The 56,830-nt window shown below is 62.9% G+C and carries 57 protein-coding genes (2 of these 57 cut by a window edge); 30 read left to right on the forward strand and 27 right to left on the reverse strand.

Annotated elements, in window-relative coordinates:
• On the forward strand, positions 1 to 178 hold the 3' portion of the coding sequence (locus tag FFI94_RS08310; RefSeq protein ID WP_138872548.1) for a hypothetical protein. 674 nt of this gene lie to the left of the window's left edge; the window shows 178 of its 852 coding nt (coding positions 675–852); its start codon lies beyond the left edge, outside the window; its stop codon occupies positions 176 to 178.
• Between the two features lie 93 nt (positions 179 to 271).
• Positions 272 to 664 (forward strand): protein-tyrosine phosphatase family protein, encoded by a 393-nt coding sequence (locus tag FFI94_RS08315; RefSeq protein ID WP_138873675.1) that lies wholly within the window; start codon positions 272 to 274, stop codon positions 662 to 664.
• A gap of 12 nt (positions 665 to 676) precedes the next feature.
• Here FFI94_RS08315 and FFI94_RS08320 read toward each other — a convergent pair whose 3' ends face one another.
• Positions 677 to 2,068, reverse strand: a complete 1,392-nt coding sequence (locus tag FFI94_RS08320) for an amino acid permease (RefSeq protein WP_138872549.1) — start codon at positions 2,066 to 2,068, stop codon at positions 677 to 679.
• Complete coding sequence (gene dapD / locus FFI94_RS08325; protein WP_033234446.1) at positions 2,068 to 3,021, reverse strand: 2,3,4,5-tetrahydropyridine-2,6-dicarboxylate N-succinyltransferase; 954 nt, start codon at positions 3,019 to 3,021, stop codon at positions 2,068 to 2,070. The genes FFI94_RS08320 and dapD overlap by 1 nt, the downstream gene beginning before the upstream one ends.
• A 49-nt stretch (positions 3,022 to 3,070) precedes the next feature.
• Between dapD and dapE the strand changes: the two genes are divergently transcribed.
• The 10 genes from dapE (at position 3,071) to FFI94_RS08375 (ending at position 11,483) form a co-directional block, all read left to right on the forward strand.
• Positions 3,071 to 4,141, forward strand: coding sequence for a succinyl-diaminopimelate desuccinylase (gene dapE, locus FFI94_RS08330; RefSeq protein WP_260683951.1), 1,071 nt, complete (start codon positions 3,071 to 3,073; stop codon positions 4,139 to 4,141).
• A gap of 17 nt (positions 4,142 to 4,158) precedes the next feature.
• The gene (locus FFI94_RS08335; protein WP_138872551.1) at positions 4,159 to 4,962 is read left to right on the forward strand and encodes a TIGR00730 family Rossman fold protein; all 804 of its coding nucleotides are present in this window, start codon (positions 4,159 to 4,161) and stop codon (positions 4,960 to 4,962) included.
• Complete coding sequence (locus tag FFI94_RS08340) at positions 4,956 to 5,513, forward strand: TIGR00730 family Rossman fold protein (RefSeq protein WP_138872552.1); 558 nt, start codon at positions 4,956 to 4,958, stop codon at positions 5,511 to 5,513. The genes FFI94_RS08335 and FFI94_RS08340 overlap by 7 nt, the downstream gene beginning before the upstream one ends.
• A gap of 84 nt (positions 5,514 to 5,597) precedes the next feature.
• Positions 5,598 to 7,370 (forward strand): long-chain-acyl-CoA synthetase, encoded by a 1,773-nt coding sequence (locus FFI94_RS08345; protein ID WP_138872553.1) that lies wholly within the window; start codon positions 5,598 to 5,600, stop codon positions 7,368 to 7,370.
• A 30-nt stretch (positions 7,371 to 7,400) separates the two neighbouring features.
• On the forward strand, positions 7,401 to 8,300 hold the full coding sequence (folP, locus tag FFI94_RS08350; protein ID WP_138872554.1) for a dihydropteroate synthase: 900 nt from the start codon (positions 7,401 to 7,403) through the stop codon (positions 8,298 to 8,300).
• Positions 8,297 to 9,238 carry a glucosyl-3-phosphoglycerate synthase gene (locus tag FFI94_RS08355; RefSeq protein WP_138872555.1) on the forward strand — a complete coding sequence of 314 codons (942 nt, stop codon included), beginning with the start codon at positions 8,297 to 8,299 and terminating at the stop codon, positions 9,236 to 9,238. The genes folP and FFI94_RS08355 overlap by 4 nt, the downstream gene beginning before the upstream one ends.
• 32 nt (positions 9,239 to 9,270) lie before the next feature.
• Entirely contained in the window at positions 9,271 to 9,639 is a 369-nt protein-coding gene (locus FFI94_RS08360; protein WP_138872556.1) for a DivIVA domain-containing protein, read from the forward strand.
• Complete coding sequence (locus tag FFI94_RS08365; protein ID WP_138872557.1) at positions 9,632 to 10,204, forward strand: DNA-3-methyladenine glycosylase I; 573 nt, start codon at positions 9,632 to 9,634, stop codon at positions 10,202 to 10,204. Before FFI94_RS08360 ends, FFI94_RS08365 begins: the two co-directional genes overlap by 8 nt.
• Before the next feature lie 148 nt (positions 10,205 to 10,352).
• On the forward strand, positions 10,353 to 10,520 hold the full coding sequence (locus FFI94_RS08370; protein ID WP_003945169.1) for a DUF3117 domain-containing protein: 168 nt from the start codon (positions 10,353 to 10,355) through the stop codon (positions 10,518 to 10,520).
• Between the two features lie 111 nt (positions 10,521 to 10,631).
• Complete coding sequence (locus tag FFI94_RS08375; RefSeq protein ID WP_138873676.1) at positions 10,632 to 11,483, forward strand: putative RNA methyltransferase; 852 nt, start codon at positions 10,632 to 10,634, stop codon at positions 11,481 to 11,483.
• Here FFI94_RS08375 and glgA read toward each other — a convergent pair.
• Positions 11,467 to 12,642, reverse strand: a complete 1,176-nt coding sequence (gene glgA, locus FFI94_RS08380) for a glycogen synthase (RefSeq protein WP_138872558.1) — start codon at positions 12,640 to 12,642, stop codon at positions 11,467 to 11,469. The genes FFI94_RS08375 and glgA overlap by 17 nt on opposite strands.
• A gap of 109 nt (positions 12,643 to 12,751) precedes the next feature.
• Between glgA and glgC the strand changes: the two genes are divergently transcribed.
• A complete protein-coding gene (glgC, locus tag FFI94_RS08385; protein ID WP_138872559.1) occupies positions 12,752 to 13,966 on the forward strand; it encodes a glucose-1-phosphate adenylyltransferase in 1,215 nt (404 codons plus the stop codon).
• Here the strand turns inward: glgC and FFI94_RS08390 are convergent, their stop codons facing one another.
• Complete coding sequence (locus tag FFI94_RS08390; protein WP_138872560.1) at positions 13,967 to 14,602, reverse strand: O-methyltransferase; 636 nt, start codon at positions 14,600 to 14,602, stop codon at positions 13,967 to 13,969.
• Between the two features lie 299 nt (positions 14,603 to 14,901).
• On the opposite strand from FFI94_RS08390, the gene sigE reads away from it, so the two are divergent.
• The 4 genes from sigE (at position 14,902) to tatB (ending at position 17,948) form a co-directional block, all read left to right on the forward strand.
• On the forward strand, positions 14,902 to 15,501 hold the full coding sequence (gene sigE, locus FFI94_RS08395) for an RNA polymerase sigma factor SigE (RefSeq protein ID WP_033234434.1): 600 nt from the start codon (positions 14,902 to 14,904) through the stop codon (positions 15,499 to 15,501).
• 34 nt (positions 15,502 to 15,535) lie between these two features.
• A complete protein-coding gene (locus FFI94_RS08400; protein ID WP_138872561.1) occupies positions 15,536 to 15,871 on the forward strand; it encodes an RNA polymerase subunit sigma-70 in 336 nt (111 codons plus the stop codon).
• Positions 15,872 to 15,961: 90 nt separating this feature from the next.
• A complete protein-coding gene (locus FFI94_RS08405; protein WP_138873677.1) occupies positions 15,962 to 17,440 on the forward strand; it encodes a S1C family serine protease in 1,479 nt (492 codons plus the stop codon).
• A gap of 73 nt (positions 17,441 to 17,513) precedes the next feature.
• Entirely contained in the window at positions 17,514 to 17,948 is a 435-nt protein-coding gene (gene tatB, locus FFI94_RS08410) for a Sec-independent protein translocase protein TatB (protein ID WP_138872562.1), read from the forward strand.
• Between the two features lie 10 nt (positions 17,949 to 17,958).
• On the opposite strand, the gene FFI94_RS08415 is transcribed toward tatB, so the two are convergent.
• The 5 genes from FFI94_RS08415 to FFI94_RS08435 all read right to left on the reverse strand — a co-directional run bounded on the left by FFI94_RS08415 (position 17,959) and on the right by FFI94_RS08435 (position 23,532).
• Complete coding sequence (locus FFI94_RS08415) at positions 17,959 to 19,095, reverse strand: Mrp/NBP35 family ATP-binding protein (protein WP_138872563.1); 1,137 nt, start codon at positions 19,093 to 19,095, stop codon at positions 17,959 to 17,961.
• A 24-nt stretch (positions 19,096 to 19,119) separates the two neighbouring features.
• Complete coding sequence (locus tag FFI94_RS08420) at positions 19,120 to 19,974, reverse strand: lytic transglycosylase domain-containing protein (protein ID WP_138872564.1); 855 nt, start codon at positions 19,972 to 19,974, stop codon at positions 19,120 to 19,122.
• A 172-nt stretch (positions 19,975 to 20,146) separates the two neighbouring features.
• Positions 20,147 to 21,625: a lytic transglycosylase domain-containing protein gene (locus FFI94_RS08425; protein WP_260683952.1), complete on the reverse strand. Its 1,479-nt coding sequence runs from the start codon at positions 21,623 to 21,625 to the stop codon at positions 20,147 to 20,149.
• A gap of 75 nt (positions 21,626 to 21,700) precedes the next feature.
• Positions 21,701 to 22,249 (reverse strand): DUF1003 domain-containing protein, encoded by a 549-nt coding sequence (locus FFI94_RS08430; protein WP_138872565.1) that lies wholly within the window; start codon positions 22,247 to 22,249, stop codon positions 21,701 to 21,703.
• Positions 22,246 to 23,532: a magnesium transporter MgtE N-terminal domain-containing protein gene (locus tag FFI94_RS08435; RefSeq protein WP_033234428.1), complete on the reverse strand. Its 1,287-nt coding sequence runs from the start codon at positions 23,530 to 23,532 to the stop codon at positions 22,246 to 22,248. The genes FFI94_RS08430 and FFI94_RS08435 overlap by 4 nt, the downstream gene beginning before the upstream one ends.
• Positions 23,533 to 23,622: 90 nt before the next feature.
• On the opposite strand from FFI94_RS08435, the gene FFI94_RS08440 reads away from it, so the two are divergent.
• Together FFI94_RS08440 and FFI94_RS08445 are read left to right on the forward strand one after the other, a co-directional pair.
• The gene (locus FFI94_RS08440; RefSeq protein WP_138872566.1) at positions 23,623 to 24,585 is read left to right on the forward strand and encodes a CoA ester lyase; all 963 of its coding nucleotides are present in this window, start codon (positions 23,623 to 23,625) and stop codon (positions 24,583 to 24,585) included.
• Between the two features lie 106 nt (positions 24,586 to 24,691).
• Positions 24,692 to 25,186 carry a general stress protein gene (locus tag FFI94_RS08445; protein WP_138872567.1) on the forward strand — a complete coding sequence of 165 codons (495 nt, stop codon included), beginning with the start codon at positions 24,692 to 24,694 and terminating at the stop codon, positions 25,184 to 25,186.
• Positions 25,187 to 25,191: 5 nt separating this feature from the next.
• Here FFI94_RS08445 and FFI94_RS08450 read toward each other — a convergent pair whose 3' ends face one another.
• Positions 25,192 to 25,437, reverse strand: a complete 246-nt coding sequence (locus tag FFI94_RS08450) for a hypothetical protein (protein ID WP_138872568.1) — start codon at positions 25,435 to 25,437, stop codon at positions 25,192 to 25,194.
• Between the two features lie 152 nt (positions 25,438 to 25,589).
• Here FFI94_RS08450 and FFI94_RS08455 point away from each other — a divergent pair, with 152 nt between their 5' ends.
• Positions 25,590 to 26,684, forward strand: a complete 1,095-nt coding sequence (locus FFI94_RS08455) for a winged helix DNA-binding domain-containing protein (protein WP_138872569.1) — start codon at positions 25,590 to 25,592, stop codon at positions 26,682 to 26,684.
• 72 nt (positions 26,685 to 26,756) lie between these two features.
• Entirely contained in the window at positions 26,757 to 27,341 is a 585-nt protein-coding gene (locus FFI94_RS08460; protein ID WP_138872570.1) for a suppressor of fused domain protein, read from the forward strand.
• A gap of 2 nt (positions 27,342 to 27,343) precedes the next feature.
• On the opposite strand, the gene FFI94_RS08465 is transcribed toward FFI94_RS08460, so the two are convergent.
• Both FFI94_RS08465 and FFI94_RS08470 read right to left on the reverse strand, forming a co-directional pair.
• The gene (locus FFI94_RS08465) at positions 27,344 to 27,796 is read right to left on the reverse strand and encodes an SRPBCC family protein (RefSeq protein ID WP_138872571.1); all 453 of its coding nucleotides are present in this window, start codon (positions 27,794 to 27,796) and stop codon (positions 27,344 to 27,346) included.
• 136 nt (positions 27,797 to 27,932) lie between these two features.
• Positions 27,933 to 29,009 carry a magnesium and cobalt transport protein CorA gene (locus FFI94_RS08470; protein ID WP_138872572.1) on the reverse strand — a complete coding sequence of 359 codons (1,077 nt, stop codon included), beginning with the start codon at positions 29,007 to 29,009 and terminating at the stop codon, positions 27,933 to 27,935.
• A gap of 119 nt (positions 29,010 to 29,128) precedes the next feature.
• Here FFI94_RS08470 and FFI94_RS08475 point away from each other — a divergent pair, with 119 nt between their 5' ends.
• The 4 genes from FFI94_RS08475 to FFI94_RS08490 all read left to right on the forward strand — a co-directional run bounded on the left by FFI94_RS08475 (position 29,129) and on the right by FFI94_RS08490 (position 32,556).
• Positions 29,129 to 29,983 (forward strand): PHP domain-containing protein, encoded by an 855-nt coding sequence (locus FFI94_RS08475; protein ID WP_138872573.1) that lies wholly within the window; start codon positions 29,129 to 29,131, stop codon positions 29,981 to 29,983.
• On the forward strand, positions 29,983 to 30,594 hold the full coding sequence (locus FFI94_RS08480; RefSeq protein ID WP_138872574.1) for a MarC family protein: 612 nt from the start codon (positions 29,983 to 29,985) through the stop codon (positions 30,592 to 30,594). Before FFI94_RS08475 ends, FFI94_RS08480 begins: the two co-directional genes overlap by 1 nt.
• A gap of 3 nt (positions 30,595 to 30,597) precedes the next feature.
• Positions 30,598 to 31,005, forward strand: coding sequence for a hypothetical protein (locus FFI94_RS08485; protein WP_138872575.1), 408 nt, complete (start codon positions 30,598 to 30,600; stop codon positions 31,003 to 31,005).
• 357 nt (positions 31,006 to 31,362) lie between these two features.
• Positions 31,363 to 32,556, forward strand: a complete 1,194-nt coding sequence (locus FFI94_RS08490; RefSeq protein ID WP_138872576.1) for an NADP-dependent malic enzyme — start codon at positions 31,363 to 31,365, stop codon at positions 32,554 to 32,556.
• A 69-nt stretch (positions 32,557 to 32,625) separates the two neighbouring features.
• Here the strand turns inward: FFI94_RS08490 and FFI94_RS08495 are convergent, their stop codons facing one another.
• The 4 genes from FFI94_RS08495 to FFI94_RS08510 are packed head-to-tail and all read right to left on the reverse strand — an operon-like array spanning position 32,626 to position 36,083.
• A complete protein-coding gene (locus FFI94_RS08495) occupies positions 32,626 to 33,315 on the reverse strand; it encodes an ABC transporter permease (RefSeq protein ID WP_138872577.1) in 690 nt (229 codons plus the stop codon).
• Positions 33,312 to 33,995, reverse strand: a complete 684-nt coding sequence (locus FFI94_RS08500) for an ABC transporter permease (protein WP_138873679.1) — start codon at positions 33,993 to 33,995, stop codon at positions 33,312 to 33,314. Before FFI94_RS08500 ends, FFI94_RS08495 begins: the two co-directional genes overlap by 4 nt.
• A gap of 4 nt (positions 33,996 to 33,999) precedes the next feature.
• Positions 34,000 to 35,145, reverse strand: a complete 1,146-nt coding sequence (locus FFI94_RS08505) for an ABC transporter ATP-binding protein (protein WP_138872578.1) — start codon at positions 35,143 to 35,145, stop codon at positions 34,000 to 34,002.
• Between the two features lie 5 nt (positions 35,146 to 35,150).
• On the reverse strand, positions 35,151 to 36,083 hold the full coding sequence (locus FFI94_RS08510; RefSeq protein WP_138872579.1) for an ABC transporter substrate-binding protein: 933 nt from the start codon (positions 36,081 to 36,083) through the stop codon (positions 35,151 to 35,153).
• Positions 36,084 to 36,236: 153 nt separating this feature from the next.
• Here FFI94_RS08510 and FFI94_RS08515 point away from each other — a divergent pair, with 153 nt between their 5' ends.
• On the forward strand, positions 36,237 to 37,142 hold the full coding sequence (locus FFI94_RS08515; protein WP_138872580.1) for a glycine betaine ABC transporter substrate-binding protein: 906 nt from the start codon (positions 36,237 to 36,239) through the stop codon (positions 37,140 to 37,142).
• Here the strand turns inward: FFI94_RS08515 and FFI94_RS08520 are convergent.
• The 3 genes from FFI94_RS08520 to FFI94_RS08530 are packed head-to-tail and all read right to left on the reverse strand — an operon-like array spanning position 37,136 to position 40,460.
• Positions 37,136 to 38,068 carry an alpha/beta hydrolase gene (locus FFI94_RS08520; protein WP_138872581.1) on the reverse strand — a complete coding sequence of 311 codons (933 nt, stop codon included), beginning with the start codon at positions 38,066 to 38,068 and terminating at the stop codon, positions 37,136 to 37,138. The two genes, FFI94_RS08515 and FFI94_RS08520, sit on opposite strands and share 7 nt — an antisense overlap.
• Positions 38,065 to 38,889, reverse strand: coding sequence for an SDR family oxidoreductase (locus FFI94_RS08525; protein ID WP_138872582.1), 825 nt, complete (start codon positions 38,887 to 38,889; stop codon positions 38,065 to 38,067). Before FFI94_RS08525 ends, FFI94_RS08520 begins: the two co-directional genes overlap by 4 nt.
• Positions 38,886 to 40,460 (reverse strand): NAD(P)/FAD-dependent oxidoreductase, encoded by a 1,575-nt coding sequence (locus FFI94_RS08530; protein WP_138872583.1) that lies wholly within the window; start codon positions 40,458 to 40,460, stop codon positions 38,886 to 38,888. The genes FFI94_RS08525 and FFI94_RS08530 overlap by 4 nt, the downstream gene beginning before the upstream one ends.
• A gap of 71 nt (positions 40,461 to 40,531) precedes the next feature.
• Between FFI94_RS08530 and FFI94_RS08535 the strand changes: the two genes are divergently transcribed.
• Positions 40,532 to 41,149 carry a TetR/AcrR family transcriptional regulator gene (locus FFI94_RS08535; protein WP_138872584.1) on the forward strand — a complete coding sequence of 206 codons (618 nt, stop codon included), beginning with the start codon at positions 40,532 to 40,534 and terminating at the stop codon, positions 41,147 to 41,149.
• A 73-nt stretch (positions 41,150 to 41,222) separates the two neighbouring features.
• Here FFI94_RS08535 and FFI94_RS08540 read toward each other — a convergent pair whose 3' ends face one another.
• From FFI94_RS08540 to FFI94_RS08560, 5 genes are all read right to left on the reverse strand, one after another.
• Positions 41,223 to 44,960 carry a multifunctional oxoglutarate decarboxylase/oxoglutarate dehydrogenase thiamine pyrophosphate-binding subunit/dihydrolipoyllysine-residue succinyltransferase subunit gene (locus FFI94_RS08540; RefSeq protein ID WP_138872585.1) on the reverse strand — a complete coding sequence of 1,246 codons (3,738 nt, stop codon included), beginning with the start codon at positions 44,958 to 44,960 and terminating at the stop codon, positions 41,223 to 41,225.
• A 166-nt stretch (positions 44,961 to 45,126) separates the two neighbouring features.
• The gene (locus FFI94_RS08545; protein WP_138872586.1) at positions 45,127 to 48,873 is read right to left on the reverse strand and encodes an ABC transporter ATP-binding protein; all 3,747 of its coding nucleotides are present in this window, start codon (positions 48,871 to 48,873) and stop codon (positions 45,127 to 45,129) included.
• A 41-nt stretch (positions 48,874 to 48,914) separates the two neighbouring features.
• Complete coding sequence (locus FFI94_RS08550; RefSeq protein ID WP_138872587.1) at positions 48,915 to 49,688, reverse strand: ABC transporter permease; 774 nt, start codon at positions 49,686 to 49,688, stop codon at positions 48,915 to 48,917.
• Positions 49,685 to 50,704, reverse strand: coding sequence for an ABC transporter ATP-binding protein (locus FFI94_RS08555; protein ID WP_138872588.1), 1,020 nt, complete (start codon positions 50,702 to 50,704; stop codon positions 49,685 to 49,687). Before FFI94_RS08555 ends, FFI94_RS08550 begins: the two co-directional genes overlap by 4 nt.
• A 54-nt stretch (positions 50,705 to 50,758) precedes the next feature.
• Positions 50,759 to 51,517, reverse strand: a complete 759-nt coding sequence (locus FFI94_RS08560; RefSeq protein ID WP_138872589.1) for a hypothetical protein — start codon at positions 51,515 to 51,517, stop codon at positions 50,759 to 50,761.
• Positions 51,518 to 51,663: 146 nt separating this feature from the next.
• On the opposite strand from FFI94_RS08560, the gene FFI94_RS08565 reads away from it, so the two are divergent.
• Positions 51,664 to 52,032, forward strand: a complete 369-nt coding sequence (locus FFI94_RS08565; protein WP_138873680.1) for a VOC family protein — start codon at positions 51,664 to 51,666, stop codon at positions 52,030 to 52,032.
• A gap of 29 nt (positions 52,033 to 52,061) precedes the next feature.
• Here FFI94_RS08565 and FFI94_RS08570 read toward each other — a convergent pair whose 3' ends face one another.
• Both FFI94_RS08570 and FFI94_RS08575 read right to left on the reverse strand, forming a co-directional pair.
• A complete protein-coding gene (locus tag FFI94_RS08570; RefSeq protein ID WP_138872590.1) occupies positions 52,062 to 53,087 on the reverse strand; it encodes a glutathione S-transferase family protein in 1,026 nt (341 codons plus the stop codon).
• A gap of 25 nt (positions 53,088 to 53,112) precedes the next feature.
• Positions 53,113 to 53,814, reverse strand: a complete 702-nt coding sequence (locus tag FFI94_RS08575) for a GNAT family N-acetyltransferase (protein WP_138872591.1) — start codon at positions 53,812 to 53,814, stop codon at positions 53,113 to 53,115.
• A 126-nt stretch (positions 53,815 to 53,940) separates the two neighbouring features.
• Between FFI94_RS08575 and FFI94_RS08580 the strand changes: the two genes are divergently transcribed.
• Positions 53,941 to 54,564 (forward strand): PadR family transcriptional regulator, encoded by a 624-nt coding sequence (locus FFI94_RS08580; RefSeq protein WP_138872592.1) that lies wholly within the window; start codon positions 53,941 to 53,943, stop codon positions 54,562 to 54,564.
• A gap of 2 nt (positions 54,565 to 54,566) precedes the next feature.
• Positions 54,567 to 56,051: a DHA2 family efflux MFS transporter permease subunit gene (locus FFI94_RS08585; protein WP_138872593.1), complete on the forward strand. Its 1,485-nt coding sequence runs from the start codon at positions 54,567 to 54,569 to the stop codon at positions 56,049 to 56,051.
• A 13-nt stretch (positions 56,052 to 56,064) separates the two neighbouring features.
• Here the strand turns inward: FFI94_RS08585 and FFI94_RS08590 are convergent, their stop codons facing one another.
• Positions 56,065 to 56,830, reverse strand: partial view of an MFS transporter gene (locus tag FFI94_RS08590; protein ID WP_221937742.1) — the 3' portion only. Its footprint extends 572 nt past the window's final position; 766 of the gene's 1,338 nt are visible here — the last part of the coding sequence; its start codon lies off the right edge, out of view; the stop codon is at positions 56,065 to 56,067.

Here is a 56,830-nt window from a genome sequence, read left to right on the forward strand (position 1 = left end):
CCCACCCGCACCCGACTGTGACGCAGTGGCCACCGAGGTGGCGTCGACGATCTACGTGGACAGTTTCACGAACCAGGAACAATTGCTCACCGTCGAGCTCGATGGCTGCCGCCGCGTCATCGCCGACGGGTATGCCCCACTGCAGGTGTCCGACGAGCTGTTGGAATCATTCCGGTAGGCCTGCGCGACCGCGAGTTTGCGGCTCCGTGTGTGGCGATCACTACAACAAGGAGCTCGAGTGAATTCGTGGGATGAGGCTGCCGATGGAGTGATGGCATTGCCGTCGGGACGGCTGGTTCGGGGGCGGGGATTGCGCAACCCGCTACCGGTCGGACCGCTGCCCGAATTCGGGTTGTATGCGCAAGCGCGTCAACCGCCTTCCTTTTTGTGGGAAAGCCGATGGATACGTTGGCACGACTTCTGGCTGCCACGTGACCGCTCCGAGTTTCGCAGTGCCTTGGAGGAACTCTTGCGGCGATCCGAAACGGAACTAGTGGAGATCGCGTGTGGGGGTGGATTCGGCCGTACCGGAACAGCGTTGGCTTGCCTGGCGGTGCTCGACGGCGTTGCCGCTGAGGGCGCGGTTGCCTATGTGCGCGAACACTATTCTCGGCGGGCGGTGGAAACTCCGTGGCAGCGGCGGTTCGTGACTAAATTCGCGTGACTGGGGGAGGAGCTAACTTTTCGCTGCGAGAGCCTGGCTCTTACGCCACCGCGAGTTTGCGTATCCGAGCGCGGCGATCACTGCAAAAAGGACCGCTGTCGAGATCAACTGATCCCGGGCGTCGTCGTCGAACAGCATGAGGACAACAAAGGCTCCGAGCATCGCGAGAGTGGCGTAACTCAGGTACGGGAAGAGCCACATGCGGATGGTCAGTTTGCCTTCGGCTTCGAGTTGCTTACGCAGGCGAAGGTGGGAGACGACGATGAAGATCCAGATGACGAGCAAGGCAGCGCCGACTGCATTGAGCAGGATGCCGAGTAGGTCGTCGGGCAGAAGCCAGTTGAGCATGACGGAAACGAAGCCGAAGAACACGGACAGCAGTACCGCGTTGGTCGGAACTCCCGTGCGCGAGAGTTTGGCCATGAATGCGGGGCCGTCACCGCGTCGTGACAGGGAGAAGGCCATGCGTGAGGTGCCGTAGATGTTGGCGTTGAAGGCCGACAGCAAGGCAACAACCACAACAAGTTCCATGAAGCCGGCAACACCGGGGATGTTGGCCAAGTTGAGGACGGAGACAAAGGGACTTGTCTCGAGATCGGGGTCGTTCCACGGCAGGACCAACACCATGATCGAGATGGCGCCGATGTAGAAGACGCTGATACGCCAGACCACGCTGCGGACAGCGAGGGCGATGGAACGTTCCGGGTTCTCGGATTCTGCCGCCGCGATGGTGACGATTTCGATACCGCCGAACGCGAAGGCAACAACAAGAAGGCCGGCAGCGACGCCGGAGAATCCGTTGGGCATGAACCCGCCCTGGCCGAACAGATTCGAGGTTCCCACCGGGTCCGTATCGGGAAGCAGGCCGAACACGAGCAGTACACCGATGATCAGGAAGCCGATAATGACGGTGACTTTGATTGCCGCGAACCAGAATTCGAACTCACCGAAGTTGCTGACCTTGGCCAGGTTCACGACAGCAAAGAACACCACGAAGACAAGCGCGATCATCCATTGCGGAATCGACGGCAGCCATTCGTTGACGATGGCCGACGCCCCGGTGATCTCGGCGCCCAGAACCATGATGAGCATGAACCAGTAGAGCCAGCCCATCACAAAACCGGCCCACTCGCCGATCCCCAGACGCGCGTAGTGCGAGAACGAACCGCTGGCGGGAATTGCGGCGCCCATTTCACCGAGCATCCGCATCACGAACACGACGACCGCGCCCGCGATGATGTAAGAGATCAGGACCGCGGGACCGGCCGTCGCGATACCGACGCCCGTTCCGAGGAACAAACCTGCTCCGATGGCCGACCCCAGGCCCATCATCGTCAGATGGCGGACCTTGAGGCCTTTGCCGAGAGCGGTGGTCGTTTCTTCGGGGGCGTCGGTGTTATTCATCAGTCGTTGGCGTGAAGTGCAGCATTCAGTTCGACGCCAGTGCCCTTCCACGGCACGACCTCGACGGCACCCGAAACCGAGTTGCGACGGAACAGCAGGTTGGACTTGCCGCTTAGTGCCAATGCCTTGACGACGGTTCCGTCCGGTCCGGTGACCTTGGTGCCGGCGGTGACGTACAGACCGGCTTCGAGGACGCAGTCGTCGCCGAGGGAGATACCGAGTCCGGCGTTGGCGCCGAGTAGGCAACGCTTGCCGACTGAGATCGTTTCCTTGCCGCCACCGGACAGCGTGCCCATGATGGACGCGCCGCCACCCACGTCGGAACCGTCGTCGACGACGACGCCGGCGGAGATACGGCCCTCGACCATGGAGTTACCGAGTGTGCCGGCGTTGAAGTTCACGAAGCCCTCGTGCATGACAGTGGTACCGGAGGCGAGGTGTGCGCCAAGGCGGACACGGTCGGCGTCGGCGATACGGACTCCAGAGGGGACGACGTAGTCGACCATGCGGGGGAACTTGTCGACGCTGAAGACGGTGACAACGCCGCGGATACGCAGACGTGAGCGGACCTGCTCGAAGCCTTCGACGGCACACGGGCCGAAGTTGGTCCAGACGACGTTGGCGAGGAGGCCGAACTGTCCGTCGAGGTTGACGCCGTGCGGTGCGACGAGGCGATGGGAAAGGAGGTGAAGGCGCAGGTAGACGTCGTAGGCGTCGACCGGGGCCTTGGAAAGGTCGGCGATGGTGGTGCGGACGATGACCTGCGAAACCTCGCGTGCCTCGTCGGTTCCGGCCAGCAGCGCGAGGTCGGAGGGAATGTCTGTTCCCTCGACGTTCTCGGTACCGGTCGTCTCGAATGTTCCCAGCTCGGGTGCGGGGAACCAGGTGTCGAGGACGGTGCCGTCCGCGGTCACGTTGGCGATACCTACTGCTGATGCTCCGTGTGCGCTCACAGGACTAGAGATTACTGGGTGCGCTGGCTGCGGGCTTAGGCTGGTGGCCGTGAGCATCCTCGATCTTGCCTCCGACCCCATCGATCTGACGGCCGCTCTGGTCGACATTCCCAGCGTCTCCCACGACGAATCCGCCATCGCGGACGCCGTCGAGGTGGCGTTGCGGGAGCAGACCAGCGGCTTCGAGATCATCCGCAACGGCAATGCGGTTCTGGCTCGGACATCGCGCGGATTTCCGAGCCGGGTGATGCTCGCCGGTCATCTCGACACAGTTCCGATTGCGGACAACGTTCCGTCTCGCCGTGAAGGTGACATCTTGCACGGGTGTGGCACGGTGGACATGAAATCCGGCGACGCGGTGTTCCTGCATCTTGCAGCGACCATCGAGAATTTGGCCCACGACCTGACGCTGGTGTTCTACGACTGCGAGGAAATCGCCGCCGCCTACAACGGGCTCGGCCGGATCGAACGCGAGATCCCTGAGTGGCTCGCCGCTGACGTCGCGATTCTGGGCGAGCCGACGGCCGGGTTCATCGAAGCCGGGTGCCAGGGAACGATGCGTGTGCGCTTGACCGCGTCGGGCACTCGGGCGCATTCAGCCCGGTCCTGGCTGGGGGACAACGCGATTCACAAGTTCGGCACCGCGTTGGAGCGGATGTCGGCCTATGCGCCGCGCTCGGTGGATATAGACGGTTGTGTCTACCGCGAGGGGCTTTCGGCGGTGCGGATCTCCGGCGGTGTCGCCGGGAACGTCGTGCCGGACGCCGCCGAGATGGACGTCAACTTTCGGTTCGCACCGGATCGCAGTGAGGCGCAGGCCGTGGCTCACGTCCGCGAAGTATTCGACGGTTTGAACCTCGGGTTCGAGGTCACCGACTCCTCGCCCGGCGCTCTGCCCGGCCTGGCGAACCCGTCGGCCGCCGCCTTGATCGAGGCTGCGGGTGGACAGTTCCGGGCCAAGTACGGTTGGACCGATGTGTCCAGATTCTCGGCTCTCGGTATTCCCGCGGTAAATTACGGCCCCGGCGATCCGAACCTTGCGCACAAGCGCGACGAGCACGTTCCCGTGCAGCAGATCACCGACGTCGCGGCCGTGCTGAGAAAGTATTTGTCGGCCTGACCGTTAGCCTTGCGTGCATGGCACCAGAGAAGAATTCGGCTTCCAAGAAGCAGAGCTCGTCGATCAAGCACCGCGGGCCCGTTCAGCTTCGACGCAAGCGCAAGGACGAGAAAACCACCACGGATCAGCGTCTGCTCGACAAGCGTGGCCCGACAGATTGGGTCCACACCGATCCGTGGCGTGTGCTGCGTATCCAGAGCGAATTCATCGAAGGTTTCGGCGCGCTCGCCGAGGTCCCCCGTGCGGTGACGGTGTTCGGTTCGGCCCGCACCGCGCTCGACCATCCCGAGTACCAGGCAGGCCGTGAGCTTGGCACGGCGCTGGCTGAAGCCGGGTATGCCGTCATCACCGGTGGCGGGCCGGGAGTCATGGAAGCTGCCAACCGCGGTTGCAGCGAGGCCGGCGGATACTCGATCGGACTCGGCATCGAGTTGCCGTTCGAGCAGGGGCTGAACGAGTGGGTCGACCTCGGTATCAACTTCCGCTACTTCTTTGCGCGCAAGACGATGTTCGTGAAGTACTCGCAGGCCTTCATCTGTCTGCCCGGCGGGTTCGGAACTCTGGACGAATTGTTCGAAGCTCTCACGTTGGTGCAGACCCACAAGGTGACGCGCTTCCCGATTGTCCTGTTCGGTACCGAGTACTGGTCCGGATTGGTCGACTGGATTCGCAATACCCTCGAGCGCGACGGAAAGATTTCCGCGGGCGATGTGAATCTGCTGCACGTCACGGACAGCGTGGAAGAAGCAGTCCGAATTGTCCTCGATGCCGACAAGGGCATCGACGAGGCTGCCGATCTGGGGAAAGAAGAAGAATGGTGACTGATTCCGACAAGAAGTATTCGATCTGCGTCTACTGTGCGTCGGGTCCGGTGGACGAGTCGTTCCTGGCCTTGGCTGCCGAGGTGGGCACCGCGATCGGTCGACGCGGGTGGCAGTTGGTATCGGGCGGCGGCAACGTCTCGATGATGGGTGCTGTCGCGGAATCGGCTCGGGCTGCCGGTGCGTGGACCGTGGGCGTCATTCCGAAGGCTTTGGTGCACAAGGAAGTTGCAGACGTCGACGCCGACGAGTTGATCGTCACCGACACGATGCGTCAGCGCAAGCAGTTGATGGAGGATCACGCGGACGCGTTCATCACCTTGCCCGGCGGTATCGGGACGTTGGAAGAGCTGTTCGAGACGTGGACCGCCGGCTACCTCGGGATGCACAGCAAGCCTGTGGTCCTGCTTGATCCGGTGGGGCATTACACCGGACTGCTCGAATGGTTGGACAAATTGGACGGCACGGGGTTTGTCGGCCGTAAAGCGCTGGACACGTTGCTGGTCAGGACTGACATCGAGGCTGCTCTCGACGCTTGTGTCGGGCCCTGAAGAAGTGCGTGACGGGCTACCTTACTGCGAGGTAAGGTAGCCCGGGGGTGGCCGTCGAGTCGCCGGATACGTGATTGGGGAGACATGAGTTCGGAAGCACGCGACAAGATTGGCCTGCTGGATCTCGCGGCAAAGTTGCCGTCGATGATCACCGAGGTACCGATCCTCCTCAAAGGCGCATCTGGCCTGCTGCGCAAGCCGTCGGCGGCGATGTCCATCGGCCTGATTCTCCAGCAGAACGCCGCAGCGCATCCGACGCGTCCGTTCATCCGGTTCGAGGGCCACGCAACGAGTTACGGTGACGCCAACGAGCAGGTCAACCGATATGCGGATGTGTTGCGCACGCGCGGGGCTCAACGCGGAGACGTCGTGGCGATCCTCGGCAAGAACACTCCGGAGTCGCTGCTCATTGCATTAGCCGCCGTCAAGCTCGGCGCGGCCGCGGGAATGCTGAACTACAACCAGCGTGATGATGTTCTCGCACACAGCCTTACACTTCTCGGCGCCCGGGTGCTTGTCGTGGCCGACGAGAGCGAAGAAGCGCTCGAATCATTGCCGGACGGTTTTGCCGGACCGCAACAACTTCTGGTCAGCGAACTCGACGAGCTGGCAAAAACAGCCGACGCCACAAATCCGGCAGTGACGGCCGAGATCCTTGCCAAGGAAAAAGCGTTCTACATTTTCACCTCGGGTACTACCGGAATGCCCAAGGCCAGCTTGATGACTCACTTCCGCTGGCTCAAGTCCATGTCCGGTCTCGGACTCATGGGCGTTCGTTTACGCCCGTCCGACACGCTGTACTGCTGCTTGCCGCTCTATCACAACAATGCTTTGACGGTGTCGCTGTCGTCGGTATTGGCTTCGGGTGCAACGCTTGCCATCGGCCGACAGTTCTCGGCATCGCGATTCTGGGACGATATCGCGCTCAACAAAGCGACGGCCTTCACCTACATCGGCGAATTGTGCCGGTACCTGCTCAATCAGCCCGAGAAGCCCACCGACCGTGACAATTCCGTTCAACTCATGGTCGGGAACGGGTTGCGGCCGGAAATCTGGAAGGAATTCACAGAGCGTTTCGGTATCGCGCGAGTCGCCGAGTTCTACGGCGCCAGCGAATGCAACATCGCCTTCGTCAACGCACTCAACGTTGATCGGACCGCCGGAATCTGCCCGTTGCCGCATGCCGTCGTCGAATTCGACGAGGAAACCGGAAAAGCATTGCGTGGTCCGAACGGACGGTTGCGCACCGTGCCGACGGGGTCCGTCGGACTGCTGCTCTCCAAGATCACCGACCGAGCGCCCTTCGACGGATACACCGATGAAGCCGCGACCAACAGCAAACTGGTGCGGGGTGGTTTCAAGGACGGTGACACCTGGTTCGACACCGGCGACCTCGTGCGGAAGCAGGGGTGGAGCCACGTGGCTTTTGTCGATCGACTCGGTGACACTTTCCGATGGAAGGGCGAGAACGTCGCGACCACCGAGGTGGAGGGTGCGCTCAGTTCACATCCGGCGATCGAGGAAGCCGTCGTCTACGGCGTCGAGATCCCGGGTACCGATGGGCGCGCGGGAATGGCGGCCGTGACATTGCACGACGGTCACACCTTCGACGGCAGTGACATCGCCGCCCATCTTTACGGAAAGCTCCCCAGCTACGCCGTGCCGCTGTTCGTTCGGATCGTCGATTCCCTCGAACACACCAGCACGTTCAAATCTCGCAAGGTGGAACTGCGCAACGACGGATACGACGTCGGCGCAGACACCCTGCATGTCCTTGCCGGTCGCGAGAGCGGGTACAGCGATTCGTACGACGGTTACGTCGACGAGGTAGCCGCAGGCTCGGCACCCAAGGGCTAGACCGCGTTCCGTCATGCCAGTATGAATGGCATGTCTTCATTGGCCGGTTCATCCGCGCAGCCAGATCCGGCGCCCACACTCTGTGGACGACCGGTGGCGGTCGACCGTGCATTGGTCATGGCGATCGTCAACCGAACACCCGACTCGTTCTACGACAAAGGTGCGACGTTCTCTGATTCCGCCGCGATGGCCGCGGTGGATCGGGCGGTCGACGAAGGCGCTGATCTGGTGGATATCGGGGGAGTGAAGGCAGGCCCCGGCGATCTGGTCGACACCGATGAGGAGATCAGGCGCGTCATTCCCTTCGTCGCGGCGATCCGCGACAAGTTCCCGGATCTGTTGATCAGCATCGACACGTGGCGTAGCGACGTCGCCCGGCTCGCGCGTAAGGAAGGTGCCGATCTGATCAACGACACTTGGGCGGGCGCCGATCCGGAACTGGTGATGGTCGCCGCCGAAACCGGAGCGGGCATCGTGTGCTCACACACCGGCGGAGCGGTGCCGCGGACGCGTCCGCACCGCGTCAGATACACCGATGTTGTTGCCGACGTGGTGAACGAGGTTGTCACGGCCGCCGAAAGGGCCCTTGCCTTGGGAGTGCCACGCGACGCGATTCTGGTCGATCCGACCCACGATTTCGGCAAGAACACCTTTCACGGGCTCGAGTTGTTGCGAAAAGTGGACATTCTTGTAAACACCGGGTGGCCAGTGCTGATGGCGCTGAGCAATAAGGACTTTATCGGGGAGACTCTGGGGGTAGAGCTTTCCGAGAGGCTGGAGGGAACATTGGCAGCGACAGCAATGGCCGCGGCGGGCGGTGCCCGAGTGTTCCGGGTGCACGAGGTGGCATCTACGCGCCGGGTGGTCGACATGGTTGCGGCAATTCAGGGCCGACGCGCCCCTGTCCGAACAGTTCGGGGGCTGGCATGAGCATTATCGGCACTGGTTCCACGCGCACGTGGTCCGAAGCCAACAGTTGGGATCACCCCAGTTGGACGGTCGAGGAACTCGAACGGGCCAAAGCGGGCCGCACCGTCTCGGTGGTGCTTCCGGCGCTCAACGAGGAGGAGACCGTCGCCTCGGTGGTCGACACCATTCATCCGTTGCTCGGCGGATTGGTGGACGAACTTGTGGTCCTTGATTCGGGATCCACCGACCGCACCGCGAAACGGGCACGGGCCGCCGGCGCGCGGGTGATCAGCCGCGAGGCCGCCGTGCCGTCACTTCCACCGGCAGCCGGCAAAGGTGAAGTGCTGTGGCGCTCGATCGCGGCCACCACCGGTGACCTGATCGCGTTCGTGGATTCCGATCTCATCAACCCGGACCCGGCGTTTGTTCCGAAGCTGCTCGGCCCATTGCTGACCGTCGACGGTATTCACCTGGTGAAGGGGTACTACCGGCGTCCGCTGCGCGTCAGCGGGACGGAGGACGCCAACGGCGGCGGGCGGGTCACCGAGTTGGTGGCGCGGCCCATGCTGGCGGCCCTGCGACCCGAACTCACGGCCGTTCTGCAGCCGCTGGGCGGTGAGTACGCCGGCACCCGGGAGTTGCTCTCCGCCGTGCCGTTTGCACCCGGCTACGGAGTCGAGATCGGGCTGTTGCTCGATACCTACGACACCTTGGGGCTCAGTGCGATCGGCCAAGTCAATCTCGGGGTCCGGAAGCACCGCAATCGGCCGCTTGCCGATCTGGGCGTGATGAGCCGGCAGATCATCGGGACGATGCTGCGGCGCTGTGGCATCGAGGATTCCGGCGCCGGGTTGACGCAGTTCCTGGTCGAGGGCGATTCGTTTGCACCGGCCACCACCGAGGTGTCGCTGCTCGACCGTCCGCCGATGAATTCGATTATCCGCAGCGCGGGGGTCTGACCGCAGCGGAACGTGTATGGGAGTATCGGGGCATGTTGACGATCCTCCTGTACCTGATTGTCATGGCGCTTGTCGGCGGGATGATTTTCCTTGCCGCGAGTGCAGTATTCGAGCGCTCGGAAGAACTGCCGCCGCTTCCGCCCGGCACCACAGCGGCAGTGCTTCCCGCGGAAGGTGTGACAAGCGCCGACGTCGACGCATTGCGATTTCAGCAGGTTCTGCGCGGGTACAAGGCGAGTGAAGTGGATTGGGCCCTGCACCGGCTCGGAATGGAAATCGACTCTCTCCGTGCGCAATTGGAAGCGCGATCCGAAGCTGCCCCAGAAGTTGAGGATCCGGAGGCGGCGACCGTGAATGATCCGGAGGCGGCGGCCGTGAGTGAGCGCCCGGACGATGTCTGACGGAGTTGTTCGATGCGACTGGGTGATCGAGTCGCCCGGCGACACGCTGTACCGCGATTACCACGATCACGAATGGGGGCAACCCCTCCACGGTCGTGACGCCCTGTTCGAGCGACTCGCACTCGAAGCCTTTCAATCAGGTTTGTCGTGGATCACGATTTTGCGAAAGCGTGAGGCTTTCCGATCGGCGTTCGACGGATTTGTTCCCGAGAAAGTAGCCGAATACAGCCAAGCGGAGGTGGGCCGCTTGCTGGCGGATTCCGCCATTATTCGCAATCGGGCCAAAATCGAGGCAACAATTTCCAATGCGCGAGTTCTCGTGAATTCACCGGAATTGGATCTCGATGCGTTGCTCTGGTCGTTTGCACCACCCCGACGCACCGCGCGACTTGCTTCAATTGCAGACGTTCCCGCTATCACCGAAGAATCAACGGCCATGGCCAAGGAACTCAAACGGATCGGCTTCAAGTTTATCGGCCCTACCACTGCATATGCGCTCATGCAGGCCACCGGAATGGTTGACGATCACATTGCTGATTGCTGGGTTCCACCGGTAGTGCCGTAGTAGTGCGGACACGCGTAAATGTGACTCAGATTCCCGGTTCCGGGACGGATAGGGAACAATGGAAGCTACGAGCCTCGCTGATGGTTGGCGGGGCGCACCGTTTGTCGACGCGCAGTGAAGTGCAGCGCAGATCTGGAGGGAGCAGAGGATGGCGGCCATGAAGCCCCGGACCGGGGACGGTCCCCTCGAAGCAACCAAAGAGGGACGAGGAATCGTCATGCGGGTTCCACTCGAGGGTGGCGGACGCCTTGTCGTCGAGCTGACCCCGGATGAAGCTGCTGCGCTGGGTGTGGAACTTACAAACGTCACCAGCTAGTCGGGTCCAGGTAGGGAAATGCACCCAGGCTCCGCAACCGATCTTCGGTGCGGGGCCTGAAGTGTGTGTAGGTCTAGGCGCGTGTTCGAGCCGAGCCGGAAGGGCAGTTGTGTGCTTGCCGAAGTAATAGATCTGCTGGCGTGCCCGCAGTGCTGTTCGGAACTCGATTTGATCGACCGCGCCCTGGAATGTGCACGAGGGCACCGGTTCGACATCGCCAGGCAGGGCTACGTTTCCCTGATCAGCGGAGGGTCCACCAAATTCACCGGTGACAGCGCCGAGATGATTGCAGCCCGGTCCAGACTGCTCGGTAGTGGGCATTTTGATCCGCTGATGGACGCGGTGACGACGGCGTGTGCTCGCTCCGAGGGCGTCGACCCGGCGAGGATCGTCGAAATCGGTTCCGGCACAGGTCAATATCTCGAGCATGTGGTCAGTAGGCTCCCGGATTCCCGGGGAATCGCCCTCGACGTCTCGAAATTTGCGGCCCGGCGAGCAGCCAAAGTCCACGACCGCATCGGGTCGATCGTCGCGGACGTGTGGCAGCCCCTGCCGATTCGTGACGGCGTGCTCTCCCACGTGCTCTGTGTGTTCGCTCCGCGCAACGGTGAGCAGTCCCATCGCGTTCTCGGCGACGAGGGCGTTCTCGTGGTTCTGACGCCCACGGACAGGCATCTGCGTGAGCTGATCGAGTTGCTCGGCATGGTTCGCGTCGACGACAAGAAGGTGGAACGGCTCGGGTCGTCCATGGCCGGACTGTTCGAGCGTGAACATTCCGAGGGCGTCGAGTTCACCATGCACCTCACTCACGCCGAGATTCTCGACCTCGTGGGCATGGGACCCTCCGCGCGGCACCTGAGCGCCCAGCAACTTGCCGCCTCGGTAGCGGCACTGCCCGAACTCACACCGATCACCGCGTCTGCGACCGTCTCCAGCTACCGCAAAGTCAACCGCGGCGCCTGATCGCGTCGTCGTAGACGTCGATGGTTTGTTTGGCGATCTCGGCCCACGAGAAATGCTCGATCGCCCGGACCCGGCCGGCCCGTCCCATCGCGTCGGCACCGGTTCGGTCGGCAACAACCTCGTTGACCGTCGCGGCCAACGATTCCTCGAACGCGGCAGGCTCGTACGCGTTGTAGTGGACGAGTCGCCCGGTCACGCCGTCATCGACGACCTCGGGGATTCCTCCCACATCCGAAGCGACAACAGCGGTTTCGCAGGCCATGGCTTCGAGGTTGACGATGCCCAACGGCTCGTACACTGACGGGCAGACGAAGACTGTTGCAGCCGAAAGTATTTCGCGGATCTGCTCGGTGGGCAGCATCTCGCGGACCCAGAACACATTGCCGCGGTGTGCGGCGAGGGCCGCTACGGCCTGCTCGGTCTCGGCCGCTATTTCCGGGGTGTCCGGGGCGCCCGCGCACAGGACAAGCTGGATGGACGGGTCGAAATCGTGCGCCGCCGCGATCAGATGGCCGACGCCCTTCTGGCGTGTGATGCGGCCGACGAACGCCACGATCGGTGCACTGACGTCGACTCCGATAGCCGTCAACGCAGACGCTTCGCCGGTTCCGGCCGGACCAGGATGCCACACACTCGTGTCGATCCCGTTGCGAACCACATGGATACGGCTCGGATCGAGCGACGGGTACGCGTCGAGGACATCGGCGCGCATTCCCGAGCTGACAGCGATGACAGCGTCGGCATGCTCGACTGCCGTGCGCTCGGACCACGACGAGACGCGGTAGCCGCCACCTAACTGCTCGGCCTTCCACGGACGGCGGGGTTCGAGGGAATGCGCGGTCAAGATGTGAGGGACGTCGTAGAGCGCCGACGCCAGATGTCCGGCCAGCCCGGTGTACCAGGTATGGGAATGGACAATATCGACACCGCTTGCGGCTGCGGCCATCCGAAGCTCGGTGGACAGCGTTGTCAATGCGGGGTTGGCGCCGGCCAACACGGGATCGGGGGAGTGGACGATCGCGTCGTCGCGCGGCGCCCCCATGCAGTGAACGTCGACGTCGACGAGCCGTTTCAACTGAGCGACCAGCTCGGTGACATGCACGCCTGCCCCGCCGTAGATCTCCGGTGGGTATTCCTTGGTCATCATCGCGACTCGCACCGGCTAAACCTAACCGCCCGTGGTCGATCCGGCTACCGGCCGGCGTACTTGCCGAGTGTCGCGGCGCGCTTCGCTAGCGGGACCACCGGAGTGCGGATAGGTTAACGGTGTGAGAAGCCAGCCGCATGTGCTTGGAATCGTGCTCGCCGGAGGCGAGGGCAAACGTCTCTATCCGCTGACGGCGGATAGAGCTAAACCAGCGGTGCCGTTCGGCGGCGCCTATCGACTGATCGACTTCGTGTTGAGCAACCTGGTGAACGCGGGCTATCTGCGTCTCTGTGTGCTCACGCAATACAAGTCGCATTCACTCGACCGACATATATCGCAGACGTGGAGGTTGTCCGGATTCGCGGGTGAGTACATCACCCCCGTCCCGGCGCAGCAGCGACTCGGGCCGCGCTGGTACACCGGCAGCGCCGACGCAATCCTGCAGTCGCTCAACCTCGTTTACGACGAAGACCCCGAGTACATCGTGGTGTTCGGCGCCGACCACGTGTACCGCATGGACCCCGAGCAGATGGTGCAGCACCACATCGACTCCGGTGCGGGTGTGACCGTCGCAGGTATCCGTGTGCCGCGCAGTGAGGCGTTTGCGTTCGGCTGCATCGACAGTGACGAGTCGGGACGCATCACGCAGTTCCTCGAGAAGCCGGCTCATCCGCCCGGCACCCCTGACGACCCCAATTCCACCTTTGCCTCCATGGGTAACTACGTGTTCACCACGAAGGTATTGGTCGACGCCATCCGCGCCGACTCCGAGAACTCCGATTCCGATCACGACATGGGCGGCGACATCATCCCCGCCCTCGTCGCGGCAGGCGAAGCGTCGGTGTACGACTTCAAGGACAACATCGTTCCAGGTGCAACCGACCGCGACCGCGGCTACTGGCGCGACGTCGGCACCCTCGACGCCTTCTACGACGCGCACATGGACCTCGTGTCGGTCCACCCCATCTTCAACCTGTACAACCGGCGCTGGCCCATCCGCGGCGCCACCGAGAACCTGGCACCCGCCAAGTTCGTGAAGGGCGGCCTCGCTCAGGAGTCGATAGTCGGCGCCGGATCGATCCTGTCCGCGGCCACCGTGCGCAACTCCGTTCTCAGCTCCAACGTGATGATCGAGGACGGCGCCACCGTCGAAGGCAGCGTCCTGATGCCGGGAGTGCGCATCGGCAAGGGAGCAGTCGTGCGCCGAGCCATCCTCGACAAGAACGTTGTTGTCGGCGACGGCGAGATCATCGGCGTCGACCTCGAACGAGACCGCGAACGATTTGCGATCAGCTCCGGTGGAGTCGTCGCAATCGGTAAGGGTGTCTGGATCTAGCTAGATCTTGCTGGCGCAGAGCAGTCCTTCACCGAGCGGAAGTAATACCCGAATCAGACGCTTGTCGTCCGCGATTGCCTTGGCGGCTTCGCGGACGGCCGCCGTCGTGGCATCCCGGGCCGACGGGTCGGCGACGCGGCCACCGGCAAGAGCGTCGTGCAGCACGATCACACCGCCCGGACGCAGCAACCGGATACCTTCACGGACGTAATGCGGTTGATCGACCGGGGCGCAATCGACGAATACCAAGTCATATCCACCGTCGGCGAGACGCGGCAGCACGTCGAGTGCATTGCCGTTGATCAAGCGCGTGCGAGCAGGCGCGATTCCACTTTCACGGAACGTCAATTTGGCTGCGCGCTGGTGCTCGGGTTCGCTGTCGATGGTGGTCAGGACTCCGTCGTCGCGCATACCGTGCAGCAACCACAGGCTGCTCACACCGGCTCCGGTACCGACCTCGACCGCCGTCCTCGCGCCGAGCATGCGAGCGAACATCGCCAGTGTCGCGCCGACGGCGGGCGTCACGGGTGCGGTCCCGAGGTCCAATGCTCGGTCCCGCGCCGCGGTAAAAATCTCGTCCTCGGAAACAACGTCCTCGACGTGGCGGAGTATCTGTTCGGCGTGGGTCACGCCCATGAGGTTATCGGGCCGGTCGCATTGACGCTGCAAGGCGCGCACCCTGACGGATTCTCAGGAATCCCTCAGCCTCTTCATAGGGCATGCACACCGCGGTAGGAGAGGGTATGTACATCGCCGGAAGTGCACGGAACGTCCGGCGGCGACGGATGAGCTGATCAACGGTGAGCCGGGAACAAAACACCTCGGTGTTCGGTTGTTCGAATCATCACGTGAGCTGACCGCGCGGCACGAAAGACCAGGAGGATCCACCTATTTTCCAGATCAACGACGAGCCTCGCCCTCGAGAGTCGGAAGTAATGACGACGGAATCGGCTGTGGATTCCGAATTGATCGGTACTGCTGTTTTCGACGCCACGGGTGAGAAGTCGGCGATGCCGTCGTGGGACGAACTCGTCCGCCAACACGGCGACCGCGTCTATCGGCTGGCCTACCGGCTGTCCGGCGACGCGCAGGATGCTGAAGATCTGACCCAGGACACGTTCATCCGCGTGTTCCGTTCTCTCTCCGACTACCAGCCCGGCACGTTCGAAGGCTGGCTGCACCGCATCACGACCAATCTGTTCCTCGACATGGTTCGCCGCCGCAACCGCATCCGCATGGAGGCGCTTCCGGAGGACTACGACCGCGTACCGTCAGCGGGTCCGGACCCCGAGCAGATCTACCACGACGCCCGTCTCGACGCCGATCTTCAGGCCGCATTGGACTCCTTGGCGCCGGATTTCCGTGCCGCTGTTGTGCTGTGTGACATCGAAGGTCTGTCGTACGAGGAAATCGGTGCCACACTGGGAGTCAAGCTCGGAACGGTTCGGAGCCGTATCCACCGTGGACGACAAGCGATTCGCGATCATCTGGCAGCAGCACAGCGCGCCGGTGATTCCGAACGTGTCGGCGTCTGACGGGGGAACGTTGGTCAATCATCTGGAGGGACGAATGACGGAGGCGCGGGCACCCCGCCAGTTCGGTTCGACCGAACACCTGGCAAGTGAGGCAATTGCCGCCTACGTCGACGGAGAACTTCGCATGCAGGCCTATCTTCGGGCCTCACACCACATCTCCCTGTGTGCTGAATGCACGGCTGCTGTCGATGCGCAGCAACAGGCCCGTGGTGCGCTCCGGCGGAGCGGCGAGATGACGATGCCGCTCTCGCTTGTCGGACTGCTCAGCGCAATTCCGACCTGCACTACCAACACTGCCGACAACACGCCGGGATCCGACGCCGGGTTCGGTGCGATCGGCAAACGTCTCTCACGCCGCTGGCGCAAATGACCTGTCCTTTCGGCCCAGTCAGCGACACCGTGTGTCCACCGATCAGTGATACTGGACGGCGTGACTGACGGACAGAGGGGGCACTCCGGCGTGGATACCGAAACTTCGGCAAGCGGTTCGGTTGATCGACCGGCGGATGCGCCCGTTCTCGAACCGCGCCCGGTGTACCGGCCGCAGATCGATCCGGCGTCGCAGCGGGCGTTCAGTAGGCCGAGTGGCGTCGACGGTTCCTTCTCCCAGGCAGCGGCGCGCAGCGTCCCGACGCCCGGTGTTGTGGTCGGTTCCCCCGACCCGGTCCTCGCAGAGGCGTTCGGTCGCCCAGACGGCGCCACGGAATCCATCGGCCGTGATCCCGAAGCCGGCGCGGACTCCCAGCCCGAAGACGAAGTACCCGACGACCCGTGGCGTGATCCGGCGTCGTCGGTGGCTCTAGGTTCACCCGCGCAGGAAACCGAGCTCGAAACACTGCCTCCCGCACCGAAACTCGATGTCCGCGACGTACTGTTCGGGCGTAAGGTCGCGCCGTCCGCGTTGGCTGCGCTCGCGGGAATGGCACTCGTGATTGCCCTGGTAGGTGGACTGCTCGCGACGGTCATCACCGCTGATCGAAGTTCCCTCACCAGCTCACGTGTCACGTTGGTTCAATCCGGCAGTGGTGAACAGCCGCAATCCGACGTCGCGAAGGTCGCCGACGCGGTGCTGCCGTCCGTTGTCTCCATTCAGGTTGCCGTCGGCGATCAGGGAAGTACCGGTTCGGGCGTCGTCATCGACGACGGCGGTTACATCGTCACCAACAACCACGTGATCTCTTCGGCGGCACCGCCTGCCCAGAATGCCCGAATCCAGGTCATCTTTTCCGACGGAACCAAGACCGACGCTCAAATCGTCGGACGTGACGTGAAGACGGACCTCGCTGTACTGAAAGTGTCCGCGAGCAATCTGACGGTTGCACAACTCGGGAAATCCGAAGACGTCCAGGTGGGTGACGACGTCGTGGCTGTCGGTTCCCCGTTGGGACTGAGCAAAACCGTGACCCGCGGAATCGTCAGCGCCCTGAATCGTCCGTTGCGGTTGTCCGGAGAGGGTACCGACACCAACGCGGTGATCGACGCCGTCCAGACGGACGCAGCTATCAACCACGGCAACTCCGGCGGCGCCTTGGTCGATGCGGAAGCCCGCGTGATCGGAATCAACACCGCGATGCTCAGCGAATCGGGTGGTTCGGTCGGTCTGGGTTTTGCGATCCCGATCGACACGGTCACCCAGGTGGCGCAGGCCATCATTCGTGACGGTTCGGTTCGTCACCCCGATATCGGCGTCAATGTTCGCACCGTCGTCAACGACGCCACCAGTGGTGCTGCGGTTGCCAACGTGCGCGACGGCAGCCCCGCGCAACAGGCTGGAATCGTCGAAGGCGACGTCATCGTCAAGGTCGGCGACAGACAAGTGACAAGCGCCGACGAATTTGTTGTTGCCGTCAATGCCGCGGCGATAGGTCAGCCGGTCAACGTCGGATTGATCCGCGAGGGACGCCAGGTAGACATATCGGTCACGCCGGTTTCGGACTGAGAGAACCTACGAGGTTGCTGTGAGGTTGATCCGGACCTGCACGTAACAACCGGACACACAGTAGGCTTGCCCTGTGTTTGGCAACATCGGTTGGGGCGAGTTCATGATCCTCCTCGTAGCGGCTCTGGTCATTTTGGGACCTGAGCGGCTTCCGGGCGCGGTCTCCTGGGTTACACGATCACTGAGGCAGGTACGTGAATACGCTTCCGGAGCCCAGAATCAGCTCAAGGAAGAACTGGGCACCGACTTCGAGGATCTGCGTAAACCGCTCGCAGATCTGAACAAGCTGCGCGGGATGACTCCGCGCGCTGTGATCACCCAGCATCTTCTCGACGGCGACGATTCCCTCTTCACCGGAGACTTCGACAAGAAGTCCCAGAGCACTGCGAAGCCCCAGAGCAGCAACGGTGTGAAGCCGCAGAGCGGCGCCCAGGAACCGATGTCACTTACGAAGGACAAGCCTCTCGCAGCCGGTGAGCGTCCGCCGGTCGACCTCGACGCAACCTGAGCGCAGCCCGCTACATATTGCGTACGGTATTGATACCGAGCGACATCCCGGCCAGCCCGCGCTGACGTACCGCCAACTTGTCCGCGATCTCCGTCAATGCCTTCGCGGCAGCGCTGTCCGGTGCACTCAACACGATCGGCGTGCCGGCGTCACCAGCTTCACGAACCGACGGATCAAGCGGAATCTGACCGAGCAGTGGAACTTTCGCGCCGACGGCCTTGGTGAGTCGATCGGATACCGTCTGGCCGCCGCCCGTTCCGAAGACGTCCATGCGGGTGCCGTCGGGGAGTTCGAGCCACGACATGTTCTCGACGACGCCGGCAACACGCTGACGGGTCTGTAGTGCGATGGCACCGGCGCGCTCGGCAACCTCGGCGGCTGCTTGCTGCGGCGTCGTGACCACCAGAATCTCGGCGCTCGGGATCAGCTGGGCTACCGAGATGGCGATGTCACCCGTTCCGGGCGGCAGATCCAGCAGAAGGATGTCCAGATCGCCCCAGAAGACGTCGGCGAGGAACTGCTGCAGCGCGCGGTGCAGCATGGGGCCACGCCACACGACCGGGGTGTTGCCCTGAGTGAACTGGGCGATGGAAATCATCTTCACGTCATGCGCGACTGGCGGCATGATCATCTTCTCGACCTGCGTGGGCTTGGCGTCGGTGCCGAGCATACGAGGGATGGAATGACCGTAGATGTCGGCGTCGAGAACGCCGACGGACAGTCCGCGTGCTGCGAGTGCGGCTGCGAGATTGACTGTCACACTGGACTTTCCGACGCCACCCTTGCCGGAGGCGACAGCGTACACGCGGGTGAGGGAGCCGGGCTGGGCGAAGGGGATCACCGGTTCGGCGGAGTCGCCGCGCAGTGACTTGCGAAGTTCGGTGCGCTGCGTGTCGTTCATCACGTCGAGTTCGACCCGAATGGCACCAACACCGGCGACGTCGGCAACTGCCTTGGTGACGCGCTCGGTGATCTCGGTGCGCATCGGGCAGCCGGCGGTGGTGAGGTAGATCCCGATGTCGACGCTGTTGTCTTGCGCAAGCGTGATGTTTCTGACCATCCCCAATTCGGTGATGGGTTTGCGGATCTCAGGGTCGAGAACTCGCGCGAGCGCGGAGCGAACGTCGGACTCGGTCAGTGCGGACATGGCTCCATGGTAGGTGTCGGCAGATCAGTGAATGCGAGGCAGGTCCGATGCGGCGGGAACGATGCCGGTGGAGTACCCGGCAGTCCAGGCCAGGACGTTGGCGACGTAGGCAGCCGAGTTGTTGTAACGATGGATTGCTTTGGCGGCCTGCGTGAGGTCCTGCATGTTCAATCCGCCGTCGCACAGGTACTTTCCGGTGGTCAGTGCGGAGTCGAAGAGGTTCTGCGGATCGGAGATGCCGTCACCGTTGCCGTCGCCGGCGTACTGCGTCCAGGTGGACGGGATGAACTGCATCGGGCCGACTGCGCGGTCGTAGACGGTGTCGCCGTCGAGTGCGCCGCCGTCGGTGTCCATGATCACGGCCTGGCCGGGGAGGCTGCCGTTGAGGGGCAGTCCGATGACCGGCTCGAAGAGGTTGCCGAGTGCATCGGCGTCCTTGCCGTCGTGGGCGTGGCCGGATTCGACGCGGCCGATACCGGCCAGCATGGTCCACTGCATGTTGCAGGTGGGGTTCTCGACAGCGAGGATGCGCTCGGCGTTCTGATAAGCGGCGACGCTGACGCTGGGGATTCCCAGGGCGCCTTCGGCCATCGACGCGGGCAGTGGGGGTGTGGCCTGGACCGGTGCGAGCGGAGCGGGCTCGGCAACTGCGGGCGCCAGGTCGGCGACGGGAAGGATCTGAGCTTGGGGTTCCTGCGTGGCCGGTGTCGCGAGCGGTGCCACGGCGGTTTCGGCGCTGGCGGCGTTCACGAAAGTCATATCGGATACCGCTCCGGCGGAGTTCGCGGCTGTTACCAAACCGATAGGAATGAGGCCGGAGAGCGCGATGACCGAGTTGCGACGAATGTGCGAATCTGTCTTCTTGTTGTGCCGACCCACTGTTACTGCCTCCTGGACCCCGAAATCGGGGTTTTCCGTTCACTGACGGAATCGAGGCTACCTGATTTGTTGCATTTCCGTTACTCAACCGTGATCTAACCGGGCAGAACTGTGCCGTCGGCGCAGTTCAATCGTGATTTTTCCGGGAGTCGGCGTTATCGCTACGTGACCGTTATGCGACGGGCATAAACGGCAAACCCGGCAGCAGTGGAGCCGGTGCGGGTGCCGGTGCGGCAGCAGGGGTCGGCGCGACGGCTGCGGGTGCGGCGTCGGAAGTGGCCGCCGGGACGGACGGCGGAGTTGCGGTCGTCGTGTCGGTGGTGGGTGCCGGCGCGGCAGTCGATGCCCCAGTGGTCGGGATAGCGCACGGCAGGAAGATCCCCGGTTGCAACTGTGCGAGCGCTACGGGATCGGGGAGGATCACGCACATGTCGTCTGGCCACGTCCAGCCGGTTGGCGTCAGAATCGGCCACACAAGGCCTCGTGACGTCAGTACGGGCAGCGGGATGATCGGTCCTGTCGGGGGTTGCGGTGTGGTGGCGGGTCCGGGCGCCGACTGGCCCGGCGTTGACTGGTTCGGCGTGGTGGGGAGGACTCCGGGTGGGATCAGAGCTTGGAGATCAGGCGAGAGCGCCGGCATGTCTGGCAGTCCGGGGAGCAGAGGCGGAGGGGTAGCTGCCGCCGTCGTCTGATCTGCGTCCTTCTTCTCGGCTGCCGGATCGACTGCCGCCGCAGCGGCGAGAATGGCTGCGGTTGACGTGGCGTCGGCGTTTCCGGCGTTGATGCTCCCGGTATTGATTCCGCCGGTGTACGGCAGCGATCCGGACGGGAGGACGCCACTCTTGTACGCCGTCGACCACATGATGACGTTTGCAGCATATGCCGCTGAATTGTTGTACCGGAGAACGGCTTTGGTCTCCTGATCGAGGTTGCGGAGATCGAGGCCGCCGCTGCAGAGGTATTTGGCCGCCGACAGTGCCGCGTCGAACACGTTGTTGGGGTCGGTAACACCGTCGCCGTTGCCGTCACTCGCGTAGTGCGCCCACGTCGAAGGAATGAACTGCATGGGTCCGACAGCGCGGTCGTGCGTCGGGTCGCCGTCGATCAAGCCCTTGTCGGTGTCGGTGATGATCTGGTTGCCGGCCAGGCGGCCGTCCAGCACCGGTCCGTATATCGGTGTCACAGTGGTGCCGACGGAGGTGGTGCGCCCGCCGTTGGCATGGCCCGATTCGATTCGGCCGATGCCGGCCAGGAGATGCCAGGGGACGCCGCAGCCGGGTGCCTCCGTCATCATGACCAGCTCTGCGGAGCGATAGGCGTTGAGGACGATCTCGGGTATGCCCAGTGAGGTCAGGACAACTGTTGCGGCTGCGGGGTCCAGTGCGGTGGTTGTGGCGGTAGTGCTCGGTGGTGCTGATCGTTGTGTTCGCACCGTGCGAGGTGTCGGAAGGAAATCGGGGCTGTCCACTGCGTTCACGGCGTTACCTGCGAGCGCAATGGGTATCGGTGAGCCCGTTGCAGGGGCACTACCTGCGGTGAGGGCTGCCGGTCCGGTGGCCGCGAGTAGGCCCCCCAGTAGCGTGGACGCTGCGATCAATCCTCGTACGCGCACGATTCCCCTTTGCTGGTAGCCCGGGTTCGGGGTACCCACCGATATATATAAGAGTCTGTGACTTACGTTACATATCGGTCTCGGAGTGCGCAGCAAAACTCAGTAAACCCTCAGCTAAGAATCTCGGCTATCGTGACTCTTTTTTCCAGAACCTGATTCGCGCTGCTTCTTCTTGGGAGGCGGTTCGTGATCGGCGGTGAGGAGCAACTTGATCTCGTCGAGTTCGCGTCGCAGATAGTCGCGAGTTGCGACTTCGCCGAGGGAGATACGCAGAGCCGCGAGTTCCCGAGCGAGGAACTCTGTATCGGCTTTGGTCTGTTCGGCGCGAATCCGGTCCTCCTCTAGCGAGACCTTGTCTCGGTTCTCCTGCCGATTCTGGGCAAGGAGGATCAACGGTGCCGCGTATGCAGCCTGCGTCGAGAACGCCAGATTGAGCAGGATGAACGGATAGGGATCCCACTGCAAGCTGACCGCAAAGATATTCAGTGCGATCCAGACGATCACGATGATCGTCTGAATCGCCAGGTAGCGGCCAGTACCCAGGAAACGAGCAATACGCTCGCTGACCCGGCCAACGGCCTCGACGTCGAAGTCGAAGTGGAACCGCCGACTCCCCCGGGGAGTCTCGAGACGCTGACGAGCGCTGGACGACCGATCGCTCATCGGACCAACCCCTCGTCGTCGGAATCGTCTTCGCGCCAGTCCTCGGGCAGGAGGTGATCGAGAACGTCGTCGACGGTGACCGCGCCGATCAGATGGTTCTCGTCGTCCACCACCGGTCCGCACACCAGGTTGTATGTCGCGAAGTATCGCGTCACGACCGCGAGCGAATCGTCGGCGCCGAGGCTGGGTAGATCGCTGTCCAGAATTCCGCCGACCAGGCTTGCCGGCGGTTCACGTAACAACTTCTGTAGATGGACGCACCCGAGGTAGCGTCCGGTCGGCGTGGCCGTCGGCGGGCGGACGACAAAAACCATGCTGGACAGCGCGGGCGTGACGTCGTAGTTGCGGGCCCGGGCGAGGGCCTCCGCCACCGTGGTCGACGCCGTCAGCACCACCGGTTCCGGCGTCATCAAACCACCAGCCGTATCGGGGGAGTGTTCGAGGAGTCGGCGCACCGGTTCCGAGTCCTGCGGGTCCATCAATTGCAGCAACGATTCTGCTTCGGTTTCGGGTAGCTCGCCCAAAAGGTCGGCGGCGTCGTCCGGGTCCATCGCCTCGAGGAGATCGGCCGCCCGTTCCACTTCGAGGTGCATGAGAAGGTCGGTCTGATCGTCGGCAGGCAGTTCCTGCACGACGTCGGCGAGACGCTCGTCGTCGAGAGCAACAGCTAGCTCGTGTCGGCGTTTTTCCGGGAGTTCGCGCATCGCATTGGCGACGTCGGCCGGACGCATCCCCTCGTACTGCAGCAGCAGATGGGCCACGCCCTGCCCCGGCAGTGACAGATCACTTTGGGTAAGTCCCGCAACGTGCTGCCAGTCGACAATGTGAATGGCGGCCCGGCGTCCCAGGCGTCCGCGATGACCACGGACCGCTACCTTCGAGACCACCCAGTCCCGGGTGCGCCGTGATTCGATACCGAGATCGACGACAACGGCGTCGACGCCGTGGAGTTCGGTCAGTTCCGGGTCGTCTACTCGCACATGTGAATCGAGTACCTGCGCAAGAGCGAGAACTTCGCCGGGGCGCTGCGTGAATCGCCGGATACTGACGTTGCCCGTCGTCAGAGTGACGGCACTCGGTTCGATCGCGGTCACACGCAACATCGGCACGAAAATGCGTTTGCGCGTGAACATTTCGATCACCAAACCGAGCACCCGAGGTTGCTGGCGTCCGATGCGGACAGTGATCACGACATCGCGCACTCGCCCGATCGACTCACCGTCGGGTCCGAGGACAACCAGGCCGGCCAGCCTGGCTGCAAATACCTTGCCTGCTGCTGCCATGATTGCAAGGCTAATTCCTTGCGCGTCATTATCTGCAACTCGAGACACCGAAAACGTACGAGTCGATATCTGTGAAGGGCCCTCAAAGAGATGACATTACGTAACCGATCCCGCCGATCAGTCCTTGCCGTTCCTGGTAGCAGCCGCAAGATGATCGACAAGGCAAAGGGACTGCCGGCCGACGAGATCTTCCTCGACCTCGAAGATGCGGTCGCGCCGCTGGCGAAGCAGGCCGCCCGCGAAGCTGTCGGTGACGCGCTGGCCGAAGACGGGTGGGGCAAGCAGGTCAAGGTCGTTCGGGTGAACGACTGGACCACGGAATGGACGTACGCCGACGTCGTAGAGGTTGTCGGCCGGGCCGGTGCCCACCTCGACGCGATTCTGCTGCCCAAGGTTCCCGACGCGAGCCATGTGCAGGCGCTTGATCTGCTGTTGACCCAGGTGGAGAAGGCCAACGGCCTCGAAGTGGGACGAATCGGCATCGAACCCCAGATCGAGAACGCGATCGGCCTGACCAACATCGACGCGATTGCCACGGCCAGCCCGCGCGTCGAGGCGTTGGTCTTCGGACCGGCGGACTTCATGGCGAGTTTGAACATGCGGACCCTGGTGGTCGGTGAGCAGCCGGACGGCTACGACCGTGGTGACGCCTATCACCACATCTTGATGACCATTCTGATGGCCGCGCGGGCGCACGGGGTCCAGGCCATCGACGGTCCGTACCTTCAGATCCGTGACGTGGAGGCGTTCACCCGCAGCGCTGCCCGCACCGCAGCACTGGGATTCGACGGCAAATGGGTGCTGCACCCGACTCAGATCGAGGCGGCCAACGAGGTGTTCAGCCCCAGGCAATCCGATTACGATCGCGCGGAATTGATCTTGGATGCCTACGCATTCCACACCTCCGCCGCCGGTGGTGGGCGGGGAGCCGTGATGCTCGGTGACGAGATGATCGACGAGGCAAGCCGCAAAATGGCTCTGGTGATTTCCGCGAAGGGCCGGGCGGCTGGAATGGCCCGGACAACGGAATTCACTCCGCCAGAACACGCCTGATCAGCTGCGGTCGAACAAATCGGGTAGGTAAAGGGCACAATAGGTTTGTAGGTCTCGCGTCGTTCAGCCACGGATGACGCGCCCGAAACGAGGAGCACGATCACCCATGTCCAATCCGCTCGCACAATCGCCGAATGGGTCGCGCCGTGGAGCGTTGCCGACACCACCTTCGGGCTGGCCGATCGGGTCGTACCCCACCTATGCCGAGGCGCAGCGCGCCGTCGATTACCTGTCTGATCAGGAATTTTCGGTCCAGGACGTCACCATCGTCGGTGTGAATCTGATGCAGGTCGAACGTGTTCTCGGCCGGCTCACGTGGCCGAAGGTGATCGGCGGTGGCCTCGTGTCCGGTGCATGGCTCGGCGTATTCTTCGGCCTTCTCCTGGGACTGTTCACAACCAGCTTCATCGGGCCACTGATCACGGGCATCGTCGGCGGCATCATCTTCGGCGTGATCACCACAACCATCCCGTACGCGGCGACGCGTGGCCAGCGCGACTTTGCATCGACCATGCAGTTGGTGGCCGGTCGCTACGACGTGCTGTGTGAGCCGAAGACCGCCGAGACTGCCCGCGACCTGCTCGCGAAGCTCGCAATCTGATCGGTTCAGTACACAGTGAGCGTGTAGGTCGGCAGCGCTGACGTGGGAACCTGCTCCGGGCCAGGTGCTGCGTAATCCGGTTCGGGCAGTGGCGTCAGCGCACCGACGGTGTCGTGATGAGTGGCCGTCGTGGCTGCCTGCGCGGCACCCACGGTCAGAGCGATCGGTGCGGCAGTAAGAGCGCCGGCGAGAGCAAACCGAGTGGCGATACGACGCTTACCTGCGCGCTGGGACGGACGGGGTGTGTTCATCGTGTCTCCTCGAAATCGGGCCGGAATCGGATGCTGCGTTCTGCTCTTCACGGTATTCCGGCACACGCGCAAAAGCGTGTGTGCCAAGCTCATTCACAGGTAACTCGGACGATGAGCACAGGAGCTGCGGTGAGGGAATTGTGACGCGTGTCATGACTGATCGTGACCTCGGTCGGGCGACCCTCGCACGTCAATTCTTGCTCGAACGGGCTGACATCACTGCTCTCGAAGCTGTGGAGCATCTGGCTGGTCTACAGGCGCAGGCTCCGACCCCGCCGTATCTCGCCCTGTGGGCACGTGTGAAAGACTTTGCGGCAGAAGAGTTGTCGAGCTTGATCGAGAGCCGGCAGGTAGTGCGTCTCGTTGCGATGCGCGGAACGGTGTTCGTGATGTCGGCCGCTGACGCCGCATCCTTCCGCGGCACCGTTCAATCGATCATGGACCGCGATCTCCACACCAACACCGCGCACCGCACGGCCCTGACCGGAATGGATCTGGGCGCACTCGCGCAGGCCGGGCGCGAACTTGTTTCCGAGGGACCACTAACTCAGATGCAGATGAGGCCGCTTCTGGCCGAACGCTTTCCAGGGCGAGATCCAGAAGGACTCGCGCACGGAATCAGAGGGCTGCTGCCTATGGTCCAGGTTCCGCCTCGCGGGCTGTGGGGTAAATCGGGACCGCCCGCGTTGACCACGCTGGAGAGTTGGTTGGGGGCAGAACTGGATTCGACTCCGGTGCCAGACGCGATGGTGATGCGTTACCTCGCGGCCTTTGGTCCGGCGAGCGTGAAGGACGCCCAGGCGTGGTCGGGATTAACCAGGCTGGCTGAAGTTTTCGAGCGACTGCGTCCGAGCCTGATTACCTTCGTGAACGAGAAGGGGACGGAACTGTTCGACCTACCCGGAGCCCCGCGCCCCGACGAGGGCACGCCGCCGGTTCGGATCCTGGCGCCCTTCGACAACATTCTGCTCTCCCATGCGGATCGCTCGCGAATCATGGATGAGCAGTATCGAACTCAGGTCTTCACGGTGAACGGAATCATCAAACCCGCCGTACTGGTGCGAGGGAAGGTCGTCGGATTCACAGCGGAATCCACGAAGGGTGATACGGCGCGGTTGACGGTCTCGCTGTTTTCGCAGCAGTCGAAAACCACCGTGTCGTCGATCGAGAGGGAAGCGCGTTCATTGCTGCGATTCGTGCGTCCAGCGATCGCCCACCACGAGATAACCGTCGAAATTCTCACCTAGCGGGCACTGTCGTTGTGAGGTGCTTGGCCCTCTGCGCTGCGATCAGGGTCGTGATGGTGCTTAGATGGACGCGTGTCTGACAGTGTTGTGTCCTCCGTCCGCGCGCACCTCGTTGCCAATATCGAGGGGCCGGAACCGGCTGCCGCCTCGGTGACGTTCCTGGGTGTCGAGCCGCTGGACGTGCTCAGATTCGAATCTCCGGACGGAGTGGTGCACTACGCAACACTGGGGTGCTCGCGGCACCCCATGGGTGATCCCGGCGATCTGGTTGCCGATCCCACCCGCGGGCCGCGGGCAGAACTGGTGCTGTCGCTGCGCGGCGGTACAGGCGTTGCGTCGGGTGTCGCGCGCACGTTGGCTGTTCTGGCGGCCGCCCCGTCGGTCGAGGGCATCGTGCTGCTCGACGATGCGCTGCTCGACCTCGGGGAGCCCCTGTGGAAGGGCACAGCCTTTACCGCAGTCCTGCTCAGTGACAGTGGGATTGAAGATTTGACGCTCCCCGAGCCGATGGATCCGGTTCGGTTCCTTGCCGTTGTCCCGATAACCGGCACCGAAGCCGCCTGGGTCCGCTTGCGCGGCGCTGATGCACTGCGTGAAGCGTGGACCGAGGCCGGGATCGATGTCCGAGATCCGCACCGAGCGGCCGCATCGCTCTGAATTTATTGTGCGGCTTCGTTGTCGAGAAGGTCGGCTAAATTCTCCAGGCTGGCTTGCTGGGATCGGCCGAATGCCTTGGTGACGAGCGGGTCTGCCATTCTGCCGAACACTCCGCCCAGGCCGCTTTCGCTGTCGAGTCGGTAGGTGACGCGGGTGCCCTTCTCGACTTCCTCACACGTCGTGGTCAGCGTGAACGCTACGGGGCTCTTGACGGACTTTGCCGAAGTTCTCTTGGGCGCATCGTATTCCGTGAACTCGGCAGTCCAGTCGATACGCTTGCCGAGTATTCGGCTGGCCCCCTGCCAGCGGGATCCCACCCCTGTCGGGCCATCCGTGATCTGCCGGGATTCGACAATCGAGTTGTCCCAGTTCGGCCAATTCTCAGCGGTGCTGAGGTATTGGAAGACTTCTGGAACCGGGCGTGAAACGATTACTGACTGCTCAACTGTAGGCATCGTAACTCCTCCGAATTTGCTTGTGGCAAAGTATTTTTCGGGTGCGGTGATTTCGATGCGAGGGACCCGCGGGTACACGTGATCCGTGTTGGTACCCACAACCCATTGTCCACGTGCGCTGTGGCTAAGTACAGCTTTAGAGCCAGTTGTTTCGGCGGAAAAGAAAGAACAGCCCGACACATACCGATGCGATGAACACCATCACCATCGGATATCCGTACTGCGAGCCCAGTTCCGGCATGTTCTCGAAATTCATGCCGTAGATACCGGCGATTCCGGTCGGTACCGCCGCGATTGCCACCCACGCCGAAATCTTGCGCATGTCGGTGTTCTGCTGCACCGCGATCTTTGCCAGAGCGGCGTCCACCAGTGAACTCAGAACTTCGTCGTACTCGGAGATGCGTTCGGAGACGATGGTGTGATGGTCTCGGACGTCACGGAAATAGCGTCTGATTTCCTTGGGGACCAGCCCGCCTGCGGGTTGGGTCAGTTGCAGGAGGGGCATGCCGAGTGGGGTGACCGACCGTCGAAGTTCGACGATTTCCCGTTTCAGCAGGTAGATGTGCTCAACGGCCACGGTGTTACGTGGGTTGAACACCAACTCTTCCATGCTGTCGACGTCCTGCTCCACCAGTTGGGTCACAGACAGGTAGGTGTCGACGACGTGGTCGGTGATGGCATGGAGAACGGACCACGGTCCCATGGCGAGACGCTCGGGTAGCTGCTCGAGCGCTTTGCGGACACTCGCCAGTTCGGAATGGTCACCGTGTCGAACCGTGACGACAAAATCGGGGCCGACGAACACCATGATCTCGCCGGTCTCCACGATTTCGTTTGCCGTCTCGACCGATTCGTGCGGAACGTAGACAACGGTTCGGAGGACGAGAAACATGACGTCGTCGTAACGTTCGAGTTTGGGGCGCTCGTGTGCGTGGACCGCGTCCTCGACCATCAGTTCGTGCAGGCCGAAAGTCTGTGCCACGTCCTGCATTTGGGATTCGTCCGGTGCGTGGATTCCGACCCAGACGAATCCGTTTCCGCGGCGGCGCACTTCGGCGAGCGCAGCGTTGTGAGTGAACTTTCCCGGGAGCCTGACGCCGTCGACGTACACCGCGCAATCCACGATGGCGCGGGCAGTGGGGACGGGAATCCTGGGTGGGGGCGCGGCCGCCGGAGCCGATTTGCCGTTCGACCAGTTCGGTAGTGACGGCACCGTTCAACTCCCTCCGCAGATAGGCGAAGCGCACTATTGCTGCTGCGTAATCGTACGTCAGGATCTCGGGCTTTCGACCGGAGCGAGATGGTGTTGCGGATTGCTGACAGACTGGAGCGGTGCGAATAGACCTTCACACCCACTCCAACGCATCCGACGGCACGGACACCCCCGCCGCCTTGGTGCGTGCCGCTGCCCACGCCGGACTCGACGTTGTCGCGCTCACAGATCACGACACCACCGCAGGCTGGGCGGAGGCGGAGCAAGCACTGCCAGCCGGGCTCGGACTGGTCCGCGGCATGGAAATGTCGTGTGAAGGCCAAGGTGAGGACGGGTGGCCCGTCGCGGTGCACCTGTTGGCGTACCTGTTCGATCCGGACCATCCCGAGTTCGCGAAGGAACGCGAGCGGCTGCGCGGTGAGCGGGTCGAGAGAATCCGCACGATGGCGACTTTGATGGCCCGCGACGGGCTGCCGATCGACCCCGACGAGATCCTCGCCTCGGCCGGTCCTTCGGTGGGACGCCCGCACATCGCCGCGGCTCTCCTGCGTGCCGGTGTGGTCTCGAGCATCGGTGAAGCCTTCACGGACCTGCTGGCAACGCGCGGACGCTACGACGTCCCGAAATACGACACACCGATCGACTACGCAGTCGAACTGGTCGCAGCAGCCGGGGGAGTGACCGTGCTCGCTCACGGTCGTGCTCGCACCCGCGGTCGTGTTCTGGCGCTGGGCCACATTCGCGATCTGGCCGCATCCGGACTCGGCGGACTCGAAGTCGACCACCCTGATCACGTAGCCGCCGACCGGACGTTACTTCGCAATCTTGCCGACGACCTCGGCCTCGCCGTCACCGGATCATCGGATTACCACGGAGACAACAAGACGATCGGCCTCGGTGACGAGCTCACCGACCCGAGCGACTTCGACGAGCTGATGTCCGCGGCAACCGGCGTCGAGGTGCTGAAACACTGATGCTGGATACGACGCTCTACCTCACGGTTTTCATCACCCTTTTTGTCATCATGGACCCACCCGGAGTCATTCCGGTGTTCCTGTCCCTGGTCGGCCGCAAGGACCGTGCCGACCGTAACCGTGCGGCGTGGCAAGCCCCGGCAGTGTCGCTCGCCGTTATTTCCGTCTTCGCGGTCGGCGGGCAGGCGATCCTCAACTACCTCCACATCGGCATCCCCGCATTGCAAGGCGCCGGCGGTTTACTTCTCCTGCTGATCGCCCTCGAACTACTCACCGGCAAGACGTCCAATCGCCCTCAGGGCGCCGACGACGTCAACGTGGCCCTCGTGCCGCTGGGAACGCCCATGATGGCGGGCCCGGGCGCGATCGCCGCGGTCATCGTCTTTGTCGCCCAGGCCGACGGCGACGCGTCGTCGTACCTCGCGATTGCCTTGGCAATCATCTCGATTCACCTCGTACTGTTCATAGTGCTGCGATTCTCGACCGCCCTGATTCGTGTCCTCGGTGTTGGCGGAATTTCGCTGCTGGCCCGCATCGCAGGTTTGCTGCTTGCTGCCATCGCCGTTCAACTCATCGCGGAGTCCGTCCGCGGATTCATCACGGGAGCGTAGATCGTGACTTACGACAACAGCGGCTACGACAACAGTGGCTACGACAAGAACGGTTACGACTCGTACCAAGACGACAACACGTACGACTACGACGACCGGTACGACGATTACTACGACGCTCCAGCCGCCAAGCAGTGGGCATTGATTCGTGGTCTGCGTGCCCTGAGCGGGACCGTCGCTGCCGGAATTGTCGTGCTGACCATCGTGGTGATCGCGTCGGCGTATCTGGGCGGCAGCCGAGGTTTCCCCGGACCGGGCACCACATCGATCACCGCCCATATCGTGGCGTCGGTGGTGGCGCTGGCCGCGCAGATCTTCTGTGACCGTCGGCGGGGCATTGCCGCAGTTGCCGCATCCCTGGTTGTGCTCGTGACCGCAGGGGTGCTGCTGGTGACGCAGTGGTGGGGATAAGGCAGTGGTGGGGGTAGAAGTCAAGGATTTGATTGTGGTCGCGATCAGGTGGCAAACTGGAGTTGCTTCGTAGGCGGCGCCACAGCCCGGCCACGAAGAACAGGTTCGGGACACGCCGTTATCGACTCGGTCACGGAACCTTAGGTTGCATGGATTTGCCTGGGCTCACCCGCCCGACACCATTACGCTTCGGATGCATTGCGGCCAACTTCTCGCGCACGCCGAATGCTCTTCTTCTCTGTTGTTGTTCACGGAAGAAAAGACTCTGACCTTAGCTAACGTTCTTTTTCAGCGGTCAGATCACTACTTCCCAGTAACCCAGCCCCGAGTGCGGCTGGTCATATCAGGAGTGTCATTGTGTCCCTTGTGACTGAAGCCATCAACGTACCCAAGGTCGAGCTGACCGACGAAGAGATCTTTGCCGCTCACGTCGGTGGCAAATTGTCGGTCGAGACCACCGCGCCGCTCGATACGCAGCGCGCCCTGTCGATCGCGTACACGCCGGGTGTGGCTCAGGTGAGCCGCGCTATCGCTGCGGACGAGACTCTTGCCGACCGTTACACGTGGACCAACCGACTCGTTGTCGTTGTCAGTGACGGCACCGCGGTTCTCGGTCTGGGCGATATCGGACCCCGCGCGTCGCTGCCCGTCATGGAGGGAAAGTCCGCACTGTTCAAGAACTTCGCCGGACTCAATTCCATCCCGCTGGTGCTCGACACCACCGATCCCGACGAGATCGTCGAGACCTTGATCCGCCTGCGTCCGAGCTTCGGCGCGGTCAACCTCGAGGACATTTCGGCGCCGCGTTGCTTCGAGATCGAAAAGCGTGTCATCGAGGCACTGGACTGCCCGGTCATGCACGACGATCAGCACGGCACCGCCATTGTGGTTCTCGCTGCGCTCAAGGGCGCCGTGAAGGTGCAGAGCCGCGACATCACCACGCTCAAGGTTGTCATCTCCGGCGCCGGTGCTGCGGGTGTCGCGTGTGCGAACATCCTCCTCGCCGCGGGTATCAGTGACGTCATCGTGCTGGACTCGAAGGGCATCATCTCCAGCGAGCGCAGCGACCTCAACGACATCAAGGCCGAGTTGGCGGCGCGTACCAACCCGCGCAGCATCCACGGCGGTGCCGTCGAGGCGCTGGCCGGTGCGGACGTCTTCCTCGGTGTCTCGGCCGGCAAGATCCCCGAAGAGCTCATCGCGTCGATGGCTTCGGAGTCGATCGTGTTTGCGCTCTCGAACCCGGACCCGGAGATTCACCCTGATACCGCGTCGAAGTACGCGGCGATCGTGGCGACGGGTCGTAGTGATTTCCCGAACCAGATCAACAATGTGCTTGCCTTCCCCGGTGTGTTCAAGGGTGCGCTCGACGCCGGTGCCCGTCGCATCACCGAAGGTATGAAGCTCGCTGCTGCCGAGGCAATCCTGTCGGTGGTCGGCGACGAGTTGGCCGTGGACAAGATCGTCCCCAGTCCTCTCGACCCTCGCGTGGCGACCGCTGTTGCGGAAGCCGTCGCGGCCGCAGCGCATGCTGAGGGCGTGACCAGCTAAGAGGGACTCTTCGAAAGCCCCGATCGACACCCGCACACAAGGTTTCGGTCGGGGCTTTTGCATGGGCACCTACAAACGCGCGAGGTTCGGTGTGCGTCGCAGTCTGCCGGTTCCCGGGACGGAAGCCCAGACCACCAGTGCCAGTAGGCCGTCCACGACAAGGGCAACCACCGCGACCAAGATTGCGCCGACAACTACGCGGTCGTACTTGTACAACGCGATCCCGTCGAAGATGTACCGACCGATGCCGCCCAGGTTGACGTAGGCGGCAACAGTCGCAGTCGCGATGACCTGCAGTGTGGCGTTTCGGAGCCCACCCAGAATGAGCGGGAGCGCATTGGGTACCTCGACGCGCAGCAGCACTTGCATCTCGGTCATTCCCATCGCCCGTGCCGCGTCGACGACGTCGCGATCGACACTGGCAATGCCGGCATACGTTCCCGCCAGCAACGGTGGGATACCGAGGATCACCAACGCGAGAATCGGGGGCATCACTCCCAACCCCATCAGCAGGACGAGGAACGTCAGCAAACCGAGCGTGGGTAGCGAGCGCAGTGCGTTGACCAGACTGACGACCACGATCTGCCCGCGGCGCAGATGCCCGATGATCAGCCCGATCGGGACCGCGATGACCGCGGCCAGAGCGACTGCCAGCAGGCTGTACCAGAGGTGTTGCAGGATTCGGGTGCCGATTCCGGTGTCGCCGCTCCAGTTGTCTGGATTGGTGATGTACTCCCACGCGCCGGTGAAGATACTCATACCGGCTCACCTTCGGCCACGACGATCGCGGGCACCTTCGACACGGAGGGCGTTCTCGTCCACGGGGTCAGGAACCGGCCCAGGAGATACAGGATCAAGTCGAGGGCCAGTGCCAGGACCACGATGGCGATGATGCCGGCCACGATTTGATCGGGGTAGTTGCGGTCGTAGCCCTGCTTGAACAGAACTCCCAGACCCCCGATTCCGATCAGCGAACCCACTGACACCAGCGAAATATTGGTCACCGCAATCACTCTGACATTGGCGATCAGAACTGGAAGGGCCAGGGGCAGCTCGACGGTCAACGCGCGGCGCAGTGCAGTGAACCCGATGGCCGTCGAGGCGTCGATGACGTTGGCTGGCACCGAATCCAGCGCTTCGGGGACCGCTCGGATGAGCAGTGCGGTGGAGTACACACTGAGCGCGATGATGACGTTGAGCGGATCGAGTGTCTTGAGTCCGAAGATCTGCGGGATGGTGACAAACAGTGCCAATGACGGAATGGTGAACGCAATGCTGGCCAGGGTCAGCGTGATTCGGCGCAGCCATCGAATGTTCCGAATTGCCGTGCCGACGGGAAGGGCGATGACCAGGCCCACCGCTAACGGCACCAGAGCGAGATACAGATGTGTCTGCGTGTAGTCCAGAACCGTCGAGAAATTGTCGATGAGCCAGCGCACGCCGCTACACCCCGAATCCCTCGGTGAAGGCAAGTCGATTGCGCTCCTGGTCCTCACGTCGGCGTTGCTCCGCCAATTTGGCCACGACCTCCGAGCCCAGAATGCCCCCGATCACGGCGCCGTCGGCGCCGACGGCAACCCCGATTCCCGACGGCGACGAGATAGCAGCGTCGAGCGCCTGCCGGAGGTCGCCGCCCGGACCGAAGAGGGAGCCGCCGGCCGACGTCGACTGTGCCAGAGTGTGTCCCGCTCGAATTCCCTCGACCCCGGTGACGTCGATCCAGCCTTGCGGCGCACCGGACTCGGTGACAACGAGTACCCATTCGCCCAATTCGAGTCGCAGGGATGTCAGTTCCAGTTCGGTGGCCGTGCGGATGGAGTGCATCGGTACCTCGTCCGCGCTGCGGAAGGACAGCCCTCGATATCCGCGATCACGACCGACAAAACCGGCGACGAAATCCGTAGCCGGTGCGGCCAATACGTCGCGCGGCGCGGCCACCTGCTGCAGGCGACCACCCGGACCGAACACCGCGATGTGATCACCCAGTTTGACGGCCTCGTCGATGTCGTGGGTGACAAAGACAATGGTCTTCTTCAATTCGCTTTGCAGTCGCAGCATTTCGGTTTGCAGGTCCTCGCGCACCACCGGATCGACGGCGCTGAAGGGTTCGTCCATCAACAGAATCGGAGGATCGGCCGCCAACGCGCGGGCCACACCCACTCGCTGTTGCTGACCACCGGACAACTGCGCCGGGTAGCGCGTGGCCAACGACGGATCGAGACCCACGCGCTCGAGAACTCCCAACGCGGCTTTACGTGCGGCGCGGCGGGATTCGCCCCGCAGCACCGGAACCGTTGCGACGTTGTCGACGACGGTCCGGTGTGGCAGCAGCCCGGCATTCTGGATGACGTACCCGATACCGAGGCGCAATGTCACCGCGTCGGTCTGGGAGATGTCACGACCGTCGACCCGGATTGTGCCGGACGTTGGTGTGATCATGCGGTTGATCATCCGCATCGATGTGGTTTTGCCACACCCGGACGGACCGACAAATACCGTGAACGACTCGGCCTCGATGGTGAGATCGAGTCGATCGACAGCGGTGGTGCCGTCCGGGTACTGCTTGGTGACGCCCTCGAAGGTGATCACGTGGGTTACGAGACCGGCTTGTCGAGGCCCTGCGCCGAGATCCACGCCTTGGCTGCTGCGGCCGGTTCTGTCTTGGCGTCACCCGAAACCGCCACGTTGAGTTCGAGCAGTTCTTCGGTGGTCAGTTTTGCCGAGACCGCGTCGAGAACGGCAGCGAGTTTGTCGGACGATGCCGAGGCGCGTAGTACCGGCACGACGTTCTGGGCGGGGAAATTGTTCTTCGGGTCTTCGAGGACAACAAAGTTGTTGGCCGGAATCGACGCCGACGTCGTGAAAATGTTTGCGGCGGTGATGTCACCGGATGCCAGGGCTTTGACCGTTGCCGGGCCGCCGCCGTCCGCAATCGGGACAAAATTGGACGCCGAGATATCGAGTCCGTAGTTTGCCTTCAGCCCGGGCAGGCCGACGGGACGTTCCTGGAATTCGGCGGGCGCGCCGAATTTGACCTCGGCGGAATGCGGCGCCAGGTCGGCGATGGTCTTCAGGTTCCACTTGTCCGCGGTTTCCTTGGTGACGACAACGGCATCTTTGTCCTCTGCCGACGCAGGCGTGGTGATGGTCAGTTCGCTACCCAACGCGGCCGGCAGAGCGGCCAGGACGTCTTCGGAGCTTGTCGCGGTTGCAGCGGGATCGAGATACTGCAGAAGATTGCCCGTGTAATCGGGAATGAGGGTGATCGAGCCGTCCTTCAACGCCGGAATGTAGGCCTCGCGGCTACCGATGTTGAACGACGTGGACACGTCGAAACCGTTGACACGGAGTGCTTCGGCGTAGATGTTGGCAATGATCTCCGACTCGGTGAAGTTTGCCGAACCCACCACGACGGTGTTGGGGTCCGAACTGCTGTCACTGCTACCGCACGCAGTGAGCGCGGCGAGTGAGAGGACTGTTGCCGCTGCTACGAGCAGACGGCTGGAACGAAATCGTGAGGTGCGCATGTGCGTCCTTCCGTGTTTCGGGCGTCGACAACCATTCCCGTCACCTGAGTGACACTCGAGCAGGACTGGTTACCGCGCATCGCCAGGCAAGTGTAACGATAGGTACCGACAAGGCACGGTATTCGATCAGTGAGAACGGAATGTGAGGGTTCGGTGGCAACAGCGCGCGCGAGGTATTCGACAGTTGTTGCAGCAGTGCTGGTCCTGCCCGTTCTGACCGGATGCACCAACAGTGATTCCGTGATAGGCAACGACGCCGCCGGCACAGCGGAACAGGTGGTCGTGGCGTCGGGGGAGTCGGTGGAGGGTTCGGTTCTGGCCGAAGTGTATGCAACCGTGCTGGCGTCGTCAGGGGTGCCCAGTCGGGTCGAGGAACTCACCGGCGGACGGGCGGACGCACTTGCTGCGCTCGACGCCGCGCGTGTGACGTTGGTACCGGAGTTCACCGGTTCCCTTCTCACCTACTACGAACCGCAGAATCCCGCGCGCACCGCCGACGACGTCTTCGAAGCGCTGAGTCGTTCTCTGCCCGAGGGTCTTTCGGTTACGGACTACGCAACCGCAGAAGACCGGGCCGTCGTGGCATTGGGACGTGATTCCGCACAGGCGCGCACCCTCGAGGCATTTGCACCCCGGTGCGCCGCGACTGTTGCCGTCGTATCACCACGATTTGCAGAAGACGGTGCACTGGAACAATTGACGGAAGGCGCCGACTGCACTTTTGCGCGCGTCGAACAATCAGCAGTAGACATCTCGGACACTGCCGCGGCACAGCCCACTGCCTTTGGAACTACGACTGCCTTCGGAACTACGACGCTCTCACCCCTGGCTCAGTCCGCGGCTGTCACCGTGTTGGCCGATCCGGATCACATCCTTGCTGCGCAGAACGTCGTCCCACTGTTTCGCACCGGTGCACTCAGTGATCCCGCAGTCAAAGCGCTCAGTGTTGTTGCGGGTGAACTGTCCACGACGGACCTGGCCGCGATGATCGACCAGGTCCGGCGTGGGCAGGCAACACCGTCAGCGGTTGCGCGATCCTGGTGGGACACACGTCAATGACGGACCGCATCGGCTGACGTGTCCGCGGCGCGGGCATCGTGTGATGTCAGGAATTGTCCCAGATCGGCTATCGCGTCGGCAGCTTCGGAGACGAGCGACGCCTGGGCGTGCGCGACATGCCACAACCGTGCGTATTCGATCAGCGACACGTCGACGCCCGCTGCGGTGAGTTTGTCCGCGAATTCCACGACCTGAGGGTAGAGGACTTCACTTGATCCGATGTGAATCCTTGTGGGCGGCAGAGTTTCGAGGTTTCCGTGCATGGGCGCGTAGCCGGGATCTGTGCGGTTGCCGTGTCCGAGGTAGGCGTCGGCGGCGTCGAACGACCAGCCGGTGTTGACGACCAGATCGGCTTTCTTTCCGGCACTGCGATCCCCGGGGTCCACCCAGGGTGAGATCAGTGCCAGCGCCCCAGGTTGTACGCCGTGACGCTCGATGAGGCGAAGTGCCGTTGCCACCGCCAAACCGCCGCCGGCGCTGTCGCCGGCAATGGCAACCTGCTCGGGCCGGTAGTCGAATTCGGTGATCAGTTGCATGTAGGCCGCGGCGGCGTCGTCGAGCGCCGCGGGATAGGGGTTTTCCGGAGCGAGCCGGTAGTCCAATGTGAAGACAGCTCGGGAAGATTCGCGTGCCAGATGTGCGGCCAGGCTGCGGTGTGTGTTCAGTGACCCCAGTGTGTATGCGCCGCCGTGCAAGTACAGCACTGCCGACGGGCGTTCGGTGGCCCCCACTGTGATTCGTTCGGCGGGTCGGCAGGCGAGTTCCAGCGGGCGCACGACGGCGCCCGCTGGAATCTGCTGCAGAGGAGCTCCGGCCTCGAGTAGCAGACGCTGAACCCGATACGGCAGCCGTGAGTTGAATGCCAGACGGAAGTACGGCTTCAACAGAAAGGCGACCACGGGTAGCGGAAGGGTGAACGTGCTCACTTGGGCATCACTCGGCCGGCGATGGTGGCCACGACGCGTTGGTACCCCGAACCGACAAGACGAACCCACGCGTCGAGCGCGATCGCGTCCATTCCGATCAGCACGCGGGGCCTGCCTTTGCGAACCCCGTTCACGATGGTCTTGGCTGCATCCTCCGGAGTGGTGCGCGCCAACTTGCGATCGAAGAACTCGGAGAACGAGGCGAGGTCCTCACCCGGTCCGGCAGTGGCGTTGCGCGCGATGGCCGTCTTGATGCCGCCAGGGTGCACGCACGTCACCTTCACCGGGTTCTTGGCGATCAGCATTTCCTGGCGCAGTGACTCGGTGAAGCCGCGAACGGCGAACTTCGCCGAGTTGTATGCACTCTGACCGGGCATCGACAGCAACCCGAACAGACTCGAGATGTTGATGATGTGACCGTCGCCGGATGCGATGACGTGCGGCAGGAATGCCTTGGTGCCGTTGACAACACCCCAGAAATCGACATCCATGACACGTTCGAAGTCTTTGAATTCGGACTTCTCGAAACTGCCGTGGTACGCGATACCCGCATTGTTGTAGATCTGGTTGATCTTGCCGAAGTGAGCGGCTACCGCGTCGGCGTACTCGAGAACCGCTTCGCGCTGCGTGACATCAAGATGGTCCGACTTCACCTGGGCACCAAGAGCTTCCGCGAGGCGGGTGGTCTCGGCGAGGCCGACGGTGTCGACGTCGGAGATCGCCAACTTCGCGCCCTGCCCGGCGAGGTTCAGTGCGAGTGCGCGGCCGATGCCCGATCCCGCTCCGGTGATGACAACGACCTTGCCTGCAAAATCACTCATTGTGCTACTGCCTTCTCATCGTCGAGGTCGATCTGTGAAGTGGTCGCGGTGCCGACTGCGCCGAGATCCGACGTGGCGACGCTGCGGTAGGCCGCGAGGTCGAAATGCTTGGTGGCATTGCGGAACTGGAAGGTGAAGCCCGGCCACAGGGTGGTGTTGTTGCCGTGTTTGTCCATGTACCAGCTGGCGCAGCCGCCGTTGTTCCAGACGCTCTTGGACATCGCTGCCTGCAGGTCCTTGTTGTACTTCTCCTGCATGTCGCTGCGAACCTCGATGGTGCCGATGTCGTACTTGTCGATGGTGGCGATCGCGTCGACCAGATAGTTGAGCTGAGATTCGATCATGAACACCATGGACGAGTGACCGAGGCCAGTGTTGGGGCCGACGAGAAAGAACATATTGGGGAAGTTGGCAACGGCCGCACCCTTGTAGCCCTGCATGCCGGTCTCGTCGAAGACCTCGGCGAGCGAGCGTCCGTCCTTGCCGAAAATGCCTGCGAAGGTGGGGGAGTCGGTGACATGGAATCCGGTGGCGACAACTATCGCGTCGATCTCACGCGTGGTCCCGGTCTTCGACACGACGGCGGTGGCGGTGACTTCCTCGATACCTTCGGTCACCAGATCGACGTTGTCCTGAGCGAGGGTGGGGAAGTAGTTGTTGGAGATCAGCATGCGCTTGCAGCCGATCTGGAAGTTGGGTGTGACCTTCTTGCGAAGCGCCTTGTCCTTGATCTGAGCCTTGAGGTGCCGCTCGGCGGCAAACTGTAGGGGCTTCATGAAGATCGGCGCCTTGGCGAGGCCGACAACCTGGGTCTCACGCATCCAGTAGATACCGGTGCGGCACAGCTTCTGGAAACCGGGGAGGTACTTGAACGCGAGGTGCTCGATTTTGGTGTATTCGCGATCTGCGCGGGGCAGGATCCACGGCGCGGTGCGCTGGTACACGTCCAGCTGTGACACCTTCTTGCCGATGGCGGGGACGATCTGAATGGCCGACGCCCCGGTGCCGATGACGGCGACGCGCTTGCCGGTCAGGTCGGCGTCGTGGTTCCAGCGCGAGGAGTGGAAGATTTCGCCCTTGAAACCGTCGATGCCCTTGATGTCGGGGAGCGCAGGCTCGCACAGAGCGCCCACTGCCGACACGACGATCTTGGCAACGAACTCGCCCTTGGTGGTGGAGACCTTCCAATGAGCGCGGCTGTTGTCCCAGTGGGCGGAGAGGACGTCGCAGCCGAAGATGTGCTTGTCCAGTACCTTGTGGCGGTTTGCCACCGATTGGATGTACTTGTAGATCTCGGGCTGGGTGGAGAAGGAGCGCGTCCACTCGGGGTTGAGTGCAAACGAGTACGAGTACAAATGCGACGGCACGTCGCACGCGGCGCCGGGGTAGCTGTTGTCACGCCAGGTTCCGCCGACGTCGTTGCCTCGCTCGACAACTACGTAGTCGGTGATCCCGGCCTGCGCCAGTTTGATTGCAGCGCCGAGACCGGCAAAACCGCTGCCGATGATCAGCGTGTTCACGTAGCGCGTATCCGCGGCAGATGCTGAAGTATCTGTAACTGGGAGACTCATGTATGGAACGATATGCCGTTGTTGACGAACGGTCAATAGCTTATTGACGAATATTCAGTAGTCTGTCGTTTATGGACGGAGCCAAGCGCACGCGACTGAGCCCGGACGAACGCCGTGCTCAACTGATCGACCTCGGCGCTCGCATGCTCGCCGAACGGCCACTCGAACAGATCTCGGTCGAAGACATTGCCGATCAAGCCGGTGTCTCCCGGGGCTTGCTGTTCCACTACTTCGCGTCGAAAAGCGAGTTTCACCTGGCGATCGTGCGGCACACCAGCCAACAGATGCTCGCCCGAACCGAACCTGACGAAACCGACGATCCGATCGCGACATTACGGTCGGTTCTTGTATCGTACGTCGACTACGTCACCGACAACCGCACGACATATGTCTCCTTGTTGCGTGGGACGGCCAGCGGGGATCCCCAAATGCGCGAGGTGTTCGAACAGACCCGCGACATCATGGCGGCACGAACTCTGGATCAACTACCCACAATCGGATTGCCGAGAACACCGCAGGTGGAGTTGGCCGTCCGTGGCTGGATCGCGTTTGTCGAGGAAGCGACAATCAGCTGGCTTCGAGCCCCGGCCATCACCCGCGAAGAACTCATCGAACTTACCGTCCACGCTCTACCTGCCCTCGCATCGGCGGCCGCCGGGCTGACCGTCACGCCGGAACTGCTGCGATAGCACCACCGACAACAGAAAGGCCGGGCCTCACACTCCGTACGGAATGTGAGGCCCGGCCTCTGCTTGAAGAGACTCAGTTGGTCGGCAGGAATGCCTCGTCGAGGATTTCCTGCTGTTCGACAGCGTGAACCTTGCTCGAGCCCGAGGAAGGTGCAGACATCGAACGACGCGAAATGCGACGGATACCGCTCAACGTGTCCGGCAGGAGTTCCGGCAGAGCCAGGCCGAGGAACGGCCATGCGCCCTGGTTGGCCGGCTCTTCCTGGACCCAGCGGTACTCGGTTGCGTTCGGGTACCGATCCAAGGTTTCCTGCAGGCGACGCTTCGGCACCGGGTACAGCTGCTCGACGCGCACGATGGCGACGTCGTTGCGGTTGTCCTTGTGCTTCTTGGCCAGCAGTTCCCAGTACAGCTTGCCGCTGACCAGCAGAACGCGCTTGACCTGATCGCGCGACTCTTCGCCACTCTCGATGTTCGGCTCTTCGAAGACCGACCGGAACTTGCCGGTGGTGAAGTCTTCGACGTTGCTGACTGCAGCCTTGTTACGCAGCATCGACTTGGGCGTGAACACCACCAGCGGGCGGCGGATGCCGTCGAGGTGATGGCGACGCAGCAAGTGGAAGTAGCTTGCCGGCGTGGACGGAACGGCAACCGTCATCGAACCCTCGGCGCACAGCTGGAGGAAACGCTCGATACGACCGGACGTGTGGTCCGGGCCCTGGCCTTCGTGGCCGTGCGGCAGAAGCAGAACGACGTCGGAGAGCTGACCCCACTTGGCTTCACCCGAGCTGATGAACTCGTCGATGATGGTCTGCGCACCGTTGACGAAGTCACCGAACTGCGCTTCCCAGAGCACGAGAGCGTCCGGGTTGCCCACGGAGTAGCCGTACTCGAAGCCCAGACCCGCGTACTCGGTGAGTGCGGAGTCGTAGACCATGAACTTGCCACCGTTACCGGCATTGGCAGCGATCTCGGCGATCGGGCTGTACTCGTTGCCGGTCTTACGGTCGATGAGCACGGAGTGACGCTGCGTGAACGTTCCCCGCTTGGAGTCCTGACCCGCAAGACGAATCAGTGCGCCCTGCTCGGCCAGCGAACCGAACGCGAGCAACTCGGCGAATGCCCAGTCGACGTGACCCTCGCGGGCCATTTCGCGTCGCTTCTCTGCGACCGGCTTGACACGCGGGTGCGTGGTGAAGCCCTCCGGGACGTTGACAAACGCGTCGCCGATGCGCTCGAGAACATCAGGAGCAACAGCCGTCGTGAGGCGAGCCGGGGGAGTCTGGTCGAGTTCGACGGACTCCGACGGTTCGGGCTGGAACTTCTCGAGCTCACGGACCTCGTTGAAGACCCGTTCGAGCTGGCCCTGGTAGTCGCGAAGTGCGTCTTCGGCTTCCTTGAGCGAGATGTCACCGCGGCCGATGAGGGACTCGGTGTAGCTCTTACGAACGCTGCGCTTGGTGTCGATGACGTCGTACATCGCCGGCTGGGTCATCGACGGGTCGTCGCCCTCGTTGTGACCGCGACGGCGGTAGCAGATGAGGTCGATGACAACGTCCTTGCCGAACTTCTCACGGAAGTCGACAGCGAGCTGAGCAACCCAGACACATGCCTCGGGGTCGTCACCGTTGACGTGGAAGACCGGCGCGGCGATCATCTTCGCGACGTCCGTGCAGTACTCGGACGAACGTGAATGTTCCGGTGCGGTGGTGAAACCGACCTGGTTGTTCACGACGATATGGACGGTACCGCCGGTGCGGTATCCACGCAGCAGCGACAGGTTCAGCGTTTCCGCGACAACACCCTGACCGGCAAATGCCGCGTCACCGTGAAGCATGAGCGGGAGAACGGTGAAGCCCTCTTCGCCCTTGTCGAGGATGTCCTGCTTGGCGCGAACCAGACCTTCGAGGACCGGGTCGACGGCTTCGAGGTGCGACGGGTTGGCCGTCAGGGACACGGCGATGTCGTTGTCACCGAACATCTGGATGTAGGTGCCCGAAGCGCCGAGGTGGTACTTCACGTCGCCGGAGCCGTGAGCGGCTGCCGGGTTCATGTTGCCCTCGAACTCGGTGAAGATCTTCGAGTACGGCTTGCCGACGATGTTCGCCAGAACATTGAGGCGACCGCGGTGCGGCATGCCGATGACAACCTCGTCGAGCTGATGCTCGGCGGCCTGGTCGATGACGGCGTCCATCATCGGGATGACGGTCTCGGCGCCCTCGAGCGAGAAGCGCTTCTGGCCGACGTACTTGGTCTGCAGGAAGGTCTCGAAAGCCTCGGCAGCGTTGAGCTTGCTCAGGATGTACTTCTGCTGAGCAACCGTCGGCTTGGCGTGATGGCCTTCGACCCGATCCTGGATCCACTGACGCTGATCCGTCTCGAGGATGTGCGTGTACTCGACACCGACGTGGCGGCAGTACGCGTCGCGCAGCACGCTGAGCACGTCGCGCAGCTTCATCTTCTCTTTGCCGTGGAAGCCGCCGACCTTGAACTCGCGGTCCAGATCCCACAGCGTCAAGCCGTGGCTGATGACGTCGAGGTCGGGGTGGCTGTGGAACTTGTCCTTGACGAACTGCAACGGGTCCGTATCAGCCATGAGGTGGCCGCGGTCGCGGTAGGCAGCGATCAGTTCGAGAACACGGGTGTTCTTGTCGACTGCGCCTTCCGGCACGTCCTTGCGCCAGCGAACCGGCTCGTACGGGTTGCCGAGTGCGTGGAAGATCTCGTCGTAGAACTCGTCGCTGATCAGCAGGTTGTGAATCGTGCGCAGGAAATCGCCCGATTCGGCACCCTGGATGATGCGGTGGTCGTACGTCGACGTGAGCGTCATCAGCTTGCCGACGCCCATCTCGGCCAGCTTCTCGTCGCTGGCGCCCTGGAACTCTGCGGGGTACTCCATCGCGCCGGCGCCGATGATGGCACCCTGGCCCTTCATCAGACGAGGAACGGAGTGAACCGTGCCGATGCCGCCCGGGTTGGTCAGCGAGATGGTGACGCCGGTGAAGTCTTCGCCGGTGAGCTTGCCTTCACGAGCACGGCGGACGATGTCCTCGTATGCAGCGTGGAACTGGACGAAGTTCATCGCCTCGGTGTTCCGGATAGCGGCGACGACCAGTGAGCGGTTGCCGTCCTTGCCGGGAAGGTCGATCGCCAGTCCGAGATTGGTGTGCTCGGGTGTGACCGCGTTCGGCTTGCCGTTGATTTCGGCGAAGTGCCGGTTCATGTTGGGGAACGCGTTGACGGCCTGGATGATCGCGTAACCCAGCAGGTGGGTGAACGAGATCTTGCCGCCGCGGGTGCGCGCGAGGTGGTTGTTGATGACGATGCGGTTGTCGAACATCAGCTTCGCGGGGATGGCGCGGACGCTGGTTGCAGTCGGGATCTCGAGGGAGGCCGACATGTTCTTGACGACTGCGGCTGCCGCGCCGCGGAGAACCTTCGTCTCTTCTGCGCCGACGGCCGGAGCCGGCTTCGAGGGAGCGGCCTTTGCGGCCGGAGCAGGCTTTGTCGGAGGTGCTGCTACAGGCTTGGCTGCGGGCGCAGCGGGTGCTGCTGCCTTCGGGGGAGCCGGGGGTGCTGGCGGAGCGGCTTTTGGAGCAGCAGGCGGAGTGCGCACAGCGGCGGGGGCGGCTGCGTTGCCATTTGTGGCAGTTCCATTTCCACCCCCCGTGTTCGCCGACTCCGGCGAGTAATCGGTCAAGAATTCGTGCCAACTGGGATCCACGGACGACGGGTCGTCCTGGAAGCGTTGGTACATCTCGTCAACCAGCCACTGGTTCTGTCCGAATTGGGATGTAGAACTGCTGCTCACGGCAGGTGTTCGCCTCGTTTCTATTTCGGTACCCGATCAGAGCGCCTATATACATGAGATTAGCCCGAGCGTGTGACGAGCAATTGTGCGGCACACAATTTGTGATCTGTCTCACGGCAGCGCGTAATCTTTCGATTTCGCGACACCACTCGGCGGTGTAAATCTGTCACTTCTGCCATGCGAGGGGGTTACCTTCGATGACAGTTCTCGCTGACAGATTATTCCCTTCGCGCGCCTGAGATGCATCCCAGAGTCTCGAGTAGTGACCATTGGCATACCGCAGGAGCGCGTGCGGGCCGCATTCAACGATACGTCCCCGGTCAACTACGACAATCAGGTCGGCACGTGCGGCCGTCGCGAGGCGGTGTGCAACGACGATCGAGGTCCTTTTCCGGGTGACCGACCGGCTTGCTTCCAGAACCATTTTCTCGGTCGCGGGATCAAGCGTCGCGGTCGCCTCGTCGAGCAATAGGAGGTCGGGGTCGACCAACTCGGCGCGGGCCAGTGCGATGAGTTGTCGTTGTCCCGCGGACAGTCCTTGTCCTCGTTCTCCGACCGGGTGGTTCATGCCGCCGCGCATGTCAGCTATCGCATGTAGCGCGCCGACCGACCGTGCTGCTCGCTCGATGTCGAGGTTCGACGCTTCGGGCCGCCCGAAGGCGATGTTCTCCGCGACGGTGCCGGTGAACAGGTGTGCTTCCTGCGGTACGACGCCCAGTCGGTGGCGGTACTGGGTGAGGTGGAAATCGCGAATGTCGGTGCCGTCGACCTGCACCGATCCGCTGCTGGGATCGTAGAACCTGGCCAAAAGTTTGACCACTGTCGACTTCCCGGCGCCGGTCCGGCCGACCAGTGCCACGGTTGTCCCGGCCGGGATGTGCAGGTCGACATCGGTGAGGGCGTCGACGTCGGCGCCGGAGTACCGAAAGCCGACGTTGCGCAGGTGAACGTCGCCGTCCAGATGCCCGTCGAGCGCGATCAGGTCGGCGGAATCTGCTGTTTCGATGGAACTGGGCGTCCGCAGAAGATCGCCGATGCGCCCCAGACCCACATTTGCCTGTTGGTAACCGTCGAAGACCTGGGAGAGCTGCTGAATCGGTCCGAACAGCAAGCCGAGGTACAGAACGAAGGCGATCAGGACACCCGCGGATGTCGAACCGTCGGACACCTGACGGGCACCGACGAAGACCACACCCGCCAGCGCGAGATCGGAGAGAAACGCGATGAACGGGAAATACAGCGAAATCGCCCGCTGCGAACGCATGCGTGACCGGCGGTAGCTTTCGGCGCGCTCGGCAAATCGGCGTGCCGCGCCCTCTTCCCGCCGGTATGCCTGCGCGGCCCGCAACCCGGTGATGTTTTCCTGGAAATCCGCGTTGACCACGGAGATCCGCTCGCGGGACTGGCTGTACGCGACCGCGGAGAACTTCCGGAAGATCAGGGTCGAGATGATGAGCGGTGGAATGACGGCGAGCGCCACCAATGCCAGCGTCACATCGGTGAGAAGGAGGGCGATCGCGATGCCGCCGATCGTCAGGACACTCACGATTGCCGTCGACATTCCGGTCTGGATGAACGACGACAGTGCGTCGACGTCGGTGGTCATCCGGGTCATGATTCGCCCGGACAGTTCACGTTCGTAGTAGTCGAGACCCAGTCTCTGCAGGTGTGCGTAGCTGCGGATCCGCAGACCGAACAGGACGCGCTCACCCGCTCGGGCGGTAAGGACCGTCATCACCGCGACTATCGCCCAGCCCACGGCCACCAGTAGTGCGCCCAGTATCGCCGCGACGGTGAGCGTCCCGGAGTTCTTGTCGACAACTCCGTGGTCGATGGCGTACCGGACCAGTGACGGGAAGGCGATGGTCGCAGCGGAATCAAGCGCCAGGCACACCACGACCGCCACCAGAATCCACCGAACCGGGCGAAGTATCCGCAGAAGTGAGAACTGAGGATCGGATTCGCGAAGGCTCGCGGTGTCGGTTGCCGGAGTCTCACGCAACGGGGGTAACGCGTCCACCGCGGCCTGCAGCGACGGTGTGACGGCCAGACCGCCGCCGGCACTTGCCGAATCAGGCGGCGAGACCGTCGGCCACAGTTGCTCGGCAGTGGGTTCCGCGTGGTCGGTCGGCGCGACATCTGTAAACGCAGAGTCGATGTCTGCCGGCTCTTCGCTCGCGGTGGAGAACAGCGCCCGAAACAGAGGGCACCGAGATTCCAATTCGTCGACCGTGCCGGAGTCGATGATCCGCCCCTCATCGAGGACGGCAACACGATCGGCCAAGGTCAGGGTTGACCGGCGGTGCGCAAGGATGAGTGTTGTCTGCCTGCGCCTGGCCCGGAACGCGTCGAAGATCGCAGCTTCGGTGGCAGCGTCGACGGCGGAGGTGGCGTCGTCGAGGATGAGGACGCGAGGGTTCACGAGGAGGGCGCGCGCGAGCGCAATCCGCTGACGTTGCCCGCCCGAGAGTGTCAGACCCCGCTCACCGACAACGGTGTCGTAGCCGTCTGGAAGTGCCTCGATGAATTCGTCGGCGTGGGCCATCGCGGCCGCTGCGCGGATGTCGTCGTCGGATGCGTCGCTGCGGCCCAAGGCGATGTTGACGGCAATGGTGTCGGAGAACAAGAAGGGTTCGTCGAAAGCGAGGCCGATCGCGGCGCGCAGTTGTTCGCCGCGAAGTTCACCGATCGGCACCGAGGTCTCGTCGCTGTCGAGCCTGATGGTCCCGGACTCGGGCGCGTAGAAGCGGGGGAGCAGCAGCGACAGTGCGGTCTTTCCCGAACCGGCCGGTCCGACGACGGCAACGGTTTCGCCGGGTTCGATGTGCAGGTCGAGACCCGACAGGACATGGCGGTCGGAATCGAAACCGAACGTGACGTTGTCGAACGTGACCCCGAGAGGACCGTCGGGGAGGTCGAGCGGGTGCTCGGGCTCGGCGATGTCCGGTCCCGCGCCGATGACGTCGTAGACCCGTTCGACGGCGGCGCGGGCGAGTTGCGCCATCACCACGACGGAAGACAGTGTGCGCGTGACCACGGTCATCGTCACGATGTAGGTCGCGAACGCGAGGAAGGTGCCGATGGTGATCCGGTCGTGGAGTGCAAGATAGCCACCAACGGCGATCACAGCGACCTGTCCCAGTTGGGGCAGTGCTGCCATCGTCGGTGTGAAGACGGAGTTGATCCGCGCGACGCGCATCCGTTCGCCGTAGAGCGTCCGGCTGTGTTTCTCGAGTTGATCGATAGCTCGTTCTTCTTGCCCGAACCCCTTCACGACTCGAACCCCGGTGACGGTTTCCTCGACGTGCTGGGCGAGGTCGGCGGCGCGTTGCTGCGCCGACCAGGTGGCGGCGTACAGGGTCGGTCGCATGAGGAAGACCACAAGCCCGACAGCGGGGATGATTGCCAGCGCTATCACGGTGAGCAGGGGCGAGAGCCACGTCATGATGCCGATGGCCAGCACGAATTGCAGGAGTGCGCCGGCGGACATCGGGACCATCGCGAGCAGGCCCTGCACTAGTTGCAGATCGGAGATCGACCGCGAGACGACTTGTCCGGTGCGGATGTCGTCCTGTCCACGGCCGTCGAGACGCTGCAGTGATCCGAGCAGTGCGAGCCGCAAGTCGTGCTGGACGTCGAGTGAGAGTCGACCGGCCAGCATTCGCCGGCCGTACTGGCAGGCGAAGCGCACGATCGCGAGCCCGGCGATTGCGAGTGCGGTGAGTGTGATGACGGTGCCGGCGTTCTGCTCACCGGCCGCATCGAGGGCATAGCGGGTGAGCAGTGGGAAGGAAATGTCGATCGTTGCGGCGACCACCGTCACGGTGAGCGCGCCGATCGCCAGCCGGCGGTGCAGCAAGCAGGCATGGACCAGTCGGCGTATCCAACCCGGATTGTCAGCGATCGTGTTCATCGCGATCCACGGTAGACCCGGGGGCAGACACGCCCGTTCACTCAGGTGATGTCGCGCATCCTGGTGCGCAGCCAGCCGGCCCCGACAAGCGCGATGACCCAGGCGGCCAGGATCATTGCCGCACTCGGCCAGGAGCTCAACCAGTCGACGTCGATGGAGGGCGCCGCATTGACGAGCACGCCGAGTGTCGCCGATACCGGAAGCGCCCTGCCGATACCGTCGGCGCCGACGGCAAATGCCAGCGCTCGCAGGACCCATTCACCGAAGACGAACCAGCCGATCACGCACAGCGCGCCGATCATGTGCGAGCCGGCGAGCAGCGTGACGGCGGCACCGATCAGTGCCCACAGCGCACAGGTGACGATTCCGACGCCGCACATCGCGAACAAATCCGTCGTGAAGCTGAAGTCACGGGTGAACAGAAGCATCGCGCCGACGGCAACGACCTGCACGGCGAGGGCGTATCCGACAGCAAACGCGGCAACAACACCCAGTTTGGCGGCGATCACCGCGTCGCGTCCGCGAGTGGTGAGGAACGTCGTGGTGATCGTGGAGTACGTGAATTCGTTTCCCGCCGCGTTTGCACCGAACAGCGCCACAAAGATGAGAGCAACGGTAGTGGGTCCGCCGACCGCGACGGCAGTGGACACGAGGTTCACGTCGACAGCGGCGTCGGCGCGCTCGGCCAGTGCCTCGACGACCGGACGAGTGAATGACGCGGTCACGAGCGCGACAACGACCGGTGCCACGGCGAGCGCCCACCAGTAGCGCAGGGAAAGGATCTTCTGGATTTCTGCTCGAGCGAGCGTTGTCATCGCTGACCCCCTGACGGTCCGTAAGCAGTGGGACCGTAATAACCCGACGGCGGACTGTAGTAGCCGGATGGTGGGCCGTACCCAGGAGGCGCGGCGCCGTAGTGCGGTGTAGTCATGGCGACGAACAGTTGCTCGAGGTCTGCGTGATCAGCTACGACGCCGAAAATCGTGACGCCGGCGGCTGAAGCAACCGGGGCAAGTGCGGCTGTGTCGGTGCCACTGACAGCGAGTCGACCGTCCGGTGTGATCGTTGCCGCGGTGATTTCGCGGGCGGCCAGCGCCGTCGCCAACAGTGCAGGATTGGAACACGAGACGAGCAGTCGGCTCTGATGGGAGGCGCGGAGCGCCTCCACACTGCCGTCGTAGACCAGGGAACCGGCGCTCAGAATCACCATGTTGTCCACTAGGGACTCCACCTCGCGCAGTGCGTCGCTCGAGATCAGGACGGTCCGGCCGGACTCGGCAAACGTCGTCAAGAACTGCGCTAACCAGGCCTTGCCTTCCGGGTCGAGCCCGTGTGTTGGTTCGTCGAGGACCAGGATTTCCGGGTCGCCGAGGAGCGCTGTGGCGAGGGCGAGCCGTTGCTGCATTCCCCGTGAGAAGAGTCCGGTTCTGCGGTCGGCCGCCGAGCTGAGTCCGACCACTCCGAGAACCTGTGTCGTGCGCTGTGCGGGCACGCCGATCGCGGCCGCGTAGATGTCGAGGTGAGCGCGCGCCGTCCGCGCTGGATGGAGGCTGCGGGTATCGAGTACGGCGCCGACTGTCCGGGCGGGCGACTCCAGTTTCGAGATGGGCAGACCGTGAATCGTCGCGGATCCTTCGCTGGGTGACACCAGACCGAGCAGCATGCGCAGAGTGACGGTTTTTCCGGCGCCAGCGGGGCCGAGTAAACCGGTGATCGTGCCGGCCTGGACATCGAAGCTCACGTCGTTGACCGCCCGTACCGCTTTGAACGTCTTGGTCAAACCGCGAATTTCGATGGGCGCGGAGACCCGCCCCGGTGCACTACTGGTCAAAGATGCTCCCGCGTCGACAGTCGATGTGTTGTGTCGAGCCTACGTTCTGGCCTGTTATCTGCGGAGTGCTCGCGTGGTGTCGGCGGGATCGGGCGCGTAGTCGTCCTCGGGCAGGATGATGAGGTGATCGGTCCAGCGCAGGGGCGCCGGACCGAAAGCGTCGCGGGCGTTCTTGACGACGCCCTTGCCGATGACCCGGTTGCCGGCGCCGCCGATGACTGCACCGATTCCGGCGGGGATGAGCTTGCCGAATATGAGGGCGCTGCGTTTTGCGGCGTACTTCATCACGAATTTGCGGACCAGTGTGCTGTTCATTCCGCGCATCGTGGAACTCGGGATTTTGCTGGTGATCGCGGTGCCCCAGTTCTTGGCGGTGACTCCGGTGACCTTCTGGACGATTTCCATGCCGGATTCGCCGAGGGCGACAGCGAGGACCAGGGCGCGTCGTTGCTGGTGGTTCTCGATGGAGATTCCGTGGACCGACGCCACTGCCAGAGTGAGAAGCGCCGAGGCTTCGAGGAAGAATGCGGACTCCGCGCCGACGGCGGCGATCGATGCGACGGTCCCGACGCCGGGGATAGCGGCCGTGGCACCAACCGCGCTGCCACTTCCGGTTACGGCCAGGAGAAACATCTTCTCCAGTCGATCGATGATTTGTGCAGGAGACTCGTCTGGATGCGCGTGCCTGACGTGGTCCACGTACTTGGCGACGGCCGGTGCCTGGAGGCGGCTGCCGTTGTCGAGTACCGAGATGAGGATTTTCTCGATCCGTCCGGCGTCGTTGCTGCTCGCGTTGTCGATCGACTTGGCCATCGCTTTGCCCCTCCGCACGTGTCCACTCGGCAATCGGTGAACCTCGCTGTCGAGGATAGGTGAAGTTTTGCAGCGGAGTAGGTGGCGTGGGCCATAGGCTTGTGGTGTGTAGTGCAAGGCGGAAGGGGACTGCTGTGGGAACCGTAGTGTGGCCGACGCTGGTGTATGCCGATGCCCGGGCGGCTGTCGATTTTCTCGTGAAGGCTTTCGGTTTTGTGGAGAAGGCGCTCTACGCCGACGGGGATGTCGTTGCGCATGCTCAGCTCGATTGGCCTGGTGGTGGCGGGATCATGTTGGGTTCGCCCCGGGCCGATTCGTCGATAGCCGGTCTCCCGCCGGGGGTGGGTTCTGTGTACGTCGTCGTCGACGACGCCGACGGACTCCATGATCGGGCTGTTGCCGCCGGTGCCGTGATCACGCAGGGGCTTCGCGACGAAGACTACGGTTCGCGGGGCTTCACATGTCGTGATCCGGAAGGTGTGTTCTGGAGTTTCGGTACCTACGGCGGGGAGTAATTCCTACCGAGGCGCTTGGGTCAATAAGGTTACCGCGTTGCCCAATGGTCTTGCGGCACTACTTCGCTGGGGATCGGGGGGTGAGGCGGTGTGCCGTCTCCGAATGGCCGGCCGCCCAGTTGTTCGCGGCCGTGCGGCTCGAGCCAGTGCGTCAATTCCGGTCCCTTGGGCACGATCTGGCTGGGATTGACGTCGGAATGCACTATGTAATAGTGCTGCTTTATCTGGGTGAAGTCGATGGTGTCGCCGAACCCTGCGGTCTGGAAGAGGTCGCGGGCGTAGTCCCACAGCACCGGCATCTCACTGAGTTTGCTTCTGTTGCACTTGAAATGGCCGTGGTAGACGGGGTCGAATCTGGCCAGCGTCGTGAACAGTCGAACGTCCGCTTCGGTGATGGTGTCGCCGACCAGGAAACGTTGCTGTGCAAGGCGTTCCGTCAGCCAGTCCAGTCGCGCGAACAGTTGGTCGTATGCCTTGTCGTAGGCTTCCTGGGATCCGGCAAAACCGCAGCGATAAACACCGTTGTTGACGTCGCGAAATATCTGTTCTGCAACATCGTCGATTTCGGTGCGGAGAGCCTCCGGATACAGATCGGGCGCCCCTTCGCGGTGGTACTTCTTCCACTCGGTGGACAGATCCAGTGTGATTTGTGGGAAGTTGTTGGTGACGACCTTGCCCGTTGAAATCTCCACCATCGCCGGCACCGTGATGCCGCGCGAGTAATTTGGGTCGCGGGCAAAGTATGCGTCCTGTAAGCGGGGGATCTTCAGAACCGGGTCGACGCCGCCGGGATCGAGATCGAAAGTCCAACTGCGTTTGTCGTGGACCGGGCCGCAGATTCCCATCGACAGAACATCTTCCAGTCCGAGGAGTCGGCGGACGATGATTGCGCGATTCGCCCACGGGCAGGCGCGCGCGACGATCAACCGGTAGCGATTCGGTTCGACGGGAAATCCATCGCGCCCGTCTTCGGTGATGCGTGTGGCGATGTAGTTGGTGTCGCGAGTGAATTCGCGGCCCTCTTCTACAAATGTTGCAGGGTTGTCCGCGTTCATGGAGATTCCTCTCGATCGCGTGTCCCTACACACTACGTGGTTGTACCGCCGCCGTGGAGTGTATTCCGAGGACGGTGAAGTCGAGTGCGCGTGCGATCGCCGCGCCGCCGAGATGTCCGCTCGGGATTCGTAGTTGCGGTATGAGGCCGGCGTCGAGAGCGTCTTCGGCAGCGAGAAAGACTGTTCCGCAAGCTAACCCGCGCCGTCTGTGTGCGGGATCGGTGAGCGCGGTGAGATCGGCGACAAATCCTTGGAACTCGCGATAAGCCGCGGATGCGAGGGGTTGGTGATCGTCCCCGAGTGCAGTGAACCAATGGTCGCTGGAGCTCAGATCGGCGACTGTGGCGTCGTCGGGTGGGCAGGACCGAGCCACGCTCAGGGCGTCGGATTGCTCGCGGCTGATCAGAAGTTGTTCTGCGGGTGTGTGATCCGTGTAGTCGGCCAGGAATGCGAGTTGGGTGTGCGAGGTGAGCCGGCCGCCGTGATCCTTGGTGAGTTCGAGAAGTCGTGTCGGTTCCAGCAGTGCGGTGGCGTCCTCGTTTGCGGTGCGTTCGGTGAACCAACGAGGTCCGACGACGGCGGCTGCTTCGGCGAGCTGCAGCACGTGAATCAGCTCAGCGCCCTCTTCGGTGACGCGGGCAGTGTGCGTTGAACGTAGTGCGGAATCTCCGAGTCGGAGGTGTCGGGCCCACGCGAGTCGAATGATGTCCAGGTGATGGTCGTCCACTCGCTACAGGCTAGTCCGGTTCGGGCGGGTTGATCGAGATGGCCTCTAGTCGTATATTCCATGTGGACTATTTCGCGTGGAATAGTCAAGAAATAGTCAATTACGGCTTGTCAGGGAGGGGGCCTCATGGGTGACGTATCGCTGACGCCCCTGGGCATCACCGTTCTGGGCCTGCTGTCCGAGCGTTCGATGCACCCGTACGAGATGTATCAACTTGCCTCGGTTCGACGGGGCGATCAGCTGGTGAAGATCAAGCCGGGCTCGCTTTATCACACGGTTTCCCGGTTGGAGAAGCAGGAACTTCTTGCGTCGATCGGGACCGATCGTGAGGGTAATCGGCCTGAGCGCACGACGTACGAGATCACTGCCCGAGGCCGTAGTGCCCTCGAGCACCAACTACGCGAGATGTTGGCAGTTCCGATGCGGGAGTACCCGCGGTTGCCGCTGGCGCTCGCCGAGATGCACAACTTGTCGGCGGATACGGCTGTTCGGATGCTGCGCATCCGGATCGGACATCTCGACGAGTCGATCGCTGAATTCGAGCAGACCCGAGCTCACCTGCAGGCGCTGGAGAAGCCTCGAATCTTCACCGTCGGCGTCGACTACGTCCATGCCGCGACCGTTGCGGAGCGTAACTGGCTTGCGCAACTCGCGGAAGACATCGAAACCGGTGAATTCGAGTGGATTTCCCAAGAACTTGTCGATCGCCTTGCAGGCTCTGCAGGCTCGAGCGCACCTATTAAGGACTGAAGATGGAAAAGCAAGTCAATCCCTGGCACGCGCTGTGGGCGTTGTGCATCGGTTTCTTCATGATTCTGGTGGACAGCACCATCGTCGCTGTCGCCAACCCCGCGATCATGGAGGACCTCGGCACCGACATCAACAAGGTCGTCTGGGTCACCAGCGCGTACCTGCTGGCGTATGCGGTGCCGCTGCTCGTCACCGGCCGACTCGGTGACAGGTTCGGCCCGAAGAACCTGTACATGATCGGCCTAATCCTGTTCACCGGCGCCTCACTGTGGTGTGGTCTGTCCGGCAGCGTCGAAATGTTGATCGTGGCAAGGGCTTTCCAAGGCCTCGGTGCCGCAATGATGACTCCGCAGACCATGGCGGTCATCACGCGCACCTTCGCGCCGAACAAGCGTGGCGCCGCGATGGGCCTGTGGGGCGCCGTTGCCGGTGTCGCGACGCTGGTCGGTCCGCTCGCCGGTGGTGTGTTGGTCGACAATCTCGGTTGGGAATGGATCTTCATCGTCAACGTCCCGATCGGCGTGATCGCCTTCCTGCTCGCCTGGAAGCTGGTTCCTTCGTTGCCGACCAGTGAGCACAAGTTCGACATCCCTGGCGTGATTCTCAGCGCTGCAGGCATGTTCCTGCTCGTGTTCGGAATCCAGGAAGGCAGTTCGTACGACTGGAACGGATTTGTCTGGAGCTTGATCGGCGCCGGTGTGCTGTTGCTCGCGGTGTTTGTGTTCTACCAGTCGCGCAACAAGAACGAACCGTTGCTTCCCTTGGAACTCTTCAAGGATCGCAACTTCTCGTTAGCAAACGTCGCCATCACCGCAATGGGCTTTGCCATCACGTCGATGGTGCTTCCGCTGATGTTCTACACGCAGGCGGTTCGCGGACTCTCCCCGACGCAGTCGGCTCTGCTCCTCGTTCCGATGGCTGTGCTGACCGGCATTTTTGCGCCGATCATCGGCAAGCAGGTCGACAAGACGCATCCGCGCTACATCGCCGGCACCGGCTTCCTGCTGTTCGCGATCGCCTTGGGCTGGCTCGCGCTGGTGATGTCTCCCGACGTCGCGATCTGGGAACTGCTCCTGCCGATCGGTCTGATCGGCTTCGCCAACGCATGCATCTGGTCGCCGCTTGCAGCGACCGCGACGCACAACCTGCCTCCGATGCAGGCCGGCGCCGGCGCCGGCGTCTACAACACCACCCGGCAGGTGGGTGCTGTGCTCGGTAGTGCCGCGATCGGCGCCCTGATCACCGCACGATTGGCAGCTCAGGGCCTGACCGGCGGTAGTTCCGAAGCCGGCGTCGGACATTTGCCCGAGGTAGTTCGCGAACCGTTCAGTACGGCAATGTCGGAGTCGATCTGGCTACCGGCAGGGGTGCTGCTGATCGGCTTTGTCGCTTCGGTGTGCTTCGCTCGGCCTCTGCGCGGAGACGCACACGACGACGCGATGGCGCTCAATGCCGAAGCGAGTCGGGAAACCTCACTGCGGGAGTGAGATTCGTCCCGGCTCAGACTGGGCGAGCGCAGGCGCACTGGGTAGCTGCCAGGGTGCCTGCGTCTCGCGTGGCTTCGTAGGTTGCGCGGGCCGTTGACAGTGCGGGCATTCGGGCGGCGGTCTCGCGAGGCCAAAGTGCCCATCCTGCAACGGCTCCTGCTGTTGCAAGGACTGCGAGGATGCTCCAGGTAAGTGCGAATCCTGCACTCGTGCCAACCCATCCGGCGATCGGATAGGTGACAAGCCAGGCGAGATGCGACAGGGAGAACTGGGCTGCGAACACTTCCGGGATACCTGCAGGGTCGACAGACCGCCGAAGCACCTTTCCGGTCGGTGTGACGATCATGGCCATCCCGGCGCCGATGAGTGCCCACACTGCAGCAGTGAGTGTCCATGCGAGCACGCCGGCCACAGCGAGGGATGCTGCCGCGCTCACACCGAAAACCAGGACGACGGAACCTGCTGTCATCACGGTGCGTTCGGCGGTTCGGTCGAGAATGCGTGGCAGAAGCAGTGCGGTCACCAATGTGCCGGTGCCCGACGCGGCAAGCATCCAGGCCACGTCGGATTGGGTTCCGCCGAGCCAGTCCCGGACGTAGTTGACGGTATTGACCACGACGATCGAACCCGCTGCCGCCACCACCAGGTTGAGCGCCATGATGCCGCGCAGTCGGGGCGTGACCACGAAGGTCCGCACTCCTGACGCGATCCGGTCCCACGCCTTCCTGTGGGTGCTGGGACGAGCGTTGGGGATTCGGGTAGCGAGTACGAGCAGCGCG

Origin of the sequence: Rhodococcus sp. KBS0724, assembly GCF_005938745.2 — a bacterium.
Taxonomy (GTDB): Bacteria; Actinomycetota; Actinomycetes; order Mycobacteriales; family Mycobacteriaceae; genus Rhodococcus_F.

Coding starts and splice junctions, on each gene's coding strand:
- FFI94_RS08315 (WP_138873675.1), top strand. CDS start 272: ATGGCATTGCCGTCGGGACGGCTGGTTCGGGGGCGGGGATTGCGCAAC.
- FFI94_RS08320 (WP_138872549.1), bottom strand. CDS start 2,068: ATGAATAACACCGACGCCCCCGAAGAAACGACCACCGCTCTCGGCAAA.
- FFI94_RS08335 (WP_138872551.1), top strand. CDS start 4,159: ATGGCACCAGAGAAGAATTCGGCTTCCAAGAAGCAGAGCTCGTCGATC.
- FFI94_RS08340 (WP_138872552.1), top strand. CDS start 4,956: ATGGTGACTGATTCCGACAAGAAGTATTCGATCTGCGTCTACTGTGCG.
- FFI94_RS08345 (WP_138872553.1), top strand. CDS start 5,598: ATGAGTTCGGAAGCACGCGACAAGATTGGCCTGCTGGATCTCGCGGCA.
- folP (WP_138872554.1), top strand. CDS start 7,401: ATGTCTTCATTGGCCGGTTCATCCGCGCAGCCAGATCCGGCGCCCACA.
- FFI94_RS08355 (WP_138872555.1), top strand. CDS start 8,297: ATGAGCATTATCGGCACTGGTTCCACGCGCACGTGGTCCGAAGCCAAC.
- FFI94_RS08360 (WP_138872556.1), top strand. CDS start 9,271: ATGTTGACGATCCTCCTGTACCTGATTGTCATGGCGCTTGTCGGCGGG.
- FFI94_RS08365 (WP_138872557.1), top strand. CDS start 9,632: ATGTCTGACGGAGTTGTTCGATGCGACTGGGTGATCGAGTCGCCCGGC.
- FFI94_RS08370 (WP_003945169.1), top strand. CDS start 10,353: ATGGCGGCCATGAAGCCCCGGACCGGGGACGGTCCCCTCGAAGCAACC.
- FFI94_RS08390 (WP_138872560.1), bottom strand. CDS start 14,602: ATGGGCGTGACCCACGCCGAACAGATACTCCGCCACGTCGAGGACGTT.
- sigE (WP_033234434.1), top strand. CDS start 14,902: ATGACGACGGAATCGGCTGTGGATTCCGAATTGATCGGTACTGCTGTT.
- FFI94_RS08400 (WP_138872561.1), top strand. CDS start 15,536: ATGACGGAGGCGCGGGCACCCCGCCAGTTCGGTTCGACCGAACACCTG.
- FFI94_RS08415 (WP_138872563.1), bottom strand. CDS start 19,095: ATGTCCGCACTGACCGAGTCCGACGTTCGCTCCGCGCTCGCGCGAGTT.
- FFI94_RS08430 (WP_138872565.1), bottom strand. CDS start 22,249: ATGAGCGATCGGTCGTCCAGCGCTCGTCAGCGTCTCGAGACTCCCCGG.
- FFI94_RS08435 (WP_033234428.1), bottom strand. CDS start 23,532: ATGGCAGCAGCAGGCAAGGTATTTGCAGCCAGGCTGGCCGGCCTGGTT.
- FFI94_RS08440 (WP_138872566.1), top strand. CDS start 23,623: ATGACATTACGTAACCGATCCCGCCGATCAGTCCTTGCCGTTCCTGGT.
- FFI94_RS08445 (WP_138872567.1), top strand. CDS start 24,692: ATGTCCAATCCGCTCGCACAATCGCCGAATGGGTCGCGCCGTGGAGCG.
- FFI94_RS08450 (WP_138872568.1), bottom strand. CDS start 25,437: ATGAACACACCCCGTCCGTCCCAGCGCGCAGGTAAGCGTCGTATCGCC.
- FFI94_RS08455 (WP_138872569.1), top strand. CDS start 25,590: ATGACTGATCGTGACCTCGGTCGGGCGACCCTCGCACGTCAATTCTTG.
- FFI94_RS08465 (WP_138872571.1), bottom strand. CDS start 27,796: ATGCCTACAGTTGAGCAGTCAGTAATCGTTTCACGCCCGGTTCCAGAA.
- FFI94_RS08480 (WP_138872574.1), top strand. CDS start 29,983: ATGCTGGATACGACGCTCTACCTCACGGTTTTCATCACCCTTTTTGTC.
- FFI94_RS08495 (WP_138872577.1), bottom strand. CDS start 33,315: ATGAGTATCTTCACCGGCGCGTGGGAGTACATCACCAATCCAGACAAC.
- FFI94_RS08510 (WP_138872579.1), bottom strand. CDS start 36,083: ATGCGCACCTCACGATTTCGTTCCAGCCGTCTGCTCGTAGCAGCGGCA.
- FFI94_RS08525 (WP_138872582.1), bottom strand. CDS start 38,889: ATGAGTGATTTTGCAGGCAAGGTCGTTGTCATCACCGGAGCGGGATCG.
- FFI94_RS08530 (WP_138872583.1), bottom strand. CDS start 40,460: ATGAGTCTCCCAGTTACAGATACTTCAGCATCTGCCGCGGATACGCGC.
- FFI94_RS08535 (WP_138872584.1), top strand. CDS start 40,532: ATGGACGGAGCCAAGCGCACGCGACTGAGCCCGGACGAACGCCGTGCT.
- FFI94_RS08545 (WP_138872586.1), bottom strand. CDS start 48,873: ATGAACACGATCGCTGACAATCCGGGTTGGATACGCCGACTGGTCCAT.
- FFI94_RS08550 (WP_138872587.1), bottom strand. CDS start 49,688: ATGACAACGCTCGCTCGAGCAGAAATCCAGAAGATCCTTTCCCTGCGC.
- FFI94_RS08560 (WP_138872589.1), bottom strand. CDS start 51,517: ATGGCCAAGTCGATCGACAACGCGAGCAGCAACGACGCCGGACGGATC.
- FFI94_RS08570 (WP_138872590.1), bottom strand. CDS start 53,087: ATGAACGCGGACAACCCTGCAACATTTGTAGAAGAGGGCCGCGAATTC.
- FFI94_RS08580 (WP_138872592.1), top strand. CDS start 53,941: ATGGGTGACGTATCGCTGACGCCCCTGGGCATCACCGTTCTGGGCCTG.
- FFI94_RS08585 (WP_138872593.1), top strand. CDS start 54,567: ATGGAAAAGCAAGTCAATCCCTGGCACGCGCTGTGGGCGTTGTGCATC.